This window comes from Pseudomonas sp. ES1 (genome assembly GCF_050586605.1).
GTDB classification, from domain to species: Bacteria; Pseudomonadota; Gammaproteobacteria; order Pseudomonadales; family Pseudomonadaceae; genus Aquipseudomonas; species Aquipseudomonas sichuanensis.
In genome coordinates, this window is the sequence record NZ_JBOBDM010000004.1 from 1 (window position 1) to 56317 (window position 56317).

Here is a 56317-nt window from a genome sequence, read left to right on the forward strand (position 1 = left end):
CACCCCCTCCCCCATGGGGGGGTGGTTTTCCCCCGCGATCGTTTCAGCCTTCGTTATCTATTTAGATCTTCCAGCTATCACCTTCATATCCAAATGGTAGAGATCAAAGTGCCATTAATCAGGAAGGCTTAAATACAGCTTCCTATACTCCAGCAGGAACAGTCTCCAGCCGCGCGTCGTGGGGACCGGAGAGCACTCGACGAAGAGGCCTGCAATGGAGTGGCTGGGACTGCAATTGTTCTCGGGATTACCGACGACCGGGCAGATCATCCTCGACTGCCAACACAACCCCTACCTGGTGCTGTTGGCCTTTGCCGTGGCCAGTGCCGCCTGTTTCGCCACCCTGGACATGGCCGAGCGGCAAAGCCATTGCGAAGACCGCCTGGCCCGCAGGCAATGGCGAATACTGGGCGCCTGCTGCCTGGCCGGTGGTATCTGGGCGATGCACTTCATCAGCATGCTGGCCTTCCAGGCACCGCTGGACATTCACTACGACGCGGCCCTGACCGGCCTCTCCCTGCTGATCGCGCTGCTTGCCGCATGGCTGGCAATGAACGGCCTCGACCGTGCGCAAATGCGCCCGCACCACTACCTGCAGACCGCGCTGTTCATCGGCATCGGCATCAGCACCATGCACTACGTCGGCATGGCCGCCCTGCAGACCAGCGCCCAGCAGCACTACCAGACGGCCCTGTTGCTGGCATCGATCGCCATCGCCGTGGCCACCAGCCTGATCGCCCTGCTGATGGCCCGGCACTTCCGCCAGGGCAGTGGCACCTTGCACCTGCTGATGAAATACGGCGCCAGCCTGCTGATGGCCGGCGGCATTGTCGTGACCCACTTCACCGGCATGGCCGCCATGACCCTGGTGATCCCCAGCGAGACTGCCCTGCGCCTGACCAACGGCGACAACAGCCTGCAACTGGCGCTGACCATCGCCTTCATCACCCTGCTGATCAGCGGCAGCAGCATCAGCGCAGCGCTGTCCGACAAGAAGCTGCAAAGCAAGGAGCACGACCTGCGCCGGGTGAACCTGCTGCTCAGCCAGCTCGACCAGGCCCGCGCGTCACTGCAGCAGGCCGCGCACTATGACGCGTTGACCAACCTGGTCAACCGCCGTGGTTTCAACCAGGTGTTCGCCGAACGCCTGGCCGAGCATGCCGCCAGTGAAAGCATGCTCGCGGTGATGTTCCTCGACATCGACCACTTCAAGCGCATCAACGACAGCCTCGGCCATGCCGCCGGCGACGAACTGCTCAAGGTGATCGCCGGGCACATCAAGGCCGCGACCCGTGGTCACGACCTGGTGTCGCGCTTCGGCGGCGACGAGTTCTGCATCGTCACCGCACTCAACAACCGCGACGAGGCCCGCCATCTGGCGCAGCGCATCATGTTGCGCATGAAGGAGCCTATCGACCTGGCGGGCCGGCGCATGGTCATGACCACCAGTATCGGCATCAGCATTTTCCCCGACGATGGCCTGAGCACCGAGGAGTTGCTGAAGAACGCCGACCTTGCGCTTTACCAGTCCAAAGGTTGCGGGCGCAACAGCCTGAACTTCTTCAGCAACGGCCTGAAGACCCGCGCCACCCTGGAGCTGCAACTGGAAGAGGAACTGCGCGTGGCACTGTTCGAAGAACGCGGGTTGTGCGTGCACTACCAGCCGATCTTCGACCTGCGCAGCGGCCGGGTGGCCAAGCTCGAAGCCCTGGTGCGCTGGCAGCACCCGCAACATGGCCTGCTCGGCCCCGACCGGTTCATCGGTATTGCCGAGGCCAACGGCCTGATCGCCGAGCTGGACCTGTGGGTGCTGCGCCGGGCCTGCGCAGACCTGGCCCTGCTCGGTCGCCAGGGCCATGATGAGCTCAAGGTAACGGTGAACTGCTCGGCACTCACCCTCGGCCGCGAAGAGCTTGCCACCGAAGTGGAACTGGCGTTGTTCCAGGCCGGCCTGGCCGCCCGTCAACTGGAGCTGGAGGTCACCGAAAATGCCCTGATGGGCGACATCCAGCACACCGTCAACCTGCTCAAGCGCATCCGCGCCCAGGGCGTGGCCCTGTCGATCGACGATTTCGGCACGGGTTATTCATCGCTGGCCTACCTCAAGCGCCTGCCGCTGGACGTGCTGAAGATCGATCGCTCGTTCGTTCAGGACGTACCGGGCAACCAGAAAGACCGCGAAATCGTCCAGGCGATCATCATGATGGCGCATACCCTGCACCTGGAGGTGGTGACCGAGGGCGTCGAGACGCCAGAGCAGCGCGCGTTCCTCGCCGCCCATGGCTGCGACTACCTGCAGGGCTACCTGCTCAGCCGCCCGATCCCCCTGACCGAGCTGCGCCCGGTGCTCGAACGGCTCGATCGCCAGGCCCGCGTACTCAGCCCTTGCTGCGATACAGCTCTACCAGGGTCGCCGGATCTTTTTGCAGATAACCCTGGCTACCATGCAAGCGCATCAATTGCGCGGCGAGGCCACTGAGGGGCGTCGCCGAGCCCTGCTCGCGGGAGAATCCAACGGCGGTATCCAGGTCCTTGAGCAGGGTGCGCACATGCCACTTGATCGGTTCGAAACGGCTCTCGGCCATTTGCGGTGCAAGGATCTGCAAGGGTTTCGAGTCGGCGAAACCACCGGCCAGGGCTTCGGCGATCAGCCGCGCATCCACCCCTGACTGTTCGGCCAGCGCCACGACCTCGGCGATCACCAGCGCATTGCAGGCGACGATCATCTGGTTGCACGCCTTGGTCACCTGCCCTGCCCCCACCCCACCCATGTGCGTCACCCGCTGACCGAGGGTCAGCAACACCGGGCGAACGCGCTCCAGGTCATCCGCCTCGCCACCGACCATGATCGCCAGGGTGCCGGCTTCGGCGCCTGGAGTGCCGCCGGACACCGGTGCATCCAGCCAGGCCATGCCGCACAGGGCCGCCAGCTCCGCGGCCATCTCCCGCGTGGCGGTGGGCTCAAGGCTGGAGAAGTCCACCAGCAACTGGCCGCTGCGCCCACCCTTGGCGACGCCCTGCTCACCGAACACCACTTCGCGCACCACCGCAGTGTCGGCCAGGCACAACAGCACCATATCGGTGTCCTGGCACAGCTCGGCAGGGCTGGCGGCCAGGCGGGCACCCGCTGCCACCAGCTCGGCGCATTTGTCGGGGCTACGGTTCCACACTGTCAGCGGATAGCCGGCCGCCAACAGGCGACGACACATCGGCAGCCCCATCAGGCCGATCCCGGCAAAACCCAGCGAAGGCAACGCACTACTCATGAGCAACTCCAGACAGAAGATTAAAGAAGCGTGACGAACGGACGATGCAGTGCAGGTGCGATTCGCAAAAAACCATGTAGGGGCTAGGGAAATCCCCGATCGCACAAGAAAAAGACGCACTGATAAAGTCGCGATATTTCTCCGTGATAGCGTTATGACATGCTTCACCGGGAAGCCCACACTCCCAGGCAAACGGCGCACTATGACCTCTACGAACACTTCTGCCAATGCGGTCCCCGAGTCGACGCTCCTTCCCGCTTCGCTGACCGCAAGCGGTGCTCGAGACCTGCCGGCGGCGCGCAGCACCCCGGCGCAGCAGTACCTCTACTTCACCGAACAGGACATCCAGCGCATCCTCGACAACCTCGACGGCCTGCGCGACCTGGTATTCCCGCGCAACCTGCACGTGGAAGACGAAGACCAACTGCGCCTCGAACAGCAGTTCCCGTCGGTGTGCCTGATCGGCCTGGGCCGTTGCGGCTCGAACATTGCGCTGGACGTGGCGGAGCTGGTGTACAACGCCCGCACCTTCTTCCTCAATGAATTCAACAACGAGGATCGCCTCAAGGGCGAAGGCGGTTACAGCCCCGCGCGCTGGATCCGCCAGAACCTGCGCCTGGTACAGAACAAGGGCGTGAAGCCGGTATTCTTGGTCGAGCCGCTGGTGATGCTGGGCGACCTGGACAAGGACATCGCCGGGCGCATCCGCTTCTCGCGCAAGGGCGAGCGCGGCGGTTTCCTGCGCGACTACAGCAAGATGAAGATCATGGACCTGTCCGAGGTGCATGCCGGTGGCGCCGGTAACGCGCCGATCCTCGGCCAGTACCTGGCCAAGATCATCCTCAACAAGGATACCCAGCGCTTCTCCAGCGCCGACTGGAAGCTGATCCACTCGTACCTGATCGACTCCTGCGGCATCAAGGCCAACCAGTCGCGCCTGTATTTCTACATCTTCAGCGCCGGCGGCGGTACCGGTTCGGGCATGGCTTCGGAATTCGGCCTGGCCCAGCAGTACTCGTACATGAACAAGACCTTCGACACCAAGCCGGCCGACGAGAACGACGGCAAGAGCGGGCATTCGTTCGTCTTCGAGCCGATCTTCACCAGTGGCATCTGCGTGCTGCCCAACGCCTCCGACCACCGCAGCGAAATGTCCGAGGCCCTGCACATCAACGCCGGGCGCCTGCTGTGCAAATATCTTTCGGAAGAATGGGACTTCTCGTACAACTTCGATAACGAAGACAGCAGCGAAGCCAGCGTCATGGGCCGCATCCGCCCATGGAACGCGATGATGCTGATCTCCAACGACATCATGCGCTACGCCGAAGAAAGCGATGACGGCACGATCCAGAACATCGACGTCAACGCCATGGAGAAACACGCCAACCAGTACATCTCCCAGCAGATCTTCAACATCCTCACGGCGCAGGCGGTGACCACCGACTACGACCAGAACTACTTCCGCCGCGCCGGCATCGACATCGGCGAAACCATCCGCCTGGATGCCAACGACCTGTTCATGAGCCTGGCCGGCCCCGTGGCCATCGCCTACGCCGAATCCGTGGTGCCGGAAATCCCCCCGGCCGGGTCGGAAAAGTTCAAGGTATTCGAGCGCGAGCAGCCGCGGCTGGATATCGACGACCTGTTCTTCCGCTCCATCGACCTGCCGCACTTCAACAAGCAGACCCAGGCCATCGAAGGCATCAGCCTGCTGCCGATCGAGTCGAGCCGCTACCGCGCGGCACTGGAGCAATACCAGGCCTCGGGCTATGACGCCGCGGCGCTGCACGACCTGCACTTCTTCAAGAACTGCTCGTCGGTGGTGTCGATCGTCTCCCTGCCCAAGGACTACAAGCTGTCGTACATGGACCTGAACCGGCTCAAGACCCACCTCAACAGCCTGTTCCCCAACACCACGCTCAAGCGCTACGCGCTGGTGATCGGTGCTTCGGCCAACCTGTCGCTGACCACGCTGATCGCCAAGAGCCCGTGCCTGTCGGACGACTTCCTGACCCTGATCGTGGCGTTCATCAAGCGTTGCTTCGCGCGCAATCCGTACCGTTTCGACGACACCATGGACAACGCCATCCTCGATTTCATCACCAGCGAGCACTTCGACGAGGACCGCATCGACGACCTGCTCAACGAGTTCGAGAACCCGGCGAAGATCCTCGACACCAACTGGTACGCGATCAAGCCGATGTACGAGAAGAAGTACCGCGAACTGATCAACGACAAGAGCCGCTTCGTCTCGATCAACGACATCCGCCTGTCGCGCGAATGCGTGAAGAAGGCGGTGAAGTACCTGCGCGAAATCTACCGTCACCGCATCGGCAAGACCCGCGTGATTTCGTTGAACACCCATACCGGGCGCGTGGACTACTGATTACCCGCGGGGCGCCCGCTTTCCATGGACCTGCAGAGTCTTTCTGCCGGCCCCTGTGGGAGCGGGTTTACCCGCGAACACCAGCGAAGCTGGTGCCAGACACCGCATTACATGCTTCGCGGGTAAACCCGCTCCCACAGCGACCGTGCATGCCTTGAATAGAGCACTGTTACTGCACGAGCCTGCGAAGCAGCTCCATTTACGCATGCCGTAAACTGTTACCGCCCCGCCGAATCATCCCGCCACTGTTACTTACTTCCACCTTACGTGAGCGTCAATGCGCACCATCACGAGGCGTCTGTGCGATTTTGCGCACTAAAAAAGCGCGCGCTTATTCCGCTTTCTTTTCCTGAATCACGATGAACGGCGAAACGACCACCGCCCAGATCTCTGGATCGCGGGTTTGCAGGTCGAGTGCCTGCTCCGCAGACAGCGCCGCCACAGTGCCATCACTGCGCCACTTGGCGAAGATCTCGCTGCGATTCTCGGCCATTGCCTCGGCAACGACGATCAGGTCGAGGCTGGGGTCGACCCAAATCAGGTCACCCTTGGCCCAGAAACGTTCCAGGGCTTTCCACTCGATGGCAGCGGTCTCGCCGAGCAATTTGGCATAGAGGGTGCTTACTTGATCAGTCATGGGTTTACCTGCGTAAAAATCGGCCAAGAAAAAAGGCCAGCATTTTTGCAGAAAAACCCGGTTTCAAATACGTAATTTGGTCGATTCGGCGCGAACTTGTGGGGGCGGGCCGAGAGTGCAGGCAAAGTGATGGCGCTTTTCTGTATCTTTATGTCGATCAGGCGACACCCCTGGAAACAGACGCTTTTCGCCCGCTTTTCAAGCGCTCGGACAGCGCTCTACACTGTACCGGTACAGTTCCGGGACATGTTCCGGGGGAAGGTGGGGTTGCGGTTAGGCGTAGCCAGCCGCAAATCCCGCCCGGTCTGTAGGCCTGGCCTCCAGGACTATAAGAATTACAACAGAATGAGTGGAGCACTATGATCAAGATTTCCAAGCTGTTCGCCGCAATGGTTCTGGCCGGGGTTGCCAGCCATTCGTTTGCCGCCGATACCATCAAGATCGGCATCGCCGGCCCGAAGACCGGTCCGGTCACCCAATACGGCGACATGCAGTTCATCGGCGCCAAACAGGCCATCAAGGACATCAACGCCAAGGGCGGCGTCGATGGCAAGATGCTCGAAGCCAAGGAATACGACGACGCGTGCGACCCTAAACAGGCCGTTGCAGTCGCCAACAAAGTGGTCAACGACGGCGTCAAGTTCGTGATCGGCCACCTGTGCTCCAGCTCCACCCAGCCTGCGTCCGACATCTACGAAGACGAAGGCGTGATCATGATCACCCCGGCCGCCACCTCGCCGGAAATCACTGCCCGTGGCTACAAGCTGATCTTCCGCACCATCGGCCTGGACAGCGCCCAGGGCCCGGCCGCCGGCAACTACATCGCCGACCACGTCAAACCGAAAGTGGTCGCGGTACTGCACGACAAGCAGCAGTACGGTGAAGGCATCGCCACCGCGGTCAAGCAGACCCTCGAGAAGAAAGGCACCAAGGTTGCCGTCTTCGAAGGCCTGAACGCCGGTGACAAGGACTTCTCCTCGATCATCCAGAAGCTCAAGCAGAACAACGTCGACTTCGTCTACTACGGCGGCTACCACCCAGAGCTGGGCCTGATCCTGCGCCAGGCACAGGAAAAGGGCCTGAAAGCCAAGTTCATGGGCCCGGAAGGCGTGGGTAACGACTCCATCTCGCAGATCGCCCAGGGCGCCTCCGAAGGCCTGCTGGTGACCCTGCCGAAGTCGTTCGACACCGATCCTGAGAACAAGGCCATCGTCGACGCCATCAAGGCTGACGGCAAGGACCCGAGCGGTCCGTTCGTGTTCCCGGCCTACTCGGCCGTTGAGCTGATCGCCAAGGGCATCGAAGCCGCCAAGTCCGAAGACACCGCCAAGGTGGCCGAAGCCATTCACAAAGGCACCTTCAAGACCCCGACCGGCGAGCTGTCGTACGACGACAAGGGCGACCTGAAAGACTTCAAGTTCGTGGTCTACGAATGGCACTTCGGCAAGCCGAAGACCGAAGTCTCTCCTCAGTAACTGCGTGACTAATAGCTGACCGAGAAGCCCACTGTGCGAGCAGTGGGCTTTGTTTTACGAGGTTCTATGGGCCTGATTCCCGCGATCCGGGGGCTGGTCCACCTGAAAATCTTAAAACCGTCACCCGCGGTTTCCTGGCAGTGCCCGCAAAAGATCACGTGGCGAAGACCACGAGAACATGGGCCGGGGTCATCCCCCACCAGTGAAATGCAAATCAGGTTTTTAGGAGCGCTGTAATGCCTGAGATCTACCATTTCCTACAACAACTGGTTAACGGACTGACCATCGGCAGTACCTATGCCCTGATCGCCATCGGTTACACGATGGTGTACGGCATCATCGGCATGATCAACTTCGCCCACGGCGAGGTGTACATGATCGGTTCCTACGTGGCCTTCATCGCCCTTGCCGGGCTGGCCATGATGGGTATCCATTCGCTGCCGATCCTGATGACCGTGGCCTTCGTTGCCACCATCTGCGTCACCAGTGCCTACGGCTATAGCATCGAACGGGTCGCCTACCGGCCGCTGCGCAACAGCAACCGGCTGATCCCGCTGATCTCCGCCATCGGCATGTCGATCTTCCTGCAGAACACCGTGTTGCTGTCCCAGGACTCCAAGGACAAATCCATCCCCAACCTGATCCCCGGCAGCTTCTCGTTCGGGCCGGGCGGCGCGGAAGAAGTCCTGATCAGCTACATGCAGATCCTGGTGTTCGTGGTCACCCTGGTGGCCATGACCTGCCTGACCCTGTTCATCTCCCGTTCCCGCCTGGGCCGCGCCTGCCGCGCCTGCGCCGAGGACATCAAGATGGCCAACCTGCTGGGTATCAACACCAACAACATCATCGCCCTGACCTTCGTCATCGGTGCCGCGCTGGCGGCGGTGGCGGCCGTGCTGCTGAGCATGCAGTACGGGGTGATCAACCCCAACGCCGGTTTCCTGGTGGGCCTGAAGGCCTTCACCGCGGCGGTACTGGGCGGCATCGGCAGCATTCCGGGCGCCATGCTCGGCGGGCTGGTGCTGGGCGTGGCCGAAGCGTTCGGCGCCGACATCTTCGGCGACCAGTACAAGGACGTGGTGGCATTCGGTCTTTTGGTTCTTGTCCTGCTGTTCCGGCCGACCGGCATCCTGGGCCGCCCGGAGGTTGAAAAAGTATGAACAAAAATCTCAAACAGGCGTTCTTCAGCGCCTTGCTGGTCTGGGCCGTGGCCTTCCCGGTACTGGGCCTGAAACTGAGCATCGATGGCATCAGCCTGATCGTTCACAGCCAGGGCTCGTTCACCATCAGCATCATTGCCGCGTGTTCGGTGCTGATGTTCCTGCGCGTGCTGTTCGACAAGCAGTGGAGTGCGGTGATGGGCCGCCGCTCGGACCGCAAGCTGGTGCCACCGTCGGTGAGCAACTTCCTCACCCTGCCGAAAACCCAGCGCTGGATCATCATGGGGCTGATCGTGGCGGCGCTGATCTGGCCGTTCTTCGGCTCGCGCGGCGCGGTCGACATCGCCACCCTGATCCTGATCTACGTGTTGCTGGGCCTGGGCCTGAACATCGTGGTCGGCCTGGCAGGCCTGCTCGACCTGGGTTATGTCGGTTTCTACGCCGTCGGCGCCTACAGCTACGCGATGCTCTCGCACTACCTGGGCTGGAGCTTCTGGGTGTGCCTGCCGATCGCCGGCCTGATGGCCGCCACCTTCGGCTTCCTGCTCGGTTTCCCGGTGCTGCGCCTGCGCGGCGACTACCTGGCGATCGTCACGCTGGGCTTCGGCGAGATCATTCGCCTGTTCCTGCGTAACCTCACCGACTGGACCGGCGGCCCCAACGGCATCAGCAACATCCCCAAGCCCGAGTTCTTCGGCCTGACCTTCGAACGCAAGGCCGCCGAGGGGATGCAGACCTTCCACGAGTTCTTCGGGCTGGAATACAACTCGATCAACAAGGTCATCTTCCTCTACCTGGTCGCCCTGCTGCTGGCCCTGCTGGCGCTGTTCGTCATCAACCGCCTGCTGCGCATGCCGATCGGCCGTGCCTGGGAAGCGCTGCGTGAAGACGAGATCGCCTGCCGCGCGCTGGGTCTGAACCCCACCGTGATCAAGCTCTCGGCATTCACCCTGGGTGCCTGCTTCGCCGGTTTCGCCGGCAGCTTCTTCGCCGCCCGCCAAGGGCTGGTGACACCGGAGTCGTTCACTTTCATCGAGTCGGCGATCATCCTCGCCATCGTCGTGCTGGGTGGCATGGGTTCGCAGTTGGGCGTGATTCTCGCGGCCATCGTGATGATCCTGCTGCCGGAGATGATGCGTGAGTTCAGCGAATACCGGATGCTGATGTTCGGTGCGCTGATGGTGTTGATGATGATCTGGCGTCCGCAGGGCCTGCTGCCCATGCAACGTCCTCACCTGGAGCTGCCTCGATGAGCCGCGAAATTCTGCAAGTCAGCGGCCTGAGCATGCGCTTCGGCGGCTTGTTGGCGGTCAACGGCGTAGGCCTGACCGTCAAGGAGAAACAGGTGGTGGCATTGATCGGCCCGAACGGCGCCGGCAAGACCACCGTGTTCAACTGCCTGACCGGTTTCTACAAACCCAGCGGCGGCACCATCCTGCTCGACGGCCAGCCCATCCAGGGCCTGGCCGGCCATCAGATCGCCCGCAAGGGCGTGGTGCGGACCTTCCAGAACGTGCGCCTGTTCAAGGAAATGACCGCGCTGGAGAACCTGCTGATCGCCCAGCACCGTCACCTCAACACCAACTTCTTCGCTGGCCTGTTCAAGACCCCGAGCTTCCGCCGCAGCGAAAAAGAAGCCATGGAACGCGCGCAGTACTGGCTGGAGAAGGTCAACCTGACCGAGTTCGCCAACCGTACCGCCGGCACCCTCGCCTATGGCCAGCAACGGCGCCTGGAAATCGCCCGCTGCATGATGACCCAGCCACGGATCATCATGCTCGACGAACCGGCCGCCGGCCTGAACCCCAAGGAAACCGAAGACCTCAAGGCGCTCATCAGCTACCTGCGGGAATCCCACAACGTGACCGTGCTGCTGATCGAGCACGACATGAAACTGGTGATGAGCATCTCCGACCACATCGTGGTCATCAACCAGGGCACGCCCCTGGCCGATGGCACGCCGGAAGAGATTCGCGGCAACCCTGATGTGATCAAGGCCTACCTGGGGGAGGCGTAAATGCTGAAGTTCGAGAACGTTTCCACCTTCTACGGCAAGATCCAGGCGCTGCACAGCGTCAATGTAGAGATCAACCAGGGCGAAATCGTCACCCTGATCGGCGCCAACGGCGCCGGCAAGTCGACGCTGCTGATGACCCTCTGCGGTTCGCCCCAGGCCCATAGCGGCAGCATCAAGTACCTGGGTGAAGAGCTGGTCGGCCAGCCCTCCTCGCACATCATGCGCAAGAGCATCGCGGTGGTGCCGGAAGGCCGCCGCGTGTTCTCGCGCCTGACCGTCGAGGAAAACCTGGCCATGGGCGGTTTCTTCACCGACAAGGGCGACTACCAGGAGCAGCTGGACAAAGTCCTGCAACTGTTCCCGCGCCTGAAGGAGCGCTACATCCAGCGCGGCGGCACCATGTCCGGTGGCGAACAGCAGATGCTGGCCATCGGCCGTGCGCTGATGAGCAAGCCCAAGCTGTTGCTGCTCGACGAGCCTTCGCTGGGCCTGGCGCCGATCATCATCCAGCAGATCTTCGACATCATCGAACAGCTGCGCCGCGATGGCGTGACGGTGTTCCTGGTGGAGCAGAACGCCAACCAGGCGCTGAAGATCGCCGACCGCGCCTATGTGCTGGAGAACGGCAAGGTGGTGATGCAGGGTACCGGTGAAGCGCTGCTGACCGATCCGAAGGTGCGTGACGCGTACCTCGGGGGTTGAATGATCAAAGGGCCTTCGGGCCCTTTTTTCTGCCTGCAAGAAATGCATGGGCTTCTTCGCGGGTAAACCCGCTCCCACAGGGGCCGTGCACTCCTCAGGGTTGTACAGTACTTGTGGGAGCGGGTTTACCCGCGAAGAAGCACACGCGAATGACCTGGCGCTTGAGATCCCGACGCACCCTGAGTAACGTGGCCAGCTCTTTCGCCAAGATTCCCGGAGTCCGCCCCATGCGCCTCACCCCCTCCCTGCTGCTCGCCTCGATGCTGCCGCTGTTCGCCGGTTGCCAGGTGCTGGCCGAAAAACCGGTCGACCCGAACCTCGGCACCACGCGCATGCAGGGCGAACTCAGCGCCGGCGGCGGCCACCTGCTGTTCAAACCCTGCAACGAAGCCCGTCAGTTCGTCATCAATGACGCTGGCAGCACCGCGATCCTGCAGGAGGCCGCCAACCTGGCCAAAGACTCCAAGGACAAACTGTTCAGCGACCTGCGCGGCCGCCTGACTGGCAGCAAGCAGGCCGGCAGCGACGGCCAGGTCGACGTCACCCGCCTGTACCGCCTGGAGCCCACCGCCCGCGGTTGCGAAGACCCCAACTTCAAGCAACTGACCCTGCGCGCCGGCGGCCACGAGCCGGACTGGGACATCAAGGCCAGCGGCAAAGGCATGGTGCTCAACCGCGTCGGCCAGGAACCGCTGCCACTGCCCTTCCTCGAAGAAGAGCTGCCCGGCGGCGGCCTGAGCCTGTCCAGCGAAGCCAACGGCCAGCGCGTCGAGCTGTGGGTCGCGCCGCAGCGTTGCGTCGACGGTGCCACCGGCGCGATCCGCCATCTCAAGGCCGAACTGCGCATCGACGGCAAGACCCTGAAGGGCTGCGCTTACTACGGCGGCGCCCGCGACCTCTGATCGCCGGGTGCTTTTATCCTGCCAGTCGGGGCGGCGAACAGCTTATACTTGGCGGTTTGTGTAAAGCCGCCGGCCGCCCATGGCCGGGATACTGGACCCTGCCATGCTACGAATCACCGAACTCAAGCTGCCCCTGGACCACTCCGACGACGAGCTGCGCGCAGCCATCGTCCAGCGCCTGGGCATCACGGATGAGCAACTGCTCGGTTTCACCCTGTTCAAGCGCAGCTACGATGCGCGCAAGAAGAACAGCGAGCTGCTGTTCATCTACACCATCGACCTCGAAACCAGCAACGAAGACGAGCTGCTGCGGGTGTTCGCCGACGATCCGAAAATCAGCGTCGCCCCGGACGTCAGCTACAAGTTCGTCGGCCACGCCACACCGGCAGTGCAGGAACGCCCGGTGGTGGTCGGCTTCGGCCCGTGCGGCATCTTCGCCGGCCTCTTGCTGGCACAGATGGGCTTCAAGCCGATCGTCCTCGAGCGTGGCAAGGAAGTGCGCCAGCGCACCAAGGACACCTGGGGCCTGTGGCGCAAGAGCGTGCTCAACCCCGAGTCCAACGTGCAGTTCGGCGAAGGCGGCGCCGGCACCTTCTCCGACGGCAAGCTGTACAGCCAGATCAAGGACCCGCAGCACCACGGCCGCAAGGTGCTGGAAGAGTTCGTCAAGGCCGGTGCGCCGGACGAAATCCTCTACATCAACAAGCCGCATATCGGTACCTTCCGCCTGACCAGCATGGTCGAGAAGATGCGTGAAGAGATCATCAGCCTGGGCGGCGAAGTGCGCTTCGAGCAGAAGGTCACCGACCTGCTGGTCGATGGCGAGCAACTGACCGGTGTGGTCCTGCAAAACGGCGAGCAGCTGCTGTCGCGCCATGTGGTCCTGGCCCTGGGCCACAGCGCCCGCGACACCTTCCGCATGCTTCACGCCAAAGGCGTGTTCATGGAGGCCAAGCCATTCTCGGTCGGTTTCCGCATCGAGCACCCACAGTCGCTGATAGACAAGGCGCGCCTGGGCAAGTATGCCGGCCATCCGAAGCTGGGTGCTGCCGACTACAAGCTGGTGTACCACGCCAAGAACGGTCGCTCGGTCTACAGCTTCTGCATGTGCCCGGGCGGCACCGTGGTCGCCGCCACCAGCGAGCCGGGCCGCGTGGTCACCAACGGCATGAGCCAGTACTCGCGCAACGAGCGCAACGCCAACTCGGGCCTGGTCGTCGGCATCGACCCGGAGCGCGATTACCCGGGCAGCCCGCTGGCCGGCATCGAACTCCAGGAGCGCCTGGAATCCCACGCCTACGTGATGGGCGGCAGCAACTACCAGGCACCGGCGCAGCTGGTAGGTGACTTCGTGGCCGGCCGTGCGTCCACGGCGCTGGGCAGCGTCGAGCCTTCGTACAAGCCGGGCGTCACCCTCTGTGACCTGGCGGCAAGCCTGCCGGCGTTCGCCATCGAAGCCATCCGCGAGGCACTGCCGGCCTTCGAGCGCCAGATCAAGGGCTACAGCCTGCATGACGCAGTGCTGACCGGGATCGAAACGCGCACCTCCTCGCCGTTGCGCATCACCCGTGACGACAGCTTCCAGAGCCTGAACCTCAAGGGCCTGTTCCCGGCAGGTGAAGGCGCGGGCTACGCCGGCGGCATCCTGTCCGCCGGGGTCGATGGCATCCGCATCGCCGAAGCCGTAGCACGGGACATGCTGGGCCTGAACGACTGACCGTTCGACAGGCCTGTGTCGCCTTGACGGCACAGGCCTGCGGTCACTCTCGGATTTTTCCGGCTCTTCCCTGAGAATTACCTTCCTGCCCTGCTCCGCATTGCCGTCTAGGCTTGCCCAGTCGTACTCGCAATAGCTTATAACTAAAACGAATATAATTTTTGTTTTAAAGCATATCCCCACACGCTAGGGTGTACGCCCGTTTCAATCCAGCTATTTGGAGAGCCCTCACCCGTGCGTAGCCTCTTCGCTCGTTTCTTCCAATTGGAAGCCGCCAGCGGCCTGCTGCTGATCGCCGCCGCCGTGCTGGCCCTGATCATCAACAATTCGCCGCTTTCCTATCTGTACAACGGCCTGCTCGAAGTACCGGTCGCCGTCCAGGTCGGTGCCCTCGAGATCGCCAAGCCACTGCTGCTTTGGATCAACGATGGCCTGATGGCGCTGTTCTTCCTGCTCATTGGCCTTGAGGTCAAGCGCGAGGTGGTCGACGGCCACCTGTCCAAGCCTTCGCAGGTGATCCTGCCTGCCACTGCCGCCATCGGCGGCATGCTGGTGCCGGCGCTGATCTACTGGTTCATCAACCGCGACAACCCGGCTGCCGTGGCCGGTTGGGCAATCCCTACCGCCACCGACATTGCCTTCGCACTTGGCGTGCTCGCGTTGCTGGGCAAGCGTGTGCCGGTGTCGCTGAAGCTGTTCCTGATGACCCTGGCGATCATCGACGACCTGGGCGCGATCATCATCATCGCCCTGTTCTATTCCGGCACGCTGTCCAGCCTGTCGCTGATGCTGGCCGGCGCCTGCCTGATCGCATTGCTCGCCATGAACCGCCTGGGGGTGGTCAAGCTTGGCCCTTACCTGGTGATCGGCCTGATTCTCTGGGTCTGCGTGCTCAAGAGCGGTGTGCATGCCACGCTTGCGGGTGTGGCCCTGGCCCTGTGTATCCCGCTGCGTACCAAGCACGCCGAAACCTCGCCGCTGCTGAGCCTGGAACACGCGTTGCAGCCCTGGGTCGCCTACGCCATCCTGCCGCTGTTCGCCTTCGCCAACGCCGGCGTTTCGCTGGCCGGTGTCACCCTGGAAAGCTTTACCCACCCGGTCCCCATGGGCATCGCGCTCGGCCTGCTGGCCGGCAAGACGGTCGGGGTGTTCGGCCTGACCTGGATTGCCGTCAAGCTGCGCCTGGCCGCACTGCCGGCCGAGGCCAACTGGGGGCAGGTGCTCGGGGTGGCGATCCTCTGCGGCATCGGCTTCACCATGAGCCTGTTCGTCGGCTCCCTGGCCTTCGTACCAGGTAGCAGCGACTACGCGGGCATGGACCGCATGGGCATCCTCACCGGTTCGTTCTTCGCCGCCGTGGTCGGTTACCTGATCACGGCCATGGCAAGCCGAAAAGCCGCTGCCCGCTGATTCCAGCAGGCAAAAAGAAACCCCGACCGGCAAAACCGTGTCGGGGTTTCTTTTGTCTTGCGATCAGTGCGTGACGCGGCTGGTGCCATCGACAGTCATGATGCGCACACGCTCGCCAACGCGGAAGATTTCGTTCTGCTGCACCTGCTGCACATAGGCGCGCATGCTGCCGTCGTCTTCACGCACGGTGATCTCGACGCCCTGGGTGCGGGTCAGGCCTTCTTCGGCGGCGGAACCGGCCAGGCCACCGGCCACGGCACCGATCACAGCGGCAACGATGCTGCCACGGCCACCGCCAACCGCGCTGCCGGCAACACCACCGACAATGGCGCCGGCACCACCACCGATTGGCGTCTTGGTGCCTTCGATCTTCACGGGACGCAGCGATTCGATGGTGCCCATGCGCACGGTCTGCACGCGGCGGGCCTCATCACGGGAGTAGCTGTCACCGGTCAGCGACGACTGGCAGCCGCCCAGCAACAAGGCCATGGTGGTGAAGCTCGCCACCAGCAAAACGGATTTACGCATGAGGACAATCTCCAAAAGTTTCAGGTGCTCATTAGACGCCTCGCCTTGACAGGTGTCACGGCGCAAACGTTATAAATTTGTTCCCATTCAGCTCAGGTACAGCCACCGTCGGCTGTGCCATGGGCACTCGGGTTGGACCAAGGATAGCCATGGATTACTTCATCGTCGTGGTGACGACTGTCGCCGGCCTGTACTTCCACGGCTGGCTGTATCTGCGCATGAGGCGTTGGATGGACCGTGATCTGGCGCTTTCGCTGGCCGGGCAGGATCCGGCGAAGCAGGCATTCATGCTCCAATTGCTGGAGCGGGCGCGGGCAGAAAAGATCAAACGCAAAGCGCTGGCGGCCTGGCTGGAACGCGAGGCCGCCGCGTTCAAGAGTTAAGGTGCCAGGCGCTCACGCTGCCACTGGCCATCCACCAGCCGATAGTTCAGGCGATCATGCAACCGGCTGGCGCGGCCCTGCCAGAACTCGATGCGCTCCGGCAGCAAGCGATAGCCACCCCAGTGCTCGGGGCAATGGGGTTGCGTATCGGAGAAGCGCGCCTCGGTGGCCTTGACCAGCCCCTCCAGTTCCTCGCGATCAGCGATCACCCGGCTCTGCGGCGACGCCCAGGCCCCCAGGCGGCTGCCCAGCGGGCGCACCTGATAGTAATCGTCCGACTCCTTGGCCGTGACCTTTTCCACCCGCCCCTCGATCCGCACCTGACGCTCCAGCGCCGGCCAGAAGAAGGTCATGGCCGCAAACGGCCTGGCCGCGATGTGCTGGCCCTTGGCGCTTTCGTAGTTGGTGAAGAAGGTGAAACCCTGTGCATCGAGGGCCTTGAGCAACAGCACCCGGCAATGCGGGCGACCGTCGGCATCGACAGTGGCCAGGGTCATGGCGTTGGCTTCCACCGGCAGCTGCTCGGTTTTCACCGCATCGGCGAACCATTGGTGGAACAGCGCGAACGGCTCACCCGGCGCCTGGGCTTCAGCCAGGCCATCACGGGTGTAGTCGCGGCGCATATCGGCCAGGGATTGGGTCATGGCTGCGTTTCCTTGACGATCAGTTGGTCTTCGCAGGGCTGTTGGCGGCGACTTTCTTGTCGGTGCTGGCCTTCTTCGCGGCAGGTTTGGCCGGAGCGGCTTTCTTTTTCGCAGCCGCAGTGGCCTTGGCCGGAGCCTTGGCTTTGGCGGCTGGTTTTTTCGCCGCAGGCTTGGCGGCCGGTTTGGCGGCTGCGGCCTTGGCTGCCGGTGCCTTGGTGTCCTGCACCGCAACCATCGGCGCTGCGGCTGGCGCAGGCGCTGCCTGCTGGTACTTGGCCAACAGGGCGACCATGGTGTCCTTAGGGGTCAGCAGCAGTTCGACACGGCGGTTCAGGGCACGGCCCGGGGCGCTGTCGTTGGCGGCGCGCGGCATGACCGAACCCATGCCTTTGAGCATCAGGCGATCACGTTGCAGGCCGCTAAGACGGAAAATCGCCGACACCGAAGCGGCACGCTCGAGGCTCAGCTTCTGGGTGGCCGCAGTGGCGCCACTGCTGTCGCCATGGCCGAGGATGAGGATGGCGGTCTTGCTGTCGGCCTCGATGGCCTTGGCCACCTGGGTGATCGGGCTCAGGGTCACCGGCAGCAGCATATTCGGGCGATCCGGGTTATAGGAGCCGTCGACCGGAATGGTCACCGCCAGCAGGTCTTCACGGCGCTCCAGCTCGAACTTGCTGCCCTTGATGGCTTCGCGCACCTTGGGTTCGTACTGGTCGAGCCAGGCCTGGGTGGCCTTCTGGTCGATCTTTGGCACGGCCGCCGCTTGCGTGGTTTTCTCGTCGCCACCGAATGGCCACCACCAGCGGCTGCCGCTCTCGGACTTGGCGTCGGCCTTGGCGACGTTTTCGGTCACGGCCGCTTTCACTTCCTTGTCGGCGACTTTATCCGAACCGAAGGGCCACCAGCTCAAGCCGCCGTCTTTCGAACTGTCCTGCGAGTGGCTGGCGCAGCCAGTCATGGTCAGGCACAGGGCGAGTGCTAAGGTTTTATGTGAAGACATCAGCGATACACCATGAAATTGAAAGAAATTCTACCCACACCTTTCAGGCGTTGGCACTGAGGATAGTCAAAGGGCCGGGGCAATACCCGCGCCACCCGATCAAAGGCAGCCGGCAAGCACACGTACCAGTTTTTGCGCGCGCGGGTCCATCAGCACGTATGGGCCCAACGTATTGGTGACGAAGCCGAAGGCCACATCGTGTTCGGGGTCGGCAAAGCCGACCGAGCCACCTGCCCCCGGATGCCCGAAAGCCCGGGCGCCGAGGCCGAAGGTGGCGTTGGCCACCTGGGGCTGGTCAAGCATGCAGCCCAGGCCGAAGCGGGTCTGGGTCAACAGAGTGCGGTCCTGGCCGAGGCTGTGCTCGCGGGTCAGCTCGTCGAGCAGTTCGGATTCCAGCAGGCTGCCATCGAGCAGGCCGGCGTAGAACCCTGCCAGGCTGCGTGCGTTGCCGTGGCCATTGGCCGCCGGTTGCTGCATACGCCGCCATTCCGGCTTGTTGGTGCTGGTGAGGATCGCCGGCGGGTTGGTGAAAGCGCGGGTCGACAGTGCTTCGGGCTCGCGCATGGTCACCTGCAACAGGCGCTGGGCCGCAGCATCGCCCGGGTTACCCTTGCCGCGGGCGATGTGCGCCACGCGGTGGAATTCTTCGTCCGCCAGGCCCACATGGAAATCCAGGCCCAGCGGCCTGGCGGTGCGCGCGACAATCGACTCGCCCGGCCCACGGCCATCGCCGCGGCGGATCAGCTCACCGATCAACCAGCCATAGGTGATCGCGGCATAGCCATGCTCGGTGCCTGGGGTCCACCAGGGTGCCTCGGCGGCCAGCGCATCGACCATAGCCTGCCAGTCGTACAGCGCCTCGGCCGGCAACAGTTCACGAATGGCCGGCAGGCCTGCGCGGTGGCTGAGCAACTGGCGCAGGGTGACCTGCTCCTTGCCAGCCTGGGCGAATTCCGGCCAGTAGCGCGCAACCGGCGCATCCAGTGCCAGCTTGCCCTCGCCCACCAGTTGCAGGGCGGTGACGGCGGTGAAGGTCTTGGTGCAGGAAAACAGGTTGGCGATGGTATCGCTGTGCCAGGCCTCACGGCCGTCCTTGTCGGCACTGCCGGCCCACAGGTCGACCACGGTCTCGCCGCCGACCTGGATGCATAGCGCCGCACCACGCTCCTGGGGATCCTCGAACAACGCGGCGAAGGCTTCACGCACCGCCTCGAACTTCAGCTCATAGTGGCCCTGAATCTGCACCCGCCTGTTCTCCGTACGACCTTGCTGAAAAAGGCGTGCATTGTTTCAGTAGTTGGCCCTTTTGCCTACTGAATGTGGCCGGGTGGTCGCAAGGAAAAACTGATATTCGAGGCGCGCAGGGCGGTCACTGCGCGGGTTTGTCGAGGCCCTTGCGCAACTGACCAACGGCTTGCAGGTTGCTGCGGCGCACCGCCTCGACAAAGCCCGGATAGGCCACATCGGTGATGGCCACCAGCCCCAGATGGCCGTTTTCGCCATCCAGCAGTCTCCCGCTGGCCGGTTGGTCGAGGTACTGGAACCAATGGGCGCCGATGATCATCGGCTGGGCCAGTGCCGCCTTGAGGAAATTACCGTAGGCCGGGCCACGGTCTTCCTCGCGGGCCACTTCCAACGGGCCGGGCCAGAACGGGCCACGGTCGCGGGAGCCGAACTGGAATTCCGACACCAGCACCGGCTTGTCCAGCTCGGCCAGCCTGGCGAAGTCATAACCGTCTTCGGGCTTGAGGGTATAGAAGTTGAAGCTGAGCACGTCGCAGAACTCGGCGCAGGCCTTGACTGCTTCCGGCGTGCTCACGGCGAAGCGGCCGCCCAGCAGCAGGTGATTGGGGGCATGCCACTTCAGTGAATCGGCAATGGTCTTGAAGTAGGTCTGGGCGAACACCTGCTGGAAATACTGGTAGTCGCGCTCGATTTCCGGGTGTGCAGGGTCAGGCAGCGGTGCCTCGAAGCCGGGGTCTTCCATCAGCTCCCAGGCGCTCAGCTCGATGCCCCAGGCTTTCGACAGCCCTTCCTGGTTGCGGTACTTGTCGCGCAGTTGCTTGAGGAAGGCGCGCTTGGCCGGTACATCGGTGGTCAGGCGCAGGGTGCCGTAGGCCAACCCATAGCGGGCCCTCGGGTCGTCACCGGGTGCGGCCCAGGCCAGTTCGTTGTCGGCAAAGTAGCCGATCAGCCACGGGTCGTCGCGGTGGTCACGGGCGGCGATGGCCACGGCGCGCTCGGTGGCCATGGCGAAACGCGGGTCGAACGGGTCAGGCATGCGCCCCCACCAGTCCATGCCGGTGCTGATGCTGGCGTAGTCGCCGACGATCGACAGTGGCAGCGTGTACGGCATGCGCTTGGCCTGGGCAAAGCTTGGGTCGCTCCAGTTGCCCAGGGTATTGAAGCCCCACGCTTGCAGGCGGTCGAGGCTGTGCGCCTGCCAGCGCGGCAGGTCCAGGGCCAGTGGCGGGCAGGCCGGTTCGGTCGATGCCGAGCAGGGTTTGCCGTAGGTGCGCTGCAGGTTGGCCGCATAGAAATCGAACCAGCGCCCCTGCTTGAACTGGCGCCCCTGGGACGAGGTGTTGCCATCATCGTTGTTGCCTTCGCCATAGAACGCCGCCAGTGCCTCGCCATCAGCCGGCAGTGCCTTGAACATGCTTTCGCGACCGGCGACGTAAGTGCGCCCGCCATCGGCGGCGACGGCATTGACACCCAGGGAATAGAACGGGTGCCCGTCGGGCGTCACCAGGTACCAACGCCCGTCGCGCTTTTCGGTACGGAAGAAGCCCTTGGCCTCGAAGGCTGGCCCCGCCAGCAGGCCGCCATAGGCGTCCAGGCCGAGCTTGTCGCGCTCGCCCAGCCAGCTTTTCAGCTGCGCCTGCTCGCGGCTGTCGGCAGCCTTGAGCTGGTCGTCGCCGACGATTTTTTCCGGCCAGCGCCCACGGGTGGACTGGCCATAGCCGTCGATCAGCTCGCTGTAGGCGGCTTTGAACGCCAGGTCATCGTCCTGCAGGCCGACCTTCTCGATCAACAGGCTCTGCGCCACTTTGGGGCTGGGTATGCTCAGGCTGACCGAGGTGACTTGCTTGAGGTCCACCTCCCCTGCACTGCTGGTCAGCAGCAGGCGCTGGCCTTCATGGGCCCATGGCATCGGCGGGCCGGCACGCATGCCCTGGCTCAGCGGCGAGCTGGCCTTGAGGGGAATCATCACCGTCTGCGCCGGCCCTGCCGGCAAGTCGATACGGCTGGTGAGGGTGCGCCCATCGCTGCTCTGCACCGCCACGTCGACGGTCAGTGCCCAGTCCATGCCGCTTTGCAGGCGCAGGGTCAGGGCCTGCCCGGCCGCCCAGTCCCAGGCGCCACTGGGCGGTGCCAGGCGCAAGGTCGGTTGCGCCACCGGATTGAACACCACCCGCCGCAACACCTCGCCTTCGGCGGTCTGCTCCGCGTTGTACTGCGGCATCGCAGCGTCCTGGGTGGTCACGTTGACCACCGCGGCGGGGCGCACGAAGCTGAACAGCGTCTGTTGCCCGGCCAGCAACGGCGCACTGAACAACAGGGAGAACATCACAGGCAGGGTACGGCGGATCATAGGGCGGTGGCTCTCCTTCTGAGCCCGTCATGGGCTCACGATCGAGTATGGACAACAAAGGAAGCGTCTTGCTCCGGCAGTCAGCCGATTTCCCGTCGGAATGGCGGCAGCGCATTGAGAATAGCCTTGCCGTAGCGCTGGGTGACCAGGCGCCGGTCGAGCAAGGTGATGACGCCGCGGTCCTGTTCGGTACGCAGCAGCCGGCCGCAGGCCTGGATCAGCTTCAGCGAAGCGTCAGGCACGGCGATTTCCATGAACGGATTGCCGCCCCGGGCCTCGATCCATTCGGACAACGCGGCCTCGACCGGGTCATCCGGCACCGAGAACGGGATCTTGGCGATGACCACGTGCTCGCAGTAAGCGCCCGGCAGGTCGACACCTTCGGCGAAACTGGCCAGGCCGAACAGCACACTGTGCTGGCCATCGTCGACCCGCGCCTTGTGCTTGTTCAGGGTTTCCTGCTTGGACAGGTTGCCCTGGATCAGCACCAGCTTGCGCCAGTCGCGGTCCAGGCCATCGAACACGTCCTGCATCTGTTTACGCGACGAGAACAGCACCAGCGCGCCCCGTGCACCTTCGACGATGTTCGGCAGTTCACGGATGATCGATGCGGTGTGCGCCGTGGCATCGCGTGGGTCGGCGCCCAGGTCGGGCACCCGCAACAGGCCGGCGTCCCCATGCACGAACGGGCTGGGCACCACGCACTGCACCGCGTCGCGGGGCAGCCCCGAGCGCATGCGGAAGCGGTCGAACTTGCCCAGCGCGGTCAAGGTCGCCGAAGTCACCAGGGCGCCATGGGCGACGTTCCACAGGCTTTTACGCAGCATCTCGGCGGCGAGAATCGGGCTGGCGTTGACCTCTATATCGAACAGCGCGCCAGTTTCGGCCAGGGTCAACCAACGCGCCATGGGCGGGTTGTCTTCCGGGTCTTCGGCAGTGAACGCGGTCCACAACTCCCAGTTGCCCTGGGCACGGGTCACCAGGCTGCCGAACAGCGGGTACCACTCCTCGGCCTGGTGGCTGGCAATGCCGATGTTGTTCTCGCCGTCCATGCCTTCCTTGAGCAGGTCGGCCAGACGAGTGAACAGGTCGGTGAGGCGGGCGAAGCCTTTTTTCAGCTCGATGCCGACTTCGCGGATCTGCTCGGGCACCACGCCGCCTTCGAAGCGGTAGCGCGGGCGGTCGCGGCCTTCCATGTCTTCACCGGTGCGGAAATCGGCAACCTGCTCGCACAGGGTGAACATGAACTGCTGCTGGGTGCGCACCTCACGGGCCAGCTCCGGCACCTGCTCGATGTAGCGCCCCAGGTCGCCCGGCAGCGGGTGCTGGGCCAGCAGTTTGGTGAGGTTCTTGGCCGTCTGCTCCAGCCAGTCGGCGGTGGAGCGCAGGCGCGAATAGTGGGCGAAGTGGCCGATGGCCTTGTCCGGCAGGTGATGGCCTTCGTCGAACACGTACATGGTGTCGCGCGGGTCGGGCAGCACAGCGCCGCCGCCCAGCGCGAGGTCGGCGAGGACCATGTCATGGTTGGTGACGATCACATCGACCTTGCCCATGCCTTCGCGCGCCTTGTAGAACACGCACTGCTGGAAGTTCGGGCAATGGCGGCCGGTGCACTGGCTGTGGTCGGTGGTCAGGCGCGCCCAGTCCTGGTCCTCGACGGCTTCCGACCAGCTGTCGCGATCACCGTCCCAGCGGTTGCCGGCGAGCTTCTCGATCATGCTGTTGAACAGCTTCTGGCTGCGCTCGTCGACTTCGATGTGGAAGCCTTCCTCTTCGAACAGCTGGGCGGTGGCCGACTGGGCGTGGCCTTCTTGCAGCAGGATGTCGAGTTTGGACAGGCACAGGTAGCGGCCACGGCCTTTGGCCAGGGCGAAGCTGAAGTTCAGCCCGCTGTTGCGCATCAGGTCGGGCAGGTCCTTGAGCACGATCTGTTCCTGCAGCGCCACGGTCGCGGTGGCGATCACCAGGCGCTTGCCGGCGGCCTTGGCGGCCGGGATCGCGGCAAGGGCGTAGGCGACGGTCTTGCCGGTACCGGTACCCGCCTCGACCGCCACCACGGCGGGCTCGCCGGCACGGCGCCCTTCGTCGTCACAGGCGATGTCGCCGAGCACCTTGGCCACTTCGGCGATCATCAGGCGCTGGCCATAGCGTGGCTTGAGGCTTTTGGCTTCGAGGAAACGCGAGTAGGCGCCCTGGATGGTGGCTTTGAGTTCGTTGCTGATCATGGTCTGCAGGCGCCCGGAGGGCTGGATATATTTTCAGTGTTTCGCATGGGCCGGCTATCATACCCCGCTATTGCCCTTTGTGCCGCATGGAGATCCGGATGCTCGCCTTTGCCCTGCCCTACACCCTGCATGTCCTTGCCGCCCTGGTCTGGGTCGGCGGCATGTTCTTCGCCTGGCTGATCCTGCGCCCGGCCACGGTTGCAGCCCTGGAGGGGCCGGCGCGGCTGCGTTTGTGGGTGGAAGTTTTCCAGCGGTTCTTCAGATGGGTCTGGCTGGCGGTGGCGATTCTGGCGATAAGCGGGGTGGGCATGATTCACCTGCGCTTTGCCGGGTTCGAGACCGCGCCGCGGTACGTTCAGGTGATGATCGGTGGCGGGATCGTGATGTTTGCGTTGTTCATGCGGATTCAGTCGTTGCTGCTGCCTGAATTGCGCACGGCGGTGCAGGCTGAGGATTGGGCGGCGGGGGCTGGGGTTCTGGGGCGGATTCGGCGGATGGTGGGGGTCAATCTGGCGATTGGGCTGGCGGTGGTTGCGGTGGCGAGTTCGCGGGTTTTGGTTTGATAGGGGCTGGGCCTTCGAGCTTTGGGTTTTGCGTGAAGGCTACCAAGTGTTCGCCGAAAGCCTTGCAGCGCCTATGGGATCGAGCGCCGCCCGCGCGGCGCATCGCTGGCAAGCCAGCTCCCACATCTGTTTCGGGCCAGTTACTCCTGTTGTTTCATCGCTATTCGCCTTGTTGGTTCGACTCGATATTAAGGTGGGCACCACTGGCGCCCCGCCTGACTTGAGACATGCACCAAGGCGGACAGCGGTACCCTTACAGGCATAATTGGCCCGAAACAAATGTGGGAGCTGGCTTGCCAGCGATGCGCCGCGCGGGCGGCGCTCGATCTGATGGGCGCTGAAAAAACCTCGCCGAACACCTGCCAGCCTCCCCGAACCCTTGAAAGGGACGCCCACCAAATCCCCCAACTTGCAAAACCAACCACCTCAACTCAAACCTTCAACGCCTTCTTCGGGTAGATATCGTACCGACTAGACTTCCCCTCAAGGCTATGGCTCGGCTTCGGCCCATCGATAATCGGCGCCTTGCGCGGCCGCTTGACCACCACCCGGTGCGAAGCCAACGCCAACGCCGCCTCGAGCAACGCCGGCGCATCCAGGTCATCACCGACCAACGGCCGGAACACCCGCATTTCCTTCTTCACCAGCGCGCTCTTGTCCCGATGCGGGAACATCGGATCAAGGTAGATCACCTGGGGCGCCTCCCCTTCCCACCCGCGCATGCGCTCGATGGCATTGCCAGTCAGCAGCCGCATGCGCTCGACGATCGCCCCCACCTCAAGATCCCCCCGCGCCCGCGCCAGGCCATCTTCCAGCAAGGCCGCAATCAGCGGCTGACGCTCGATCAAGGTCATCTGGCAGCCCAGGCTGGCCAGCACGAACGCATCCTTGCCCAACCCCGCAGTGGCATCGAGCACCTGCGGCCGCACGCCCTGGGCGATGCCCACCGCCTTGGCGATCATCTGCCCGCTGCCACCACCGAACAGCCGCCGATGCGCCGCCTGCCCCTCGACGAAATCCACCCGCACAGGGCCAGGCGCCTGCGGGCCCAGTTGCTGGATCTGCAGGCCATCGGCACCGACCTGCACGGCAAACCCGGCCGCCTCGTCGGCCAGCGGCAAGCCCAGGCGTTCGGCCCATGCCAACGCCTGCGCCTGGAATTCGGGGGCCAGTGCCTCGATCCTGATACCTGTGCCCAGCTCTTGCTCTACCATCGGATCCCGCACTCGAAATTAATTAATGAAACCCCGGCCTCAGCCGATACACGCAGTATCCGCTATTCTGCCAGAGCACAACGCGCGCGACTGCCATGTCAGACACTCTCCCCATCGGCTTGACCTACCTGTCGCCTGTCGGCAACTACGGTCGACAGAATTCCCAGGCACTGGGCGGCGTCAGCCACCTGTGGCAGGACTTCTTCGCCCGGGCCATGGCCGAGCAGCCGCAAGGGGAAATCGACAGCGTCAGCCAGGCGCTGGTGCAGTACGACAAAGAGAGTGGCGAACCTGTCGGCGGCGCCAGGGCCCTGGCCTTGATCGACGCCCAGCGCGCCCTGCCGGTGCATGACACCGAAATCACCCCACCCGAGCCGCTGTTCCTGCCCAAGGCGGAACTCGAGGCCAACCTGCTGGAACCGGCGCCCGAACCCTTCAGCACCGCCGAGCTGATTACTCAGCAGCGCGACCTCGACATCAGCAACAGCTGGCTGCGCCCGGTGGTCATGAGCCAGGGCCATCCGATTGCCGAGCCCGGCCCCGCGCCATCGCCTCGCCCATTGTTCCTGCCGATCGCCGAATTCGAGATGAACCTGCTCGACCCGGCGCCAGAACCCTTCGACGAGCCTACCCTGGCGAAGCAACAAAACGACCTGGAGTTCGATACCCATTGGGCCCGCCCAGTGGTGTTGAACAACGTTCGCGCATACGCCTGAGAACGCGGGCTTTCAGCGGCGAAACAGATCATTGAGCTGAGCAAATGGCAGCGCCTGGTCGCCATAGCCGAACGTGCCCTGCTCGCGGATTTCCAACGCCGCGCGCTGGAAGGCACCCAGTGCGACGCGGGCCAGCGACGAACCGACACTGATGCGCTTCACGCCCAGATCCTGTAACTGATTGACGCCAAGCGGCACCCCCGGCATGCCCATCAGCACGTTTACCGGCTTGGGCGCCACGGCCTGCACCACCGCGCGAATCTCATCGACGCTGCGCAACCCAGGCGCATACAACACATCGGCACCGGCGTCGGCATAGGCCTGCAGGCGCCGGATGGTGTCGTCCAGGTCCAGTTTGCCGTGCAGCAGGTTCTCGGCGCGGGCGCAGAGCGTGAACGGAAATGGCAGTTGGCGAGCAGCTTCCACGGCAGCGCGCACTCGCGCCACGGACAGGTCGAAGTCGTAGATCGGCGCCTCGCTACGGCCACTGGCATCTTCGATCGAACCGCCCACCAGGCCGGTTGCGGCGGCGCGCAGGATCGTCTGCGCACAGTCCTCGGGCAAATCGCCGAAGCCGTTTTCCAAGTCTGCCGCCACCGGCAGCGGCGTGGCATCCACGATGGCCTGGGCATTGGCCAGGGTTTCCTCGAGGCTCAGGGCGCCTTCGGCATCCGGGCGCCCCAGGCTGAACGCCAGCCCCGCACTGGTGGTGGCCAGTGCCTCGAAGCCCAGGGCTGCCAGCATCTTGGCCGAGCCGGCATCCCAAGGGTTGGGAATGACGAATGCGCCATCACGCTGATGCAGCGCCTTGAAGGCTTCGGCTCGCAGGGTTTGCACATCCATGGTTCAACCTCCGGCAGATGAAGAAAGTGTCGTCAGAGTAGCCCTAGCTGTTCGACCTCGGGCGCGCGCGGCAATTCCGGTAACGCGGCCAGCCCGGGCAGGCGGGCCATCAGGCGCTGGTGGAAATGCTGGGCAAGCGCTGCCGCCATCCGGTTGTCGGCGGTGTGCAGAAAGACATAGGGGCTACGGCCCTCCTCGATCCACACCGCCACCTTGTCGACCCAGGGGGTAAGGAATGTTTCGTTGGCCGCAAGCTCAGGGTGGCCGATGAAGCGCACCTGCGGATGCTGGCTGAACGCACACGGGCGCGGCGGCACCTTGGGCTTCTTGGACTGCGCATGCAGCACCCCGGGCTCACGCGATGTGCAGCTGAACAGCGCTCGCGGATCCAGGCAGATGCGTTCGACACCCCGCTCGTGCAACAGCCGATTGAGCTGGCGTTCTTCGTCTCCACGGGCGAAGAACGCATCGTTGCGCACCTCAACGGCAACCGGCACGCCAACCTCATCCAGAAAATAGGCCAGCTCACCCATGCGCGAGGGCCCGAACTGCGCCGGCAACTGCAGCCAGTAAGGGGACACGCGCTGCCCCAACGGCGCCATCAATCGGGTGAAGTCGATCGCCGAATCAAGTTGCGCGCGCAGATCCCCGGCATGGCTGACATCGCCCGGAAACTTGGCCGTGAAGCGAAAACCCGCCGGCATGATCTGCGCCCAGCGCTCTACCGTCGCAGGCGCTGGCCGGGCATAGAAAGTGGTGTTGCCTTCCACGGCATTGAAGACCTGGCTGTACAAGCCGAGGAACTCAGCCGTGCGTGCATCGGCGGGATACAGATACTCACGCCAGGCGTTTTCGCTCCAGGAGGGGCAACCGAGAAAGTAGGGCTGGGGGGACGGAATCATCCGTCAAATGTACAGGTCCAGCCCCAGCACTTCCATATCCCAGTCGGTGAAGCCCGCGGTGGTCAGGTAGCTGGCCAGTGCCGTGGAGGTACGCCGGTCACGGGCGCGGGGGAAGATCAGGTCCTGCTGGCGGGCCGGCAGGTTGGCGCTGCGGCGGTTGGCACGGCTGGCCTGCTGTTCGGGCTCTTCGATGATCTCGGCGTCATCGATCGCTTCGTCACGCACCGGCGCTTTGCGCGGCGGGCGCTTGATGGGGTAACTCTGCGAGGAGAAGCCGTCGATACGCATGGCGTGGGCACTCAGGATCAATGATGGCAATTTAGCAGCATCAGAGATCCATCGCTAATGCCCGAACGATAACTGGACCACAGTTCGCGCAAAAGGTTTTATCGTGAACGGCGATAGCCGACGAACGACCTCAGCGTGCCTTGGGCGTAGCGACATTATCGCGCAGATACACCGGTTGCGCCTGCTCGGCGGCGACCGCTTCACCACGGGCCCAGGCATGGCTGGCCAGGGTGAGGATATCCAGGGCATTGGGCAGTGCGGCGGCATCGCTGGCGCTGGCCTGCACCGCCAGGCGCTCGGCCAGGCTCCAGCCAGTACCGGCACCAAACCACTCGCCGGCCAGGCCTTCAGGCAAGCTGACGCGCTCTGGTGCCACCACCACCTCCTGGCCGACCAGGCGCATTTCACCCTGCTCCGCCCGGTAACAGCCCCAGTACACCTCGTCCATGCGCGCATCGATGGAAGCGGCAACCTGCTGCACGCCGTGCTCGCGCAACGCGCCCTGGGCCAGCGCGGCCAGGTTGGAGATCGGCAGCACCGGGCGCTGCAGGGCGAAGGCCAGGCCCTGGACCACCCCGATGGCAATCCGCACGCCGGTAAAGGCGCCCGGGCCGCGACCAAAGGCGATGGCATCCACGGCGCTCAGCGCCACGCCGGCATCGGCCAGCAACTGCTTGATCATCGGCAGCAGCTTCTGCGCGTGCAGGCGTGGGATCACCTCGTAATGGCTGGTCACCTTGCCGTCATGCAGCAGGGCGACGGAACAGGCTTCGGTGGCGGTATCCAGGGCCAGCAAGGTGGTCATCGAACGCGGTTTCCAAGGGACAGGGGAAAAAGAGCGGCAGTATAAACGACAACGGCCCGCAAGCGGGCCGTCGTGACGCACGGTGATGGATCAGCTCAGGGCTGCCAGCACCTTGGCGGTGATCGACTCGACCGAGCCGACGCCTTCGATGTGGCTGTACTTCGGCTTGCCGGCGTTGGCGGCCGACAGCTTCTGGTAGAAGTCCACCAGCGGCTTGGTCTGGCTGTGGTAGACCGACAGGCGATGACGCACGGTTTCTTCCTTGTCGTCGTCGCGCTGGATCAGGTCTTCGCCGGTGACATCGTCCTTGCCTTCCACTTTCGGCGGGTTGTACTGAATGTGGTAGGTGCGGCCCGAGGCCAGGTGTACGCGGCGGCCCGCCATGCGGCCGACGATCTCTTCGTCGTCCACGGCGATTTCGACCACGGCGTCGATGTCGACACCGGCGGCGACCATGGCTTCAGCTTGCGGGATGGTGCGCGGGAAACCGTCGAACAGGCAGCCGTTGGCGCAGTCCGGCTGGGCGATGCGCTCCTTGACCAGGCTGATGATCAGCTCGTCGGAGACCAGTTGGCCGGCATCCATGACTTTCTTCAGTTCCAGGCCCAGCGGGGTGCCGGCCTTGACGGCAGCACGCAGCATGTCGCCGGTGGAGATCTGGGGAATGCCGAACTTCTCGGTGATGAACTTTGCCTGAGTACCTTTACCGGCCCCGGGAGCTCCCAGCAGAATTACACGCATCTTGTGCTCCTCATATTTTTCTATGCAAATCAACGGATTCGGCGCACAAGGCCAACTCCGGAAAATCGGTCGAGACCGCAAAATCGGTCCAAAGGCTGCTCAAGATACACAGCCCCCGCCCCCCCGACAAGCGTCCCAACGGGGCAGCAAAGCGTCCGTCGCAGCCCCGCGAGGCCCCGGTTGCGCCCGGCGCAACCAGCCCTCGGGTTCAGGGTCGGCAACTGATGGCTTGCCGACCGCAAGCGCCGCTTGAGCGCCTCAACCGGTATTGCGCAACCCCGCCGCGATGCCCGCCACAGTGACCAGCAGGGCCTGCTCCAACGGGCTGTCCAGAGCGGCTTCGCGGTTGCGCGAGCGGGCCAGCAGCTCGGCCTGAAGGCGATGCAAGGGGTCGAGGTAGGTGTTGCGCAGGCGGATGAATTCCAGGGTTTCTGGGCTGTGCGCCAGTAGCACCGACTGCCCGGTCAGGCCCAGCACCACCTGGCACGACTGCGACAATAGGTCGCGCAGATGCGCACCCAATGGCAGCAGCTGCGGTTGCACTAGACGTTGGTCGTAGGCCTCGGCAATCTGCGCATCGGCCTTGGCCAGCACCATTTCGAGCATGTCGATACGGGTGCGGAAGAACGGCCACTGCTCGCGCATCTGCGCCAGCAGCTCGCCCTGGCCACGGGCCAGGGCATTGTTCAGCGCCGTTTCCCAGCCAAGCCAGGCCGGCAGCATGAGGCGGGTCTGGGTCCAGCCGAAAATCCATGGGATTGCCCGCAAGCTCTCAATGCCCCCGGCACGCCGCTTGGCCGGGCGGCTGCCCAGCGGCAGGCGGCCAAGCTCCTGTTCCGGGGTGGACTGGCGGAAGTACTCGACAAAGTCGGGGTTCTCCCGCACCACGCCGCGGTAAGCCGCGACCCCGTCGGCGGCCAACTGGTCCATCAGTGCGCGCCAGGCCGGTTGCGGCGGCGGTGGCGGCAGCAGGGTCGCCTCCAGCACCGCGGCCAGGTAGAGGTTGAGGTTCTGCTCGGCAATCCCCGGCAGGCCGAACTTGAAGCGGATCATCTCGCCCTGCTCGGTAGTACGGAAGCGTCCGCCCACCGACCCCGGCGGCTGCGACAGGATGGCCGCATGGGCCGGGCCGCCGCCGCGCCCGACCGTACCGCCACGGCCATGGAACAGCAGCAGCTCGACCTGGTGTTCGCGGCAGATGCGCACCAACTGCTCCTGGGCGCGGTACTGCGCCCAGGCCGCCGCCGTGGTGCCGGCGTCCTTGGCCGAGTCGGAATAGCCGATCATCACTTCCTGCGGCCCCTGCAAGCCGGCCCGGTAGCCCGGCAGCCCGAGCAGGCGCTCCATCACCGGCCCAGCGTTGTCCAGGTCGGCGAGGGTCTCGAACAACGGCACCACACGCATCGGCCGGGTCAGCCCGGCTTCCTTGAGCAGCAGTTGCACCGCCAGCACATCGGAGGCCGCGCCGGCCATGGAGATCACATAGGAACCCAGCGAGGCAGCAGGCGCCGCGGCGATCTCGCGGCAGGTGGCAAGCACTTCGGCGGTATCGGCCTGGGGCTTGAAGTGCCCGGGCAGCAACGGGCGGCGGTTCTTCAGCTCCGCCTGGAGGAACTCGATGCGCCGCGCTTCGTCCCATTCGGCGTAACGCCCGAGCCCCAGGTAATCGGTGATCTCGCTCAGCGCATCGCGATGGCGGGCGGCATCCTGGCGCACGTCCAGGCGCACCAGGAACAGGCCGAAAGTCACTGCCCGGCGCAGGCAGTCGAGCAACGGCCCGTCGGCAATCACCCCCATGCCACATTCATGCAGCGACTGGAAGCACAGCTCCAGTGGCGCGATCAGCTCGCGGTTGTCGACCAGCACGGCAGCGCTGGCCGGTTGCGCAGCAGCCAACGACGCCTGGGCCCAGGTACGGGTGGCGCGCAGACGGTCGCGCAGTTGCTTGAGCAGCGCGCGGTAAGGCTCTGCGCTGTCGCCGACCTGTTCGCGCAAGGCAGCGCTGGCCTGCTGCATCGACAGCTCGGCGGCCAGGTGCTCGATATCGCGCAGGAACAGGTCGGCGGCCATCCAGCGTGCCAGCAGCAGCACTTCGCGGGTCACGCTGGCGGTGACATTGGGGTTGCCGTCACGGTCGCCGCCCATCCACGAGGCGAAGCGGATCGGTGCGCTCTCCAGCGGCAGGCGCAGGCCGGTGGCCTGGAACAGCGCCGCATCGACCTTGCGCAGGTGGCTGGGGATGGCCTGCCACAGCGAATGCTCGATCACCGCGAAACCCCATTTGGCTTCGTCCACCGGCGTGGGTCGGGTGCGGCGGATCTCCTCGGTGTGCCAGGCCTCGGCGATCAGCCGGCGCAGGCGCTCGCGCACCTGCCCGCGCTCGGCGGGGCTCAGGTCGCGATGGTCCTGGGCTGCCAGTTGCGCGGCGATGGCGTCGTATTTCTGAATCAGGGTACGGCGGGCCACCTCGGTGGGGTGGGCGGTGAGCACCAGCTGGATGTCGAGCTTGGCCAACTGCCGGGCCAGTGCATCGTCGCTGTGCCCGGCCGCCTTGAGCCGCGCCAGCAGCTCGGGCAGCACCTGCGCCTCGAAAGGCTGCGGCTGGTCGGCATCGCGACGGCGAATCAACTGGTACTGCTCGGCGATGTTGGCCAGGTTGAGGAACTGGTTGAAGGCCCGCGCCACGGGTAGCAGGTCCTCCTCGGCCAGGTCGCCCAGGGTCGAGCTGAGCTTTTCACCCTCCACCAGCCGGTCGGCCTTGGCGCTGTGGCGGATGTCCTCGATTTTCTGCAGGAACGCCTCGCCATGCTGCTGGCGGATGGTCTCGCCAAGCAGCTCCCCCAAAAGATGCACATCCTCGCGCAAACGCAGATCGATATCGCTCATCGGGCCTCTCCACTCCAGGAAACAGCAAGCCCCAAGAGTGCCGACTCCAGGCCGCGCCTGGCAAGCCGGACGCGGGCAAAGCAACTAAAGTGAAGAGTGGTCATCCGAAGCAATGCCACTTTCGAGGCTTTGACAGAGGTCATCATGAAAATCCGCGAACTCGCCCAGCACTGGGAACAGAATGCCGCCGGACGCTTGAGCCCCACCGGGCATGTCCTGCACCTGGACATGGAAGCCCAAGCGCGCCTGGCCGCGCTGACCGAGATGTACCCCAAGCGCAGCCCTGAAGAGCTGCTTGGCGAACTGGTCGCCGCCGCGCTCGAAGAGCTGGAAGCCAGCTTCCCCTACATCAAGGGCCGCCAAGTGATCGCCACCGATGAAGAGGGTGATCCGCTGTACGAGGACATCGGCCCTACCCCCCGCTTCCTCGCCCTCTCCCGCCGTCATCTGGCAGCGCTCGGCAGCCCGGGCAAAAACGAACGCCACTAGATCTCGCCCTCTGCGGGCCTTGCCTAAAGGGCCCGCAGATACCTCCCGCGCAGCGCAAAGTTCCGGCCTTTTCGCGCTGACCAATCAGTCAGAAAAAAACTTCGTTAGCACAGCAATTTTTCTGAACTATCCAAAAAACGCCTCGGTCACAGCCAGTAGCCATCACGGCAAAACCCTGCAAACACGGGCGTTGCAGCGCACGCCTTGGCTAGGGAACAACGATGGACCGGTCGCGGACATCGTCGTTAACAGGAGTGACCCAATGGAGTTGACCACCATGAAGACCCGCATTGCCAAACCCTCCACCACTCACCTGCGCGGGCTGAAGCTGGCCGCACTGGCCCTGGGCAGCAGCCTGGTGCTGGCCGGTTGCGCCGGCAAGCCGCCCACCGAACAGTATGCCGTCAGCCAGTCGGCAGTGAACGCTGCGGTCAGTGCCGGCGGTACCGAGTTCGCCGCGGTGGAAATGAAAGCGGCCCAGGACAAGTTCAAGCAGGCCGAGATTGCCATGCACGACAAGCAATACGACCAGGCCCGCATGCTCGCCGAACAGGCTGAATGGGATGCCCGTGTCGCTGAACGCAAGGCCCAGGCCGCCAAGGCCCAGAAGGCTGCGCAGGACGCCCGCCAGGGTGTCCAGGACGTACGTGAAGAAGGCCTGCGCAGCGCCGAATAGGCCTGCCGCGCCACCAAGCCTTCGCTAACGATCAAAGGATGAACACTATGCGCAATTACGTCATGATTCCCGCCCTGCTGGCCCTGAGCGTCGGCCTTGCCGCCTGCTCCCACGACCCGAACGCCAACCTCGAATCGGCCCGCAGCAATTTCTCGGCGCTGCAGAGCGACCCACAGTCGAGCAAGGTAGCCGCCCTCGAAACCAAGGACGCCCAGGACTGGCTGAACAAGGCCGACAAGGCCTATATGGAGCGTGAGGACAGCAAGAAGGTCGACCAGTTCGCCTACCTCACCAACCAGCGCGTCGAAGTGGCCAAGCAGACCATCACCCTGCGCACGGCCGAGGCCGAGCTGAAGAATTCTGCCGCGCAACGCGCCCAGGCCAAGCTCGATGCCCGTGACGCGCAGATCAAGAAGCTGCAGGACAGCCTCAATGCCAAGCAGACCGAGCGCGGCACGCTGGTGACTTTCGGCGACGTACTGTTCGACTTCAACAAGGCCGAACTCAAGAGCAGTGCCTACCCCAACGTCACCAAACTGGCGCAGTTCCTCCAGGAGAACCCGGAGCGCAAGGTGATCGTCGAGGGCTACACCGACAGCGTCGGCTCGGCCAACTACAACCAGAGCCTGTCCGAGCGCCGCGCCGCTGCCGTGCGCATGGCGCTGGTACGTGCTGGGGTGGATCCTGCGCGCATCGTCGCCCAGGGCTACGGCAAGGAGTATCCGGTGGCCGACAACGGCAGCAACTCCGGCCGTGCGCAGAACCGTCGGGTGGAGGTGACCATCTCCAACGATAACCAGCCGGTGATGCCGCGGGCGGTGAGCCAAGTGCAATGAGGGCTGCTGGCTGAATGAAAAAACCCGCCTGATGGCGGGTTTTTTCATGTTTGGCCTTTCGTCAAAAGCACCTTTAAAGACACCTTTCAAAGCACTAGACTGACGCAGCCATTCTTCTCGATAAAAGGGTTGATACAACTATGACCTTCCACGTCCTCGCCGATCTGGCAGCATCCATCACCGACCTTAAGAAAGACCCAATGGGCACCATTCGCGAAGCGCACGGTGAAACCGTGGTGATCCTCAATCGGAACGAGCCTGCCTTCTACGCAGTACCACCAGCGCGCTACGAGGCGATGATGGATCTGATTGACGATATCCAACTGGCCGAACTGGTACGCCAGCGACTTGGCGGGCCTACCGTGAGGGTGGATATCGATGAACTCATCGCCGACGCAGAGCGCGACAGCAAGCTACAACCTTGAGTTTGATTCACGGGCGCAGAAGGAATACCGCAAGCTCGAGCCCAAGTTGCGCCTGCAGCTTGCCAAGAAACTCAAGGCTCGACTGGCTCAGCCCAGAGTCGAAAAAGACCGGCTCAACAACATGGCCGATTGCTACAAGATCAAATTGAGATCAGCCGGCTACCGCTTGGTCTACAAGGTGATTGATCAGCGCGTGGTAGTGCTTGTCATCGCGATCGGCAAACGTGAAAGATGCGATGTCTATTCAGTCGCCAGCGCGCGATTGAACTAATCGGGCCGTATTGCGACGGCCCCATCGATCACTGCACCTGCTGCGGCGTCTCCTCGCCCATGCAGCGCACCGCGCGCTTGCGGTTGTCCACCAGCACACCGGTCAACCCCTTCTGCTGGGTATCGAACAGCACCAGCACGCCATCCAGGCATTGCGCCACCTGCGGTGCCGGGTCCAGCGAGACTTTATAGTCCTCGCCCGGGATGGTCTTGAGCATGGTGAAGTCCTGCAGCAACAGGGCATCTTCAGGCTTGGCGAAATGCAGGTAGCCGTAATACCAGAGGGCCCCCACCGTCACGATGATGCTGCCGACGCCGGTCAGGATCAGCGGGATGGCGTTGCGTTCTTCACTCATTGCTTGTTCTTCTCCTCAGGGTAGTTGGGTACTTCGGCCAAGCGGCGCAGGCCGTTGAAATGCGCGGGGTCGTCCAGAAAGCGCAGCATCACCTGGCGCCAGGTCGGGTCGGCGAAGGTTTGCACGTGGCCGCCGCGGGTCAATTGCAGCACCCGCGGGGGCGGAGCGTGCTGGTACAGGCGAATGCCATTGTCCAGGGGCACCAGCCGGTCATCGATGCTGTGGAAGAACAGCTTCGGCGGGCTGGCCAGCTGTTCGATGGAGCGGATCGCGCTGTCGCCGTCGGGCACCAGCCACGACAGCGGCACCTGCAGCGGCCAGGTCATCCACGAGGTACTGAGGGCATAGCGGCCCACCGCCCGGTAACTGGCCGGCACACCGTCGAACACCAGCGCATGGAAGCGCTCGCGCTGCTGCGGGTGCGCCGCCAGGTAATGGATGGCCATGGCGCCGCCGAGGCTCTGGCCCAGCAGCACCAATGGCTTGCCTTGCACTTCGGGCGCGCGGTCCAGCCAGGCCATGGCCGCCGCGATGTCTTCATAGACTTCAGGCAAGGTGGCCTTGCCCTGGGACAGGCCATAGCCCCGGTAGTCGATCATCAGCACCTGGTACCCCTGCTCCGGCAGCCAGTAGCTGCCACCCAGGTGGCCCGCCAGGTTGCCGCCGTTGCCATGCAGGTGCAGCACCGTGCCCTTGACCTCGACACCGGCCTTGGCCGGCAACCACCAGCCGTGCAGGCGAACGCCGTCAGCGGTGGTCAGGGTGACATCGCGGTAGTCGAGTTTGGCCCGCTCGGGGGTGAACGGCTGACCGCGCTCAGGGTAGAACAGCAGGCTGCTGCAGCCACTCAACAGCAGCAGCCCAAGGCCGAAGGCGAGGTGACGAAAGGCGTCAGAGAATGTTCGCGTAGTCGGCTTCAATGCGGTCCAGGCTCAGGTGGTTGAGGAAGTTGGAGAAGCACATCCAGGCCGACAGGGCGTTGAGGTCGCGGAACTGCTCCGGGAGGTACTTGGGTGGCTCCACCAACCCTTCTTCGACCAGCTGGCGCAATGTGCGCATGTCTTCCAGGGTGGTCTTGCCGCAGAACAGCAAGGGGATCTGCTCCAGCTTGCCCTTCTTCACGGCCAACTGAATGTAGTTGTAAACCATGATGAAGCCCTTGAGGTAGGACAAGTCCTTGGTGAATGGCAGGCCATTGGGTACCGAGCCGCGGAACACCCGGCTGGCGTTGCTGTAGCTCTGCCCCATCTCAAAGCCCTGGCCACGGAAGAACTCGTAGACCTGCATGAAGTCCGCGCCCTCCTCGACCATATGGATGGCCCGGGTGCGGTTGGTGAGCTTGCGCAGGCGGCTGGGGTAGGAGGCAAAGGCGATCACTTCCATCAGGATGGCCAGGCCCTCCTGGGTCACCGTGGACGAGGGCGGGCCCTTGGCCAGGAAGGTACAGATCGGCTGGTTCAGGCCATTGAGGGTGGTGCCGACATGCACCAGGCCTTCGTGTACCTCCAGGGCGCGCACGTCGCGGTTGTTGAACATTGCGTCGGCGCGCACCTTGATGTAGTCGGCGCCGGCCGCCGCGTCGGCGACGATGCCGTCCGACTCGAATACGCGAATGGTTTCCTCGGCCTCGCCGAACACCTTGTTCAGGCGGCGCTGGAGGATCGCCACCGCCTCTTTCGCCGTGAGGTTTTTCGGCTCGTCCTTGAGGTCGCCACGGCCGTCGATGTTGTTCAGGTAATCCGAGAGCATCAGCCCCAGGTCGGCAAGGGTCGGGTCACCGGCATGGAAAGCGTCGGAGGCCGCGCCGTACAGTTCCTGGGAAATCAGCCCGAAGTCCTCGGTGCCGCGTGCTTCGAGCATGCGCACCACCATGCGGTATTCCTTGCACATGCGTCGCATGATCTGCCCGACCGGGTTGAACTGGCCAAGCTGGCGGGTGATGTCACGCTCGATGTTCTGGAACTCGGCCTTCACCGCGCTGGAGTCGAACGACAAGGGCCGGCTCTGGTAGTAGGCACGGTCCACCGCGGGTGGTTCCTTGCCTTTGGCCTTGAGGAAGCCCTGGCGGATGCCGTCGTCCCATTTCACTGCATCGAGCACGCGAATGGGGGTTTGCGCGGCCACGATGCGGTCGGACAACGTACGTATGGTCTGCTGGTACTCGTCCACCGGGGACTCCTTTCAAGAACAAGACACCTGAACCGGCCTCTTCGCGGCTGAAGCCGCTCCCACAGGGATATCACAGCCCTCAGGCCGGGCAATGCACCTGTGGCAGCGGTTTTAGCCACCCCTACAGGGATATCGCAGCCCTCAGGCCGGGTAATGCACCTGTGGGAGCGGCTTTAGCCGCGAAGAGGCCGACACGGTCATTTGCCGGAGCGCTGGAAGCGCGCCACCTCGACGAACATGTCGGAGTTGGCCGGATCGTCCAGGTACGCCAGCACACGCGCCGACGGGCTGTCGATCAACACACCCTCGCCATTCTCTTCGGGGACTTCGATGCTTCGCCCACTCAGTTCCTTCTTGTCGACGGCCTGGCGCACCTGCTCGACATCGAGGTTGTAGACCACCAGTTCCTTGCCCTCGACGATATCGAAACCGCCAATCAGGAAGTTGCCCCCCAGCCGCTTGGGCACACCGGCCGACATGTACCAGCGGTTGCCATGGCGCGACACCGTGAACACGTACTCTTCTGGGGCCTTGCCCTTGGCGGTCGCCACCGCCTTGTAGGCATCGCCGCCACTGCGGCTGATGGTGAGTTTCAGTGGCTCGCCCCAGGCGTCCTTGCTGCTCCACTTGCCAAGCAGGGCCTTGGGCGCTGCCTGATTGCTCGGCAGCGGTTCATGGAAGGCCACCAGACAACCGCCCAGCAAGAGGAATGACAACGTCAACAACACCACACGCCAGGCTTTCATCGGGTTCTCCTTGAGAATTCGTTCGCAGCTCAAGCCGAGGCCAGCACCATCTGCAGGTATCGGACAAGGATAGCGAGCATCTGCTCATCGGCCTGCGCATTCGCGTCCTTGAGCAGGCCCTGATATTCCATCTGCTCGATTATCGCCGTCAACATCTGCGCATCCTGCTCGGGCTGGCGTGAACCGACCACCTGAAGCATCTGCCGCGCGCCGTGCAGCAGGATCTGCTCATGGGCGCACACCAGTTCGGCCAGGCGTGGGCACAGCAGCGCTTCCTGGCGGAAGGCCTGCTCGGCCATAAGGAAGTCGCGACGGTTGTGCAGCTGGCGGATCACGTAGTCGGCGGTCATGCGCGCCACCTCGTCGGCCAGGCGCGCCCGCGCCTGCGGGCTGCCGTCACCCTGGGCGAGCAACTGGCGCAGCACGCCTTCGGTGTTGGCCCAGAGCTTGGCCATGTAGGCGGCGCTGCGCTCGACGTACTGGGCGAAGGTATCGGCCAGCAGGTCCTGGATGTCCTTGAAGTAGTACGTGGTGGCCGACAGCGGCACGCCGGCCTCGGCGGCCACGGCACGGTGGCGCACACCGCGCACACCGTCGCGCACGACGATGCGCATGGCAGCGTCGAGGATCTGCTGGCGGCGCTGCTCGCTGCCCTGGCGGGCGGTCTTGCGGCCTTGGTATTGCACGCTTTCGGCGACGGCGGTGGCGATGCCGGCGGCGCCTTGGTGAGGCATGGCAGGTGTCACGGTGATACCTCATGAAAATGTTTTTCAGTGCCGGCCTCTTCGCGGCTAAAGCCGCTCCCACAAGTACTGCACGGTCCCTGTAGGAGCGGCTTTAGCCGCGAAGATGCCGGTACAGCCAGTACAAGTGTACAGGCATGAAAAAGCCGCCTCGAAAGGCGGCTTGTTCAGGACACTCAGGCCTGCGGGCGCATGTGCGGGAACAGGATCACGTCGCGGATCGACGGCGAGTTGGTCAGCAGCATGACCAGGCGGTCGATACCGATGCCTTCACCAGCGGTCGGCGGCATGCCGTATTCCAGGGCGCGAACGAAGTCGGCGTCGTAGTGCATGGCTTCGTCGTCACCGGCGTCTTTCTCGGCCACCTGGGCCAGGAAGCGCTCGGCCTGGTCTTCGGCGTCGTTGAGCTCGGAGTAGGCGTTGGCGATTTCGCGGCCACCGATGAACAGCTCGAAGCGGTCGGTCACGGCTGGGTTGTCGTCGTTGCGACGGGCCAGCGGCGACACTTCGAACGGGTACTCGGTGATGAAGTGCGGCTGCTCCAGCTTGTGCTCCACCAGCTCTTCGAAAATCATCACCTGCAGCTTGCCCAGGCCTTCGTGGCCCAGCACCTTGGCACCGGCCTTCTTGGCGATGTCGCGGGCGCGGTCGACATCCTGCAGGTCGGCAGCGGTCAGCTCAGGGTTGTACTTGAGGATCGAGTCGAACACCGACAGGCGCACAAACGGCTCGCCGAAGTGGAACACCTTGTCGCCGTACGGCACGTCGGTGCTGCCCAGTACCATCTGCGCCAGTTCGCGGAACAGCTCTTCGGTGAGGTCCATGTTGTCGTTGTAGTCGGCGTAGGCCTGGTAGAACTCGAGCATGGTGAACTCGGGGTTGTGCCGGGTCGAGACGCCTTCGTTACGGAAGTTGCGGTTGATCTCGAAGACTTTCTCGAAGCCACCGACCACCAGGCGTTTGAGGTACAGCTCCGGGGCGATACGCAGGAACATGGCCATGTCCAGCGCGTTGTGGTGGGTTTCGAACGGCTTGGCCGCGGCGCCGCCGGGGATGGTCTGCAGCATCGGCGTTTCGACTTCGAGGAAGTCGCGCTCAATGAGGAATTTGCGGATGTGCGAGATCACCTGCGAGCGCACACGGAAGGTGTGGCGGGTTTCCTCGTTGACCATCAGGTCGACGTAGCGCTGGCGATAGCGCTGCTCGGTGTCAGTCAGGCCGTGGTGCTTGTCCGGCAGCGGGCGCAGCGACTTGGTCAGCAGGCGCACGTTGGTCATTTCGACGTACAGGTCACCCTTGCCGGAACGGGCCAGGGTGCCTTCGGCGCTGATGATGTCGCCCAGGTCCCAGGTCTTGACCGCGGCCAGGGTGTCTTCGGACAGGGTCTTGCGGTTCACGTAGACCTGGATGCGACCGGTCATGTCCTGGATCACCATGAACGAGCCACGGTTGAGCATGATGCGGCCAGCCACCTTGACCGGGATCGCGGCTGCTTCCAGCTCTTCCTTGGTCTTGTCCGCGTACTGTTTCTGCAGGTCGTTGCAGTAGCTGTCGCGACGGAAGTCGTTGGGGAAGGCGTTGCCCTTGGCGCGCTCGGCGGCAAGCTTTTCCTTGCGCAGCGCGATCAGGGCGTTTTCTTCCTGTTGCAGGTCTTGCGATTCGGTCTTGAGGTCGCTCATGTCGTCATTCTTTCCATCAGGTGTTCGTTGCCCTCGCGGGTGAGGGATCGCGGGGCAAGCCCGCTCCCACGGGCCTGCCACGGCGTAGATGCTTACAGCCCCTGCTTGAGGCTCGCTTCGAGGTACTGGTCGATATCGCCGTCGAGGACTTTGTTGCAGTCGCTACGCTCGACGCCGGTACGCAGGTCCTTGATACGCGAATCATCGAGTACATAGGAGCGAATCTGGTGACCCCAGCCGATATCCGACTTGCTGTCTTCCAGGGCTTGCGAGGCGGCGTTGCGCTTCTGCATTTCCAGCTCGTACAACTTGGCCCGCAGCATTTTCATGGCGGTGTCCTTGTTGGCGTGCTGGGAACGTTCGTTCTGGCAGGCCACCACGGTGTTGGTCGGCACGTGGGTGATACGCACCGCCGAGTCGGTGGTGTTGACGTGCTGACCACCAGCGCCCGAAGAGCGGTAGGTGTCGATGCGCAGGTCGGACGGGTTGATCTCGATCTCGACCTTGTCGTCGATCTCGGGCGAAACGAATACCGCCGAGAACGAGGTGTGACGGCGGGCGCCGGAGTCGAACGGGCTCTTGCGCACCAGGCGGTGCACGCCGATCTCGGTGCGCAGCCAGCCGAAGGCGTACTCGCCCTTGATGTGCACGGTGGCGCCCTTGATGCCGGCGACTTCACCTTCAGACAGCTCGATGATGGTGGCGTCGAAACCGCGCTTGTCGGCCCAGCGCAGGTACATGCGCAGCAGGATGTTGGCCCAGTCCTGCGCCTCGGTGCCGCCGGAGCCGGCCTGGATGTCCAGGTAGGCGTTGTTCGGGTCCATCTCACCGCTGAACATACGACGGAACTCGAGCAGGGCCAGGGACTCTTCCAGCTTCTGCAGCTCGGCGACCACGTCTTCCACGGCGCCTTCGTCGTTTTCTTCGACGGCCATGTCCAGCAGGTCGCGGGAGTCGACCAGGCCGCTGGCCAAGCCGTCGAGGGTGCCGACGATCTGCTTCAGCGAGGCCAGCTCTTTACCCAGTGCCTGGGCATATTCGGGTTTGTTCCAGACGGCCGGGTCTTCCAGCTCGCGGTTTACTTCGACCAGACGATCATGCTTGTGATCGTAGTCAAAGATACCCCCGAATGGACTCGGAACGCTCGGTGAGGTCCTTGATGGTGTTCAGGATCGGTTGGATTTCCATGGGCGGGCAGCTCTCGTGCGAATTCGGTGAAAAGCCCGCGAGTATAACCGATCTAGGGAACTGCGGCAGCCCGTTGGGCAGCCGCCCCTGCCTCAGGCGATACCGAGCGTGTTGCGCCCACTCTTCTCCACATCCCGGCCCTCATCCGACACAGAAATCAGCTGCAGGCAGCGGCTACCGGGGGCATGGTTTGAATGCCACAGGGCACACTACCACAGAAATTAAAACTAGTATTTTTGCCAGTTGCTGTTCTCCGCCAACGTCCTATTAATAACACTTCATGGCGATATCATGGAGCAAACAACATGCAAAACCTCCACCCTTCCAACCATGCCAACCGCGACTGTGACGTAACTGATTTTATTAAAACCCGGGGCATTCGCTCGCACATTGCACCCCTAACCCTTCTGATCTTCAGCATAATGACAGGCTGCACACAACAGCCACAAGACACCAACATCAACAACCCTTCAATCTTCGAAGTTCAAAGCTCGCAAGTACGACTTGATCTCCCCCCGCCTGAAGTCCCCGCAGCCCCAGACAAAATCATCAATTTGACCTCACTCGGTAGCAATCTCGAAGTTACATTTACGTATTCCGCTATGGCGCCAAAGGATACGGCTGCCATGCGCTGGACAGGCAAAAACACTTACACTGCTCCCGTGCAACATGTCGCGATACCGGGCACGCTAAAATTCCTGATCCCCAAGGCTAACGTGGCAGCGGATGTAGGTGGTCAGGGTGTGTTAACGGCTAGCGTGGGCGTTGGCGATAACCCTCTGGTCATTTCTCCACCGACGGCAATAAAGGTAGTTCAAGACACTACCGACCCAGGCCCCGCCATCGCCGCGCGCTTGAACTTGCGTTACAACGCCCGGGAAAACACCTGTCCAGGAAACCTGCCTGCTTACTATTGCAACGGCATCATCATCCGCTCGGTGGACAACGGCAACTTCAACCCCTGGGACCCTAGTCCTTCGGCGATTGCCTTGGGGGCTGTATCGTTCTCTTATTTTCGCGTCGACTCCCATGTCAATAACTTCTACAGAAACGCAGGTTTCATCTTCCTTCCGCAGAGCGAAGCGGCGCTCCAAGGCAAGGGCATGGATTACTTGTGCATTTACGCTTATGACGCGGGAACTATCGTCGGTACCCGTCCAGCCAAGGGTTGCGGCCTAAAACCTCGAAGCTCGACCAATGCCGACCTCAGTACCTGCGCCAGTAAAAACGCAACCACGGTAAGCTCTTGGTATGCGTTTACCCAAACCATCCCCAATCGCGACTATCAGTGCTCATTGAGTACGGCAAATGCTGCCCAATTCGCCGTGAGCTACCAAGTACGCGCCAATCGTCCTCCGAATATGGAAGCGCTCTGGAATGAAATGATGGTCAACCTGTGGCCCCAGAACCATGGCGCTAAACTGCCGATCGAGGCATTTTTCTATAAAGTCGGAAATAGCGCTTCGCTCAATGACGCCAAGACATTCCAGACCAAGTTCAAAAGCAATACCGGAATATGGGTACCCGTGGTTGCACTGGATCTGAACAAACTCTCAGGCTCACCTTTCAGCTATCTCAGCGCAGACCAAGCCGTTAAACCCTGAATCTGGCCATTCTCGAGGGCGGGGCTATCAACTAGCCCCGATTATCACGCGATACCGACCTGGTTGCGCCCGCTGTTTTTCGCCAGGTACAGCCCCTTGTCCGCCGCCGAGATCAACTGCCGGCAATGGCTGCCAACCGCCGGCGTCTGGGTGGCCAGGCCGATGCTTATGGTCAAGTGCGAGCCGTGCTCGGGCACGGTGTGGGCAATGTTCAAGCCCATGATGGTCTGACGCAACTTCTCGGCAATCAGCCGCGCCCCGCCCGGCGAAGTATTGGGCAGCACCAGGGCAAACTCCTCGCCACCGTAGCGCGCCGGCAGGTCGCTGGGCCGTGAGCAGCTGCCGCGTATGGCCTCGGCCACCTGACGCAAGGCCTCGTCGCCGGCCAAGTGGCCGAAACTGTCGTTGAACGCCTTGAAGTAGTCGACATCGATCATCAGCAGCGACAGTTGCTGCTGCTCACGAATGGCCCGGCGCCACTCCAGCTCCAGGTACTCATCGAAGTGGCGGCGGTTGGACAGCCCGGTCAGGCCGTCGGAGTTCATCAGCCGCTGCAGCATCAGATTGGTGTCCAGCAACTGCTGCTGGCTCACCCGCAAGGCGCGATAGGCCTCGTCGCGCTGCAGCAGCGTCAAGTACGAGCGCGAGTGGTAGCGGATGCGTGCCACCAGCTCGATGGTGTCGGGCAGCTTCACCAAATAGTCGTTGGCCCCGGCGGCGAAGGCCGCGCTCTTGACCAGCGGGTCTTCCTTGGTCGACAGGACGATGATCGGGATGTCCTGGGTAGCCGGGTTGTTGCGGTACTCGCGCACCAGGGTGAGGCCATCGAGGCCCGGCATGATCAGGTCCTGGAGGATCACCGTGGGCTTGATCCGCATGGCCTGGGCCACCGCCTGATGTGGGTCGGCGCAGAAATGGAAGTCGATGTTCTCTTCATAGGCCAGGCCACGGCGCACCGCTTCGCCGATCATTGCCTGATCGTCCACCAGCAGTACCATCGCCGCGCCTTCGTTGATGGTCGTGAAACCTTCGATAGGTAGATCAGTCATTGCGGGTCACCCGGTCACGGCCGGCCAGGCGGCGTGCCTCAATACGTGTCGTCATTTCGAAAAGAGTTCCGTCAGTCGCCCGGCGATGCGTTCCAGCGGGCGGATTTCCACTGCGGCGTCGATGGCCGCAGCAGCCTTGGGCATGCCGTATACCGCACTGCTCTGCTGGTCCTGGGCAATGGTCAGAAAACCCTGCTGACGCATCAGCTTCAGGCCCTGGGCGCCATCGCGGCCCATGCCGGTGAGCAGTACGCCCACCGCGTCGCCCGACCAGTAGCGCGCCACGCTTTCGAAGAACACGTCGATCGAAGGCCGGTAGATTTCATTGACCGGCTCGGCAGTGTAGGCCAACTGACCGTTGTGCAGCAGGCGAATATGGTGGTTGGTGCCGGCCAGCAGGACCTGCCCCGGCTGCGGTGGCTCGCCTTCGCGGGCCAGGCGCACCGACTGGCCGCTCGCCGTGCTGAGCCATTCGGCCATGCCGCCGGCGAATACCTGGTCGACGTGCTGGACCAGCACGATGGCCGCCGGGAAGGCCTTCGGCAGCCCCTTGAGCAACACCTCCAGGGCAGCCGGGCCGCCAGCCGACGAGCCGATGGCCACCAGGCCGCGGCGCTGGGATGCCTCACGCAAGGGGGTACGCACCGGCTGCGGGGCGCTGGGCCGCTGCTGGCCGATCAGCCAGCCGATATTGAGTATCTTGCGCAACAGCGGCGCCGCCGCCTCACGGGCATCGCCCGCGCCCAGTGCCGGCGTGTCGACCACGTCCAGGGCACCGTGGCCCATGGCCTCGAATACCCGGTGCACGTTCTGCTTGCGGTCGACCGTGACGATGACGATGGCGCAGGGGGTCTCGGCCATGATCCGCCGGGTCGCCTCGACGCCGTCCATCACCGGCATGATCAGGTCCATCAGGATCAGGTCCGGGAGCTGTTCGCTACAGCGCTGCACCGCCTCGGCGCCGTTACCGGCGACCCACACCACCTCATGCGCCGGCTCGAAGGCCAGCGCTCGGCGCAGGGCCTCCACAGCCATGGGCATGTCATTGACGATGGCGATCTTCATCCCTGGGCACCTCCGATCAGCTCCTCCACGGCGTCCAGCAACGCATCGTCATGGAAGCTGGCTTTGGCCAGATAATAGTCGGCGCCGGCATCAAGTCCACGACGACGGTCTTCTTCACGGTCCTTGTACGACACCACCATGACCGGCAGCGATTGCAGGCGCTGGTCGCGACGCACCAGGGTGACCAGTTCGATACCGTCCATGCGCGGCATGTCGATGTCGGTGATCAGCAGGTCGAAGTCATCGCTGCGCAGGGCGTTCCAGCCATCCATGCCATCCACCGCCACGGCCACTTCGTAGCCACGGTTGCCCAGCAGCTTGCGTTGCAGTTCGCGCACGGTGAGCGAGTCATCGACCACCAGCACACGCCGGCGCGCAACGCCACGGCCGTGCTGGCCCCCACGTTCGATGCGCTCCAGGCGGCCGGTGCTGAGCAGCTTGTCCACCGAGCGCAGCAGGTCCTCGACATCGATGATCAGCACCACCGAGCCATCGTCGAGCAAGGCGCCGGCGGAAATGTCCTGGACCTTGCCCAGGCGCGGGTCGAGCGGCATCACCACCAGCACCCGCTCGCCGATCAGGCGCTCGACGGCCACGCCGTAAAGCTGGTCGCGCTCGCGAATCACCACCACCCGCAGGCTCTGGCCCGCGTCCTGTGTCGCCGGCCGGTTGAGCAGCTGGCTGGCGGCGACCAGGCCGATATGCCGATCCTCGTGCCAGAAATGCTGGCGCCCTTCGATCTGCACGATGCTATCGGCCGGCACATCAAGGGTGCGCTCGATATGCGCCAGCGGGAAGGCATAGGCCTCGCCGCCCACCTCCACCACCAGGCTGCGCACCACCGACAGGGTCAGCGGCACTTCCAGGTGGAAGCAGCACCCCTGCCCGGCCACCTGGGTCAGCTCGATCGAGCCGCGCAACTCGCGGACCATGTGCTGCACCGCATCCAGGCCAACCCCGCGCCCGGACACTTCGGTGACCGTATCGCGCAGGCTGAAGCCGGGCAGGAAGAGGAAGGTGAGCAGCTCAGCCTCGCTCATCTGCGCCACGGTTTCGGCCGGCGACAGCGCGCGTTCGACGATGCTGCGGCGCAAGCGCTCAAGGTCGATGCCGGCGCCATCATCGGCCAGTTCCAGAATCAGCAGCCCGGCCTGGTGCGAGGCGCGCAGGCGCACCGTGCCTTCACCGGGCTTGCCGGCCAGCAGGCGCCTTTCGGGCAGCTCGATGCCATGGTCGACGGCGTTGCGCAGCAGGTGGGTCAGCGGCGCTTCGAGCTTTTCCAGCACGTCGCGATCGACCTGGGTCTTCTCGCCTTCGACCAGCAGCCGCACCGGTTTCCCCAAGGAGCGCCCCAGGTCGCGCACCATGCGGCTCTGACCGGTCAGCACATCGGCAAACGGGCGCATGCGGCAGGCCAGCGCGGTGTCGTACAGCAACTGAGCGCGCTGGCTGGCCTGCCAGCCGAATTCGTCGAGGTCGGCAGCCTGCTGCAGCAGGATCTGCTGGGTTTCGGCCAGCAGTTGCTGGGTCTGGGCCAGGGCATCGAGTACTTCCGGGCCCTGGCCGCTGTCTTCGAGCTGCGCTTTGAGCCCGTCCAGGGCACGCATGCCCTGGCCGTGCATGCGCTTGAGGCGCTGCAAGGTCGCCAGATAAGGCTTCAGGCGCTGGGTTTCGACCAACGACTTGCTCGACAGGTCGAGCAGGCTGTTAAGCCGGTCGGCAGTGACCCGCAGCACGCGCTCGCTACCCTCGCCACCGCGCTTGCCGGCCCTCGGCCGGACGACCGGCTCGGCTTCGAGCTCGGCGGCCGGTTCAGGCTCAGGCTCCATGGCCTGCGGCGGCGCGACCATGGCTGGCGGCGTTGTGGCCGACAACGGCGGCGCGACCAGTGGGGCCAACGGCGGCGAATCCAGCAGCGCGGCCATCTGGGTGAGGAACACCGGCACCAGGCCTTCGCCTGCCGGATCGCCCGGCGTGGCGATGCGCATCAGCAGGTCGGTACCTTGCAGCAGCGCGTCGATATGCTCCGGGCGTAGTAGCAGGCGGCCCTCCTGCGCAGCCACCAGGCAGTCTTCCATCACATGGGCGACGCTGACGCCGGCGTCGATGCCGACGATCCGCGCCGCGCCCTTGAGCGAATGGGCCGCACGCATGCAGGCCTCGAGCTGGTCAGGCTGGGCGGGGTTGCGCTCCAGTGCCAGCAGGCCGGCACTGAGCACCTGGGTCTGGGCTTCGGCTTCCAGGCTGAACAGCTCCAGCAAGGAAGCGTCGCGCATTTGCTCCGGGGTCATGACAGGCTCCGCTTCACGGCTTGCAGAAGGTGTAGTTCATCCAGGACCCGCACGCTGCGCCCCCGCCACTGCAGCACCGCAGCGGTGAAGTGGGCGGTATCGCGGCCCTCCTGCAGGTGCCCGGGGTCCAGCCGGTGAATGCCATCGATCTCCGCCACCGGCACCACCACCGGGCCCCCTTCGGCAGCCAGGATCAGCATGCGCGGCATGACCCGCCCACTGCGCTCGATGCTGGCCTCGCCCGGCACGTTCAGCAGGTCCGCCAGCGACAGGCACGGCACCAGCGCACCGCGCACGTTGGCCACCCCTTGCAGTACCCGCGAGCGCTGATGCGGCAACGAATGCACCGGCTGCAGCGGGGCGATTTCGGCGAGGCAGGCCGTGGCCAGCGCCAGCCATTCCTCACCCAGCCGGAACAGCAGCATGGAGCGACCGACGGCGCCCTCGGCCAGCGGCAGTGCTTCGTCCTGTTCGTCGAGCACCTGCGCGTAGCGATCCAGCAAGCGTGTAGCGGCCGCCGCATACACCTCGCAATTGCGGCAGTGGATGTGCCGCTGCAGCAGCGGGCACTGCTTGTCGCCGTGCACGCCGATGCGGTTCCAGCAATCGTCGATGGCCTGGCCATCGTCATGGGCGATCAGTTGCATGTCGTATCCAGCGCTCATCGTTCAGCCTCCCGGCCGGCCCGGGCCGCGCGCTCCTGCAGGCGTCGGGCGCCCGCCTCGTCGCCTTGCGAGGCCAGCAGGGCAGCCAGGTGCATCAGCGCTTCCGGGTGCTGAGGCTGCAGGTACAGCGCCTTGCGGTAATGGGTGATGGCCTGCGTGGCATCGCCCTCGGTATCGCTGAGCAGCCCCAGCCAGTAATAGACCTGCGCCTTGGGTTCGAACTGGCGCAGGTAACGCTCGCAGTCACTGCGGGCCTGCTGGCTGTCGCCGGCGTTGGCGTGCCGGGCGATGGCCGCCAGCAGCTGCGCTTCGTTGTCACGCGGCTCGGCAGCCACTGGGGGGGCCATCAACGGCCTTGCCGGGCGCTGGGGCAACGTGACCACCTTGGGCAATGGCGGCGCCAACGGGCGTATGGCCGGCAAGGGTTTGCTCGGCGGGGCCGGCACGGGATCAGCCTGGCGCACATAGGCGAACGACTGGGCGATACCCAGAGGCCGCATGCCCAGGCGCGCCAACAAGCTGCCCTCGGCCGGGCCGATGAACAGCACGCCCTGGGCATGGGTAAGCTGCTTGAGCACCTCGAACACCCGTTGCTGGGTGGGCACATCGAAATAGATCAACAAGTTGCGGCAGAACACGAAGTCGTACTGGCCGTCACGGGCCTTGAGCGCCGGGTCCAGCACGTTGCCGACTTTCAGGCTGACCTGCCGGCGCACCCGCTCGTCGAGTTGGTGGGCCTCGGCGGCTTCGCTGAAATGCCGCTCGCGGAAGGCCAGTTCGCTGCCACGGAACGAGTTGCGCCCGTACAACGCCTGCTCGGCCTTGGCCACCGAATTGGGGCTGATGTCGATGCCATCGACACTGAAGGCTTGCGCCGCGACCCCGCCATCGAGCAGTGCCATGGCGATGGAATAGGGCTCTTCACCGGTCGAGCACGGCAGGCTGAGGATGCGCAGCGGCCGGGCACCGGCCAGTTCGGCAACGCGCTTGTGGGCCAGGTCCACCAGCGCGGTAAAGGATTCGGGGTAACGGAAGAACCAGGTTTCGGGGACGATGACCGCCTCGATCAGGGCCTGCTGCTCGGCCGTGGACTGTTGCAAGCGCAGCCAGTAATCGTCCAGGTCGGTGGCCTGCAGGGCAACGCAGCGCTGGCGCAAGGCGCGCTCGATCATCGGCGCCCCGACCGACTCCACGTCCAGGCCAATACGCTCCTGCAGGAAGCGGAAGAACCGTTGCCCGGTCATGTCGGCACCTGCCCGACTTCGCTGGGGTACAACAGTTGGCGGACCGCAGCCGGCAGCAGATCGTCGACGCAGATACGCTGCACCAATCCTTGCGCGTCCTGACGCACCGGCCCCAGGTAAGGGGCCTCGGCGTTGTCCAGGCCATAAGGCTGGAACTCGTCGGGCCGGCAGCGCAGGGTCTCGGTGGCCTGCTCCAGGATCAGCCCCAGTTGCAGCTCGGGGCGCTGCGGGTCGCCACGGTAGTGCACCAGCACCAGGCGGGTGCTGCCGCGCGAAACGGCCGGAGCGCCGAAGCTCAACGCCGACACATCGATCACCGGCACCAGCGCGCCACGGTGGGCGAGCACGCCGACCACCCAGGCTGGGGCCTGGGCGATGGGCTTGAGCGGGCGACGTGGCAGTACTTCGATCACTTCGCGCACGTCCAGGGCGAAGCGCTGCGCGGCGATCCGGAACTGCAGGTACAGCGCGCCCTTGGCAGTGGCCGCGCGGTCCTCACGGGGGGACAGGTCGGTCATCGGCGTCAGACTTTGAAACGCGACACACCGCCACGCAGCCCGGCGGCCACCTGGCTCAGCTCGTCGATGGCGAAGCTGGCCTGGCGCAGCGATTCCACGGTCTGGGTGCTGGCGTCGCTGAGCTGGGCCAGAGCCTGGTTGATCTGTTCGGCGCCGGTGGCCTGGGCCTGCATGCCTTCGTTGACCATCAGCACACGCGGCGCCAGGGCCTGCACCTGGTTGATGATCTGGCTGAGCTGTTCGCCCACCTGCTGCACCTCGAACATGCCGCGGCGCACTTCTTCGGAGAACTTGTCCATGCCCATCACCCCGGCCGACACCGCCGACTGGATCTCACGCACCATCTGTTCGATGTCGTAGGTGGCCACGGCGGTCTGGTCGGCCAGGCGGCGCACTTCGGTGGCCACCACGGCGAAGCCACGGCCGTACTCGCCGGCCTTCTCCGCTTCGATGGCGGCGTTGAGCGACAGCAGGTTGGTCTGGTCGGCGACCTTGACGATGGTCACCACCATCTGAGTGATGTTGCTGGCCTTCTCGTTGAGGATTGCCAGCTTGGCGTTGACCAGGTCGGCGGCGCCCATCACCTGGTGCATGGTCTCTTCCATGCGCGCCAGGCCCTGCTGGCCGGCACCGGCCAGGCTCGAGGCCTGGTCGGCCGACGAGGTGACTTCGGTCATGGTGCGCACCAGGTCACGGGAGGTGGCGGCGATCTCGCGCGAGGTGGCGCCGATCTCGGTGGTGGTGGCGGCGGTTTCGGTGGCGGTCGCCTGCTGCTGCTTCGAGGTGGCGGCAATTTCGGTGACCGAGGTGGTCACCTGCACCGACGAGCGCTGGGCCTGCGACACCAGGCCGGCCAGCGACTCGGCCATCTCGTTGAAGCCGCCTTCGATGGCGCCGAATTCGTCCTTGCGGTCCAGGCTCAGGCGCATGCTCAGGTCGCCCGAACGCAGGCGGTCGAGGGCATGCACGATGCGTTGCATGGGCGCGCTGATCGCGCGCATCAGCAGCAGGCCGCAGATACCGGCGGCGACGATCGCCAACAGCAGCGAGACGATCATGCTGCCCTTGGCGGTGTTGACGGCGCTGACGATGTCGTTGGTGGCGGCATCGGCCGATTCGCGGTTGCGCTCGATCACCCCGTTCAGGTGCTTGCGCCCATCCACCCAGGCCGGGGTGAGCACATCGGCGATCAGGCGCTGGGCTTCGACGTAGTTCTTTTGCCGGTAGGTCTCCAGCACCTGGTCGACGATCTTCACGTAGCCCTCCTCGAGGCGGGTGAAGTCGTCGAAGGCGGCCTGGTCGGCGGGGTCGCGAATAGTGGCCTGGTAGCTGGCCATGTGCTGCTTGAGGCGGTCATCGAAGCTCTTGAACAGCTCCATGTCGGCCGAGGTGATTTCGCGGTGGTTCGACAGCCCCACCAACTGCTGGCTGGTGACGTAGCTGTCGACCCAGGCACTGCGAATCATCGAACTGTAATAGACGCCGGGAATGCTGTCGGACCCCACCGCTTCCTCACTGGATTCGATCGCCACCAGCCGCGAGTAGGCGGCCACGATCATCAGCAGCATGATGGCGATGATCACGGCGAAACTTGCCAGGATCCGTTGGCGCAAGGTCCAGTTCTTCAACATTCAGCCCTCAGGAATTCGATACGAGCGGGAAAAATCGCCGAAGTATAGCCCAGGCGTCTTACGCATTTGCGGCTGAATGCTGCTGTATTCAGGCCTCCTTGCCTATCGATGTGGCCATTTGCCTGTTCACTGGCCGGCGGCAAGCCTGACCTGGCTCTCCAACTCCTGGCGCAAGGCCGGGTCCAAACGCAGCTGGCGCGCCAGTTCGTCGAGGTAGGCGCGCTCCATGAAATTCTCCTGGTCGACCATCATCACGCTGGCCAGGTACATCTCGGCGGCCATTTCCGGGGTTTGCGCGGCGCGGGCCACCTCGGCAGGGTCCAGCGGCTTGTTCAGCTCAGCGTGCAGCCAGTGCTGCAGCTCGCGGTCGCTGTCCAAGCGGGTGAACTCGCCTTCGATCAATGCCCGCTCGCGCTCGTCGATATGGCCGTCGGATTTGGCCGCCGCCACCAGTGCCCGCAGCACCGCCTGGCTGTGCTGCTCGGCCTGGGCCGGGGGCAGGCGGTCCAGCGTCTGTGGCGGCTGGTCGCCTGCACCCTGGCGCGCCTGCCAGTTGCCATAGGCCTTGTAGGCCAGCACCCCGAGCGCGGCCAGGCCACCGTAGGTGAGCGCCTTGCCGCCATATTTGCGGGCCTTCTTGTTACCCAGCAACAAACCCATGGCACCGGCCGCCAGGGCACCACCGCCGGCACCGGAAAGCAGGCTGCCCAGCCCGCCGTTGCCCGCTGGTTTGTGCCCCGTGCCTTTGCTGGCCTGGCTGTTGAGCAGTTCCTGGCCGGACTTGAGCAGTTGGTCGAGCAGACCTCGGGTATTCATCTGGCGTGTCTCCGCGTGTACGAAAAAGTGGCCACCAGAGTAGGACGGCGCACGGCTTTCTCCACCTGTGCAAATGCTTCCGGATGTTGCATCAGCGATTGATAAAAGCGATCTAGACTCGACTCAGTCGCTAAAAATCATAAGCAGTCAGCCACCTGACCGCCGCTTTGCTTGACGTCTGCCCCGATCACAATTGCCAACAAGAGGGAACATCATGTCAGTGCACAAGACCGTTTTGCTCGGCGCCCTGCTCGCCAGCGCTGGCGCCCAGGCCGCCGGGCTGCCCCAGAAGCTCGGTGCCGGCGAGGGGCAGCTGGACATCATCGCCTGGCCCGGCTACATCGAACGCGGTGAAAGCGACAAGGCCTACGACTGGGTCACCGGCTTCGAGAAAGAAACCGGCTGCAAGGTCAGCGTGAAGACCGCCGCCACCTCCGATGAGATGGTCAGCCTGATGACCAAGGGCGGCTATGACCTGGTGACCGCCTCGGGCGATGCCTCGCTGCGGCTGATCGCCGGCAAGCGGGTGCAGCCGATCAACACCGCGCTGATCCCCAACTGGAAGAACCTCGACCCGCGTCTGCACAACGGCGCCTGGTACGTGGTCAAGGACCAGGTGTATGGCACGCCCTACCAGTGGGGCCCGAACGTGCTGCTGTACAACACCAACGTGTTCAAGCAGCCACCCACCAGCTGGAGCGTGGTGTTCGAAGCGCAGAACCTGCCCGACGGCAAACCCAACAAGGGCCGCGTGCAGGCTTACGACGGGCCGATCTACATCGCCGACGCGGCGCTCTATCTCAAGTCCGCCAAGCCTGAGCTGGGTATCCAGAACCCCTACGAACTCACCGAGGCGCAATACAAGGCGGTGCTCGACCTGCTGCGCCAGCAGCAGCCGCTGATCCACCGCTACTGGCACGACGCGACCGTGCAGATGAGCGACGTGAAGAACGAGGGCGTGGCCGCCACCAGTTCGTGGGGCTACATGGTCAACGGGCTGCTGGCCGACAAGCAGCCGGTGGCCTCGGTGGTGCCGAAGGAAGGCGCCACCGGCTGGGCCGACACCACCATGCTGCACAGTGAGGCCAAGCACCCCAATTGCGCCTACAAATGGATGGACTGGTCGCTGCAGCCCAAGGTGCAGGGCGACGTGGCGGCCTGGTTCGGCTCGTTGCCAGCGGTGCCGGCGGCCTGTACCGGCAGCGAACTGCTGGGGGCCGAGGGCTGCAAGACCAATGGCTTCGACAATTTCGACAAGATCGCCTTCTGGAAAACCCCGCAGGCCGAGGGCGGCAAGTTCGTGCCCTATAGCCGCTGGACCCAGGACTACATCGCGATCATGGGCGGGCGCTGAAACCGTTAGCAAAGGAGTTTTCACCTGCACTGGCCTCATCGCCGGCAAGCCGGCTCCCACAAGGATCTCACTGGCCCCGGCCTTGTGAATGACCTGTGGGAGCTGGCTTGCCAGCGGTGAGGCCGGCACAGGCAATACAAAGCCAGCTGAGTACCGCTCATGCCCCTAGCCGTTCAGTTCACCCAGGTTTCCCGCACCTTCGGCGAGGTCAAGGCCGTCGACCAGGTCAGCATCGACATCGAGGACGGCGAGTTCTTCTCCATGCTCGGCCCCTCGGGTTCGGGCAAGACCACCTGCCTGCGCCTGATCGCCGGCTTCGAGCAACCCAGCAGCGGCTCGATCCGCATCCATGGCAGCGAAGCCGCCGGGCTGCCGCCCTACCAGCGCGACGTCAACACCGTGTTCCAGGACTACGCACTGTTCCCGCATATGAACGTGCGCGACAACGTCGCCTATGGCCTGAAAGTCAAAGGTGTGGCCAAGGCCGAACGCCATGCCCGTGCCGACGAGGCGCTGGCCATGGTCGCCCTGGACGGCTACGGCGCACGCAAGCCGGCGCAGCTGTCCGGTGGCCAGCGCCAGCGCGTCGCCCTGGCCCGCGCCCTGGTCAACCGGCCACGGGTGCTGCTGCTCGATGAACCGCTCGGCGCCCTCGACCTCAAGTTGCGCGAGCAGATGCAGGGCGAGCTGAAAAAGCTGCAGCGCCAGCTGGGCATCACCTTCATCTTCGTCACCCACGACCAGACCGAGGCATTGTCGATGTCCGACCGGGTGGCCGTGTTCAACCGCGGGCGCATCGAACAGGTCGACACACCCCGCAACCTGTACATGCAGCCGGCGACCACCTTCGTCGCCGAGTTCGTCGGCACCTCCAACGTGCTGCGCGGGGAACTGGCGCAACAGCTCAATGGCAGCGCATCGCCCTTCTCCATCCGCCCCGAGCACATCCGCCTCGACGGCCAGCCCGCCAGCGGCGACGTACAGGTCGGCGGGGTGCTGCACGACATCCAGTACCAGGGCAGCGCCACCCGTTTCGAGGTGAAGCTGGACTGCGGCCAACTGCTCGCCGTAAGCCAGGCCAACGACCGCTGGCAGGCACAAGCGCAGCACTGGCAGGCCGGCCAGCGCGTGCAGGCCAGCTGGCCGCGCGAGGCGATGACCGCGTTGCGGGAAACCCAGCCATGAGCCTGGCCGCTGAAAAAGCAACGGGCATCACGCCGCTGCGGCGCCTGAGCGACCTGCTGTACCGGCGCCCCAACCTGTACCTGCTGATGCTGCTGATCCCGCCGTTGCTGTGGTTCGGCGCTATCTACCTAGGCTCGTTGCTGAACCTGTTGTGGCAAGGTTTCTACACCTTCGACGACTTCACCATGGCGGTGACGCCGGACCTGACCCTGGCCAACTTCGCCGCGCTGTTCAACCCGGCCAATTTCGACATCATCCTGCGCACCCTGAGCATGGCCGTGGCGGTGTCGCTGGCCAGCGCCGTGCTGGCCTT

At 64.1% G+C, this 56317-nt stretch carries 52 protein-coding genes (1 of these 52 cut by a window edge); 22 read left to right on the top strand and 30 right to left on the bottom strand.

Translation table 11 applies throughout. The features are described 5' to 3' along the window. The first annotated feature begins 214 nt into the window (after positions 1-214). A complete protein-coding gene (locus ACQ4N9_RS02705) occupies positions 215-2479 on the top strand; it encodes a putative bifunctional diguanylate cyclase/phosphodiesterase (protein ID WP_390969363.1) in 2265 nt (754 codons plus the stop codon). Here ACQ4N9_RS02705 and ACQ4N9_RS02710 read toward each other — a convergent pair. Then, on the bottom strand, positions 2379-3266 hold the full coding sequence (locus ACQ4N9_RS02710; protein ID WP_390969365.1) for an NAD(P)-dependent oxidoreductase: 888 nt from the start codon (positions 3264-3266) through the stop codon (positions 2379-2381). The genes ACQ4N9_RS02705 and ACQ4N9_RS02710 overlap by 101 nt on opposite strands. 202 nt (positions 3267-3468) lie before the next feature. Between ACQ4N9_RS02710 and ACQ4N9_RS02715 the strand changes: the two genes are divergently transcribed. Beyond that, positions 3469-5652 (top strand): hypothetical protein, encoded by a 2184-nt coding sequence (locus ACQ4N9_RS02715; RefSeq protein WP_390969367.1) that lies wholly within the window; start codon positions 3469-3471, stop codon positions 5650-5652. A gap of 331 nt (positions 5653-5983) precedes the next feature. On the opposite strand, the gene ACQ4N9_RS02720 is transcribed toward ACQ4N9_RS02715, so the two are convergent. Beyond that, a complete protein-coding gene (locus ACQ4N9_RS02720; RefSeq protein WP_125462914.1) occupies positions 5984-6289 on the bottom strand; it encodes a DUF2288 domain-containing protein in 306 nt (101 codons plus the stop codon). Positions 6290-6648: 359 nt separating this feature from the next. On the opposite strand from ACQ4N9_RS02720, the gene ACQ4N9_RS02725 reads away from it, so the two are divergent. The 8 genes from ACQ4N9_RS02725 (at position 6649) to nhaA (ending at position 15672) form a co-directional block, all read left to right on the top strand. Then, a complete protein-coding gene (locus tag ACQ4N9_RS02725) occupies positions 6649-7764 on the top strand; it encodes a branched-chain amino acid ABC transporter substrate-binding protein (protein ID WP_390969369.1) in 1116 nt (371 codons plus the stop codon). Between the two features lie 236 nt (positions 7765-8000). Continuing rightward, positions 8001-8924 carry a high-affinity branched-chain amino acid ABC transporter permease LivH gene (gene livH, locus ACQ4N9_RS02730; RefSeq protein WP_125857673.1) on the top strand — a complete coding sequence of 308 codons (924 nt, stop codon included), beginning with the start codon at positions 8001-8003 and terminating at the stop codon, positions 8922-8924. Beyond that, on the top strand, positions 8921-10177 hold the full coding sequence (locus ACQ4N9_RS02735; RefSeq protein ID WP_390969371.1) for a high-affinity branched-chain amino acid ABC transporter permease LivM: 1257 nt from the start codon (positions 8921-8923) through the stop codon (positions 10175-10177). The genes livH and ACQ4N9_RS02735 overlap by 4 nt, the downstream gene beginning before the upstream one ends. Then, complete coding sequence (gene livG / locus ACQ4N9_RS02740) at positions 10174-10941, top strand: high-affinity branched-chain amino acid ABC transporter ATP-binding protein LivG (RefSeq protein WP_125462912.1); 768 nt, start codon at positions 10174-10176, stop codon at positions 10939-10941. The genes ACQ4N9_RS02735 and livG overlap by 4 nt, the downstream gene beginning before the upstream one ends. Further along, positions 10942-11643, top strand: a complete 702-nt coding sequence (locus tag ACQ4N9_RS02745) for an ABC transporter ATP-binding protein (protein WP_125462911.1) — start codon at positions 10942-10944, stop codon at positions 11641-11643. Positions 11644-11870: 227 nt separating this feature from the next. Further along, positions 11871-12545: a COG3650 family protein gene (locus ACQ4N9_RS02750; protein WP_390969374.1), complete on the top strand. Its 675-nt coding sequence runs from the start codon at positions 11871-11873 to the stop codon at positions 12543-12545. A gap of 103 nt (positions 12546-12648) precedes the next feature. Continuing rightward, the gene (locus ACQ4N9_RS02755; RefSeq protein ID WP_390969376.1) at positions 12649-14262 is read left to right on the top strand and encodes an NAD(P)/FAD-dependent oxidoreductase; all 1614 of its coding nucleotides are present in this window, start codon (positions 12649-12651) and stop codon (positions 14260-14262) included. A 234-nt stretch (positions 14263-14496) separates the two neighbouring features. Beyond that, complete coding sequence (gene nhaA / locus ACQ4N9_RS02760; protein WP_390969378.1) at positions 14497-15672, top strand: Na+/H+ antiporter NhaA; 1176 nt, start codon at positions 14497-14499, stop codon at positions 15670-15672. 63 nt (positions 15673-15735) lie between these two features. On the opposite strand, the gene ACQ4N9_RS02765 is transcribed toward nhaA, so the two are convergent. Beyond that, positions 15736-16200, bottom strand: a complete 465-nt coding sequence (locus ACQ4N9_RS02765; RefSeq protein ID WP_110996277.1) for a glycine zipper 2TM domain-containing protein — start codon at positions 16198-16200, stop codon at positions 15736-15738. Positions 16201-16349: 149 nt separating this feature from the next. On the opposite strand from ACQ4N9_RS02765, the gene ACQ4N9_RS02770 reads away from it, so the two are divergent. Next, positions 16350-16583 (top strand): hypothetical protein, encoded by a 234-nt coding sequence (locus tag ACQ4N9_RS02770; protein WP_390969380.1) that lies wholly within the window; start codon positions 16350-16352, stop codon positions 16581-16583. Here ACQ4N9_RS02770 and pdxH read toward each other — a convergent pair. The 5 genes from pdxH to dinG all read right to left on the bottom strand — a co-directional run bounded on the left by pdxH (position 16580) and on the right by dinG (position 24047). Beyond that, positions 16580-17227, bottom strand: coding sequence for a pyridoxamine 5'-phosphate oxidase (gene pdxH, locus ACQ4N9_RS02775; RefSeq protein WP_153786231.1), 648 nt, complete (start codon positions 17225-17227; stop codon positions 16580-16582). The two genes, ACQ4N9_RS02770 and pdxH, sit on opposite strands and share 4 nt — an antisense overlap. A 19-nt stretch (positions 17228-17246) precedes the next feature. Continuing rightward, positions 17247-18227, bottom strand: coding sequence for an OmpA family protein (locus ACQ4N9_RS02780; protein WP_110996274.1), 981 nt, complete (start codon positions 18225-18227; stop codon positions 17247-17249). Positions 18228-18326: 99 nt separating this feature from the next. Continuing rightward, positions 18327-19472, bottom strand: a complete 1146-nt coding sequence (locus tag ACQ4N9_RS02785; protein ID WP_390969383.1) for a serine hydrolase domain-containing protein — start codon at positions 19470-19472, stop codon at positions 18327-18329. 124 nt (positions 19473-19596) lie between these two features. After that, positions 19597-21822, bottom strand: coding sequence for a beta-galactosidase (locus ACQ4N9_RS02790; RefSeq protein ID WP_390969385.1), 2226 nt, complete (start codon positions 21820-21822; stop codon positions 19597-19599). An 80-nt stretch (positions 21823-21902) separates the two neighbouring features. Beyond that, positions 21903-24047 (bottom strand): ATP-dependent DNA helicase DinG, encoded by a 2145-nt coding sequence (gene dinG / locus ACQ4N9_RS02795; RefSeq protein ID WP_258645221.1) that lies wholly within the window; start codon positions 24045-24047, stop codon positions 21903-21905. Positions 24048-24145: 98 nt separating this feature from the next. On the opposite strand from dinG, the gene ACQ4N9_RS02800 reads away from it, so the two are divergent. Continuing rightward, the gene (locus ACQ4N9_RS02800) at positions 24146-24610 is read left to right on the top strand and encodes a CopD family protein (protein WP_125462902.1); all 465 of its coding nucleotides are present in this window, start codon (positions 24146-24148) and stop codon (positions 24608-24610) included. Between the two features lie 431 nt (positions 24611-25041). Here the strand turns inward: ACQ4N9_RS02800 and ACQ4N9_RS02805 are convergent, their stop codons facing one another. Then, positions 25042-25824 carry a class I SAM-dependent methyltransferase gene (locus tag ACQ4N9_RS02805; RefSeq protein ID WP_390969388.1) on the bottom strand — a complete coding sequence of 261 codons (783 nt, stop codon included), beginning with the start codon at positions 25822-25824 and terminating at the stop codon, positions 25042-25044. A 95-nt stretch (positions 25825-25919) separates the two neighbouring features. On the opposite strand from ACQ4N9_RS02805, the gene ACQ4N9_RS02810 reads away from it, so the two are divergent. Then, the gene (locus tag ACQ4N9_RS02810; protein WP_390969390.1) at positions 25920-26540 is read left to right on the top strand and encodes an energy transducer TonB; all 621 of its coding nucleotides are present in this window, start codon (positions 25920-25922) and stop codon (positions 26538-26540) included. Positions 26541-26552: 12 nt separating this feature from the next. Here the strand turns inward: ACQ4N9_RS02810 and ACQ4N9_RS02815 are convergent, their stop codons facing one another. The 6 genes from ACQ4N9_RS02815 to ppc form a co-directional block, all read right to left on the bottom strand. Then, positions 26553-27383 (bottom strand): isocitrate lyase/PEP mutase family protein, encoded by an 831-nt coding sequence (locus tag ACQ4N9_RS02815; RefSeq protein WP_390969392.1) that lies wholly within the window; start codon positions 27381-27383, stop codon positions 26553-26555. A 32-nt stretch (positions 27384-27415) separates the two neighbouring features. Further along, positions 27416-28285, bottom strand: a complete 870-nt coding sequence (locus tag ACQ4N9_RS02820; RefSeq protein ID WP_258705828.1) for a DUF72 domain-containing protein — start codon at positions 28283-28285, stop codon at positions 27416-27418. A gap of 3 nt (positions 28286-28288) precedes the next feature. After that, positions 28289-28573 (bottom strand): hypothetical protein, encoded by a 285-nt coding sequence (locus tag ACQ4N9_RS02825; RefSeq protein ID WP_110995541.1) that lies wholly within the window; start codon positions 28571-28573, stop codon positions 28289-28291. 130 nt (positions 28574-28703) lie between these two features. Then, positions 28704-29378, bottom strand: coding sequence for a tRNA (adenosine(37)-N6)-threonylcarbamoyltransferase complex dimerization subunit type 1 TsaB (gene tsaB, locus ACQ4N9_RS02830; RefSeq protein ID WP_125462897.1), 675 nt, complete (start codon positions 29376-29378; stop codon positions 28704-28706). Between the two features lie 90 nt (positions 29379-29468). Continuing rightward, positions 29469-30119, bottom strand: a complete 651-nt coding sequence (gene adk, locus ACQ4N9_RS02835; protein WP_028691565.1) for an adenylate kinase — start codon at positions 30117-30119, stop codon at positions 29469-29471. A 258-nt stretch (positions 30120-30377) separates the two neighbouring features. Next, positions 30378-33005 (bottom strand): phosphoenolpyruvate carboxylase, encoded by a 2628-nt coding sequence (gene ppc, locus ACQ4N9_RS02840; RefSeq protein WP_390969395.1) that lies wholly within the window; start codon positions 33003-33005, stop codon positions 30378-30380. A 144-nt stretch (positions 33006-33149) separates the two neighbouring features. On the opposite strand from ppc, the gene ACQ4N9_RS02845 reads away from it, so the two are divergent. The 5 genes from ACQ4N9_RS02845 to ACQ4N9_RS02865 all read left to right on the top strand — a co-directional run bounded on the left by ACQ4N9_RS02845 (position 33150) and on the right by ACQ4N9_RS02865 (position 35702). Then, complete coding sequence (locus ACQ4N9_RS02845) at positions 33150-33494, top strand: pilin assembly protein (protein ID WP_125462895.1); 345 nt, start codon at positions 33150-33152, stop codon at positions 33492-33494. Between the two features lie 262 nt (positions 33495-33756). Next, the gene (locus ACQ4N9_RS02850) at positions 33757-34170 is read left to right on the top strand and encodes a DUF4398 domain-containing protein (protein WP_390969397.1); all 414 of its coding nucleotides are present in this window, start codon (positions 33757-33759) and stop codon (positions 34168-34170) included. A gap of 47 nt (positions 34171-34217) precedes the next feature. Then, positions 34218-35006 carry an OmpA family protein gene (locus ACQ4N9_RS02855; RefSeq protein WP_390969399.1) on the top strand — a complete coding sequence of 263 codons (789 nt, stop codon included), beginning with the start codon at positions 34218-34220 and terminating at the stop codon, positions 35004-35006. Positions 35007-35146: 140 nt separating this feature from the next. Continuing rightward, entirely contained in the window at positions 35147-35431 is a 285-nt protein-coding gene (locus tag ACQ4N9_RS02860) for a type II toxin-antitoxin system Phd/YefM family antitoxin (RefSeq protein ID WP_125857657.1), read from the top strand. Then, positions 35385-35702, top strand: coding sequence for a type II toxin-antitoxin system RelE family toxin (locus tag ACQ4N9_RS02865; RefSeq protein WP_390969401.1), 318 nt, complete (start codon positions 35385-35387; stop codon positions 35700-35702). The genes ACQ4N9_RS02860 and ACQ4N9_RS02865 overlap by 47 nt, the downstream gene beginning before the upstream one ends. A gap of 28 nt (positions 35703-35730) precedes the next feature. Here the strand turns inward: ACQ4N9_RS02865 and ACQ4N9_RS02870 are convergent, their stop codons facing one another. From ACQ4N9_RS02870 to prfB, 7 genes are all read right to left on the bottom strand, one after another. After that, positions 35731-36057: a hypothetical protein gene (locus ACQ4N9_RS02870; protein ID WP_125857655.1), complete on the bottom strand. Its 327-nt coding sequence runs from the start codon at positions 36055-36057 to the stop codon at positions 35731-35733. Next, complete coding sequence (locus ACQ4N9_RS02875; RefSeq protein ID WP_390969403.1) at positions 36054-36977, bottom strand: alpha/beta hydrolase; 924 nt, start codon at positions 36975-36977, stop codon at positions 36054-36056. Before ACQ4N9_RS02875 ends, ACQ4N9_RS02870 begins: the two co-directional genes overlap by 4 nt. Beyond that, the gene (locus ACQ4N9_RS02880; protein ID WP_347149844.1) at positions 36949-38226 is read right to left on the bottom strand and encodes a flavohemoglobin expression-modulating QEGLA motif protein; all 1278 of its coding nucleotides are present in this window, start codon (positions 38224-38226) and stop codon (positions 36949-36951) included. Before ACQ4N9_RS02880 ends, ACQ4N9_RS02875 begins: the two co-directional genes overlap by 29 nt. 197 nt (positions 38227-38423) lie before the next feature. Next, positions 38424-38972: a hypothetical protein gene (locus tag ACQ4N9_RS02885; RefSeq protein ID WP_390969405.1), complete on the bottom strand. Its 549-nt coding sequence runs from the start codon at positions 38970-38972 to the stop codon at positions 38424-38426. A gap of 29 nt (positions 38973-39001) precedes the next feature. Then, entirely contained in the window at positions 39002-39706 is a 705-nt protein-coding gene (locus ACQ4N9_RS02890; RefSeq protein ID WP_390969407.1) for a TetR/AcrR family transcriptional regulator, read from the bottom strand. Between the two features lie 185 nt (positions 39707-39891). Further along, positions 39892-41394 carry a lysine--tRNA ligase gene (gene lysS, locus ACQ4N9_RS02895; protein WP_390969409.1) on the bottom strand — a complete coding sequence of 501 codons (1503 nt, stop codon included), beginning with the start codon at positions 41392-41394 and terminating at the stop codon, positions 39892-39894. 92 nt (positions 41395-41486) lie between these two features. After that, a protein-coding gene (prfB, locus tag ACQ4N9_RS02900) for a peptide chain release factor 2 (RefSeq protein ID WP_390969411.1) occupies positions 41487-42582 on the bottom strand; the annotation gives its coding sequence in 2 pieces (ribosomal slippage) (positions 41487-42509 and positions 42511-42582; 1095 coding nt in all). Between the two features lie 305 nt (positions 42583-42887). On the opposite strand from prfB, the gene ACQ4N9_RS02905 reads away from it, so the two are divergent. Continuing rightward, the gene (locus ACQ4N9_RS02905; RefSeq protein WP_390969413.1) at positions 42888-44186 is read left to right on the top strand and encodes a hypothetical protein; all 1299 of its coding nucleotides are present in this window, start codon (positions 42888-42890) and stop codon (positions 44184-44186) included. Between the two features lie 44 nt (positions 44187-44230). Here ACQ4N9_RS02905 and ACQ4N9_RS02910 read toward each other — a convergent pair whose 3' ends face one another. The 8 genes from ACQ4N9_RS02910 to ACQ4N9_RS02945 all read right to left on the bottom strand — a co-directional run bounded on the left by ACQ4N9_RS02910 (position 44231) and on the right by ACQ4N9_RS02945 (position 53465). Further along, complete coding sequence (locus ACQ4N9_RS02910) at positions 44231-45235, bottom strand: diguanylate cyclase (protein WP_390969415.1); 1005 nt, start codon at positions 45233-45235, stop codon at positions 44231-44233. Positions 45236-45286: 51 nt separating this feature from the next. Then, positions 45287-46300, bottom strand: a complete 1014-nt coding sequence (locus tag ACQ4N9_RS02915; RefSeq protein WP_125857651.1) for a chemotaxis response regulator protein-glutamate methylesterase — start codon at positions 46298-46300, stop codon at positions 45287-45289. Next, a complete protein-coding gene (locus ACQ4N9_RS02920; RefSeq protein WP_390969417.1) occupies positions 46297-48591 on the bottom strand; it encodes a hybrid sensor histidine kinase/response regulator in 2295 nt (764 codons plus the stop codon). Before ACQ4N9_RS02920 ends, ACQ4N9_RS02915 begins: the two co-directional genes overlap by 4 nt. Beyond that, positions 48588-49256, bottom strand: a complete 669-nt coding sequence (locus tag ACQ4N9_RS02925) for a chemotaxis protein CheW (protein ID WP_390969419.1) — start codon at positions 49254-49256, stop codon at positions 48588-48590. Before ACQ4N9_RS02925 ends, ACQ4N9_RS02920 begins: the two co-directional genes overlap by 4 nt. Beyond that, entirely contained in the window at positions 49253-50500 is a 1248-nt protein-coding gene (locus tag ACQ4N9_RS02930; RefSeq protein ID WP_390969421.1) for a CheR family methyltransferase, read from the bottom strand. The genes ACQ4N9_RS02925 and ACQ4N9_RS02930 overlap by 4 nt, the downstream gene beginning before the upstream one ends. Further along, the gene (locus ACQ4N9_RS02935; RefSeq protein WP_323831792.1) at positions 50497-51018 is read right to left on the bottom strand and encodes a chemotaxis protein CheW; all 522 of its coding nucleotides are present in this window, start codon (positions 51016-51018) and stop codon (positions 50497-50499) included. Before ACQ4N9_RS02935 ends, ACQ4N9_RS02930 begins: the two co-directional genes overlap by 4 nt. A gap of 5 nt (positions 51019-51023) precedes the next feature. Further along, a complete protein-coding gene (locus ACQ4N9_RS02940; RefSeq protein WP_390969510.1) occupies positions 51024-52646 on the bottom strand; it encodes a methyl-accepting chemotaxis protein in 1623 nt (540 codons plus the stop codon). Between the two features lie 129 nt (positions 52647-52775). Further along, positions 52776-53465, bottom strand: coding sequence for a tellurite resistance TerB family protein (locus ACQ4N9_RS02945; protein WP_390969423.1), 690 nt, complete (start codon positions 53463-53465; stop codon positions 52776-52778). Between the two features lie 214 nt (positions 53466-53679). On the opposite strand from ACQ4N9_RS02945, the gene ydcS reads away from it, so the two are divergent. The 3 genes from ydcS to ACQ4N9_RS02960 form a co-directional block, all read left to right on the top strand. Then, entirely contained in the window at positions 53680-54819 is a 1140-nt protein-coding gene (gene ydcS / locus ACQ4N9_RS02950; protein ID WP_390969425.1) for a putative ABC transporter substrate-binding protein YdcS, read from the top strand. Positions 54820-54978: 159 nt separating this feature from the next. Further along, positions 54979-56004 carry an ABC transporter ATP-binding protein gene (locus ACQ4N9_RS02955; protein WP_390969427.1) on the top strand — a complete coding sequence of 342 codons (1026 nt, stop codon included), beginning with the start codon at positions 54979-54981 and terminating at the stop codon, positions 56002-56004. Between the two features lie 26 nt (positions 56005-56030). Beyond that, positions 56031-56317, top strand: the beginning of a protein-coding gene (locus tag ACQ4N9_RS02960) for an ABC transporter permease (protein WP_390969512.1). Its footprint extends 625 nt past the window's final position; the window shows 287 of its 912 coding nt (coding positions 1-287); the start codon lies at positions 56031-56033; its stop codon lies beyond the right edge, outside the window.

Coding starts and splice junctions, on each gene's coding strand:
- ACQ4N9_RS02945 (WP_390969423.1), bottom strand. CDS start 53,465: ATGAATACCCGAGGTCTGCTCGACCAACTGCTCAAGTCCGGCCAGGAA.
- ACQ4N9_RS02805 (WP_390969388.1), bottom strand. CDS start 25,824: ATGGTAGAGCAAGAGCTGGGCACAGGTATCAGGATCGAGGCACTGGCC.
- ACQ4N9_RS02825 (WP_110995541.1), bottom strand. CDS start 28,573: ATGCGTATCGACGGCTTCTCCTCGCAGAGTTACCCCATCAAGCGCCCG.
- ACQ4N9_RS02790 (WP_390969385.1), bottom strand. CDS start 21,822: ATGATCCGCCGTACCCTGCCTGTGATGTTCTCCCTGTTGTTCAGTGCG.
- ACQ4N9_RS02870 (WP_125857655.1), bottom strand. CDS start 36,057: ATGAGTGAAGAACGCAACGCCATCCCGCTGATCCTGACCGGCGTCGGC.
- ACQ4N9_RS02935 (WP_323831792.1), bottom strand. CDS start 51,018: ATGACCGACCTGTCCCCCCGTGAGGACCGCGCGGCCACTGCCAAGGGC.
- ACQ4N9_RS02800 (WP_125462902.1), top strand. CDS start 24,146: ATGCTCGCCTTTGCCCTGCCCTACACCCTGCATGTCCTTGCCGCCCTG.
- dinG (WP_258645221.1), bottom strand. CDS start 24,047: ATGATCAGCAACGAACTCAAAGCCACCATCCAGGGCGCCTACTCGCGT.
- ACQ4N9_RS02710 (WP_390969365.1), bottom strand. CDS start 3,266: ATGAGTAGTGCGTTGCCTTCGCTGGGTTTTGCCGGGATCGGCCTGATG.
- ACQ4N9_RS02705 (WP_390969363.1), top strand. CDS start 215: ATGGAGTGGCTGGGACTGCAATTGTTCTCGGGATTACCGACGACCGGG.
- ACQ4N9_RS02905 (WP_390969413.1), top strand. CDS start 42,888: ATGCAAAACCTCCACCCTTCCAACCATGCCAACCGCGACTGTGACGTA.
- lysS (WP_390969409.1), bottom strand. CDS start 41,394: ATGAGCGACCTCAAGACCGAATCGCAAGACCTGCAACAGGAAGAAAAC.
- ACQ4N9_RS02915 (WP_125857651.1), bottom strand. CDS start 46,300: ATGAAGATCGCCATCGTCAATGACATGCCCATGGCTGTGGAGGCCCTG.
- ACQ4N9_RS02845 (WP_125462895.1), top strand. CDS start 33,150: ATGAAAATCCGCGAACTCGCCCAGCACTGGGAACAGAATGCCGCCGGA.
- ACQ4N9_RS02865 (WP_390969401.1), top strand. CDS start 35,385: ATGAACTCATCGCCGACGCAGAGCGCGACAGCAAGCTACAACCTTGAG.
- ACQ4N9_RS02810 (WP_390969390.1), top strand. CDS start 25,920: ATGTCAGACACTCTCCCCATCGGCTTGACCTACCTGTCGCCTGTCGGC.
- ACQ4N9_RS02755 (WP_390969376.1), top strand. CDS start 12,649: ATGCTACGAATCACCGAACTCAAGCTGCCCCTGGACCACTCCGACGAC.
- ACQ4N9_RS02725 (WP_390969369.1), top strand. CDS start 6,649: ATGATCAAGATTTCCAAGCTGTTCGCCGCAATGGTTCTGGCCGGGGTT.
- livG (WP_125462912.1), top strand. CDS start 10,174: ATGAGCCGCGAAATTCTGCAAGTCAGCGGCCTGAGCATGCGCTTCGGC.
- ACQ4N9_RS02745 (WP_125462911.1), top strand. CDS start 10,942: ATGCTGAAGTTCGAGAACGTTTCCACCTTCTACGGCAAGATCCAGGCG.
- ACQ4N9_RS02955 (WP_390969427.1), top strand. CDS start 54,979: ATGCCCCTAGCCGTTCAGTTCACCCAGGTTTCCCGCACCTTCGGCGAG.
- ACQ4N9_RS02780 (WP_110996274.1), bottom strand. CDS start 18,227: ATGTCTTCACATAAAACCTTAGCACTCGCCCTGTGCCTGACCATGACT.
- ppc (WP_390969395.1), bottom strand. CDS start 33,005: ATGAGCGATATCGATCTGCGTTTGCGCGAGGATGTGCATCTTTTGGGG.
- ACQ4N9_RS02735 (WP_390969371.1), top strand. CDS start 8,921: ATGAACAAAAATCTCAAACAGGCGTTCTTCAGCGCCTTGCTGGTCTGG.
- ACQ4N9_RS02910 (WP_390969415.1), bottom strand. CDS start 45,235: ATGACTGATCTACCTATCGAAGGTTTCACGACCATCAACGAAGGCGCG.
- ACQ4N9_RS02720 (WP_125462914.1), bottom strand. CDS start 6,289: ATGACTGATCAAGTAAGCACCCTCTATGCCAAATTGCTCGGCGAGACC.
- livH (WP_125857673.1), top strand. CDS start 8,001: ATGCCTGAGATCTACCATTTCCTACAACAACTGGTTAACGGACTGACC.
- ACQ4N9_RS02765 (WP_110996277.1), bottom strand. CDS start 16,200: ATGCGTAAATCCGTTTTGCTGGTGGCGAGCTTCACCACCATGGCCTTG.
- ACQ4N9_RS02715 (WP_390969367.1), top strand. CDS start 3,469: ATGACCTCTACGAACACTTCTGCCAATGCGGTCCCCGAGTCGACGCTC.
- ACQ4N9_RS02820 (WP_258705828.1), bottom strand. CDS start 28,285: ATGATTCCGTCCCCCCAGCCCTACTTTCTCGGTTGCCCCTCCTGGAGC.
- ACQ4N9_RS02750 (WP_390969374.1), top strand. CDS start 11,871: ATGCGCCTCACCCCCTCCCTGCTGCTCGCCTCGATGCTGCCGCTGTTC.
- ACQ4N9_RS02815 (WP_390969392.1), bottom strand. CDS start 27,383: ATGGATGTGCAAACCCTGCGAGCCGAAGCCTTCAAGGCGCTGCATCAG.
- ACQ4N9_RS02930 (WP_390969421.1), bottom strand. CDS start 50,500: ATGACCGGGCAACGGTTCTTCCGCTTCCTGCAGGAGCGTATTGGCCTG.
- tsaB (WP_125462897.1), bottom strand. CDS start 29,378: ATGACCACCTTGCTGGCCCTGGATACCGCCACCGAAGCCTGTTCCGTC.
- ACQ4N9_RS02855 (WP_390969399.1), top strand. CDS start 34,218: ATGCGCAATTACGTCATGATTCCCGCCCTGCTGGCCCTGAGCGTCGGC.
- ACQ4N9_RS02770 (WP_390969380.1), top strand. CDS start 16,350: ATGGATTACTTCATCGTCGTGGTGACGACTGTCGCCGGCCTGTACTTC.
- ACQ4N9_RS02885 (WP_390969405.1), bottom strand. CDS start 38,972: ATGAAAGCCTGGCGTGTGGTGTTGTTGACGTTGTCATTCCTCTTGCTG.
- pdxH (WP_153786231.1), bottom strand. CDS start 17,227: ATGACCCAATCCCTGGCCGATATGCGCCGCGACTACACCCGTGATGGC.
- ACQ4N9_RS02860 (WP_125857657.1), top strand. CDS start 35,147: ATGACCTTCCACGTCCTCGCCGATCTGGCAGCATCCATCACCGACCTT.
- ydcS (WP_390969425.1), top strand. CDS start 53,680: ATGTCAGTGCACAAGACCGTTTTGCTCGGCGCCCTGCTCGCCAGCGCT.
- ACQ4N9_RS02920 (WP_390969417.1), bottom strand. CDS start 48,591: ATGACCCCGGAGCAAATGCGCGACGCTTCCTTGCTGGAGCTGTTCAGC.
- adk (WP_028691565.1), bottom strand. CDS start 30,119: ATGCGTGTAATTCTGCTGGGAGCTCCCGGGGCCGGTAAAGGTACTCAG.
- ACQ4N9_RS02890 (WP_390969407.1), bottom strand. CDS start 39,706: ATGCCTCACCAAGGCGCCGCCGGCATCGCCACCGCCGTCGCCGAAAGC.
- ACQ4N9_RS02850 (WP_390969397.1), top strand. CDS start 33,757: ATGGAGTTGACCACCATGAAGACCCGCATTGCCAAACCCTCCACCACT.
- ACQ4N9_RS02925 (WP_390969419.1), bottom strand. CDS start 49,256: ATGAGCGCTGGATACGACATGCAACTGATCGCCCATGACGATGGCCAG.